Annotated in this window: 49 protein-coding genes (2 of these 49 cut by a window edge); 24 read left to right on the top strand and 25 right to left on the bottom strand. The window is 63.3% G+C overall.

Annotated elements, in window-relative coordinates:
* The 4 genes from GKC30_RS10245 to GKC30_RS10230 all read right to left on the bottom strand — a co-directional run.
* Positions 1-8, bottom strand: the 5' portion of a protein-coding gene (locus tag GKC30_RS10245) for a tetratricopeptide repeat protein (RefSeq protein ID WP_155934634.1). It extends 613 nt beyond the left edge of the window; only the first 8 of its 621 coding nucleotides appear in the window; its start codon is at positions 6-8; its stop codon lies off the left edge, out of view.
* Positions 9-22: 14 nt separating this feature from the next.
* A complete protein-coding gene (locus GKC30_RS10240; RefSeq protein WP_155934633.1) occupies positions 23-388 on the bottom strand; it encodes a hypothetical protein in 366 nt (121 codons plus the stop codon).
* Positions 385-1,224 carry a YkgJ family cysteine cluster protein gene (locus GKC30_RS10235; protein ID WP_155934632.1) on the bottom strand — a complete coding sequence of 280 codons (840 nt, stop codon included), beginning with the start codon at positions 1,222-1,224 and terminating at the stop codon, positions 385-387. Before GKC30_RS10235 ends, GKC30_RS10240 begins: the two co-directional genes overlap by 4 nt.
* A gap of 240 nt (positions 1,225-1,464) precedes the next feature.
* A complete protein-coding gene (locus tag GKC30_RS10230) occupies positions 1,465-1,653 on the bottom strand; it encodes a ferredoxin (RefSeq protein WP_155934631.1) in 189 nt (62 codons plus the stop codon).
* A gap of 258 nt (positions 1,654-1,911) precedes the next feature.
* On the opposite strand from GKC30_RS10230, the gene GKC30_RS10225 reads away from it, so the two are divergent.
* Genes GKC30_RS10225 through GKC30_RS10215 form a run of 3 tightly spaced genes read left to right on the top strand, consistent with a single transcriptional unit; the run spans position 1,912 to position 5,681 of the window.
* A complete protein-coding gene (locus GKC30_RS10225) occupies positions 1,912-3,111 on the top strand; it encodes an aminopeptidase (protein WP_155934630.1) in 1,200 nt (399 codons plus the stop codon).
* Positions 3,112-3,146: 35 nt separating this feature from the next.
* Positions 3,147-5,102 (top strand): molybdopterin biosynthesis protein, encoded by a 1,956-nt coding sequence (locus GKC30_RS10220; protein ID WP_155934629.1) that lies wholly within the window; start codon positions 3,147-3,149, stop codon positions 5,100-5,102.
* An 18-nt stretch (positions 5,103-5,120) separates the two neighbouring features.
* Entirely contained in the window at positions 5,121-5,681 is a 561-nt protein-coding gene (locus GKC30_RS10215; protein ID WP_155934628.1) for a cysteine hydrolase family protein, read from the top strand.
* On the opposite strand, the gene GKC30_RS10210 is transcribed toward GKC30_RS10215, so the two are convergent.
* The 3 genes from GKC30_RS10210 to GKC30_RS10200 form a co-directional block, all read right to left on the bottom strand.
* Positions 5,658-5,993 (bottom strand): tRNA-binding protein, encoded by a 336-nt coding sequence (locus tag GKC30_RS10210; protein ID WP_155934627.1) that lies wholly within the window; start codon positions 5,991-5,993, stop codon positions 5,658-5,660. The genes GKC30_RS10215 and GKC30_RS10210 overlap by 24 nt on opposite strands.
* A gap of 148 nt (positions 5,994-6,141) precedes the next feature.
* Positions 6,142-6,603, bottom strand: coding sequence for a 4Fe-4S ferredoxin (locus tag GKC30_RS10205; protein ID WP_155934626.1), 462 nt, complete (start codon positions 6,601-6,603; stop codon positions 6,142-6,144).
* Entirely contained in the window at positions 6,593-7,627 is a 1,035-nt protein-coding gene (locus GKC30_RS10200) for a 4Fe-4S dicluster domain-containing protein (protein WP_155934625.1), read from the bottom strand. The genes GKC30_RS10205 and GKC30_RS10200 overlap by 11 nt, the downstream gene beginning before the upstream one ends.
* A 435-nt stretch (positions 7,628-8,062) precedes the next feature.
* Here GKC30_RS10200 and GKC30_RS10195 point away from each other — a divergent pair, with 435 nt between their 5' ends.
* From GKC30_RS10195 to GKC30_RS10175, 5 genes are all read left to right on the top strand, one after another.
* Entirely contained in the window at positions 8,063-9,388 is a 1,326-nt protein-coding gene (locus tag GKC30_RS10195; RefSeq protein ID WP_437179107.1) for a citrate synthase, read from the top strand.
* Positions 9,389-9,510: 122 nt separating this feature from the next.
* Positions 9,511-10,278 carry an NAD kinase gene (locus tag GKC30_RS10190; protein WP_155934623.1) on the top strand — a complete coding sequence of 256 codons (768 nt, stop codon included), beginning with the start codon at positions 9,511-9,513 and terminating at the stop codon, positions 10,276-10,278.
* 140 nt (positions 10,279-10,418) lie between these two features.
* Positions 10,419-12,329 carry a DEAD/DEAH box helicase gene (locus GKC30_RS10185; RefSeq protein WP_155934622.1) on the top strand — a complete coding sequence of 637 codons (1,911 nt, stop codon included), beginning with the start codon at positions 10,419-10,421 and terminating at the stop codon, positions 12,327-12,329.
* 34 nt (positions 12,330-12,363) lie between these two features.
* Complete coding sequence (locus GKC30_RS10180; RefSeq protein ID WP_155934621.1) at positions 12,364-14,163, top strand: YgiQ family radical SAM protein; 1,800 nt, start codon at positions 12,364-12,366, stop codon at positions 14,161-14,163.
* Between the two features lie 148 nt (positions 14,164-14,311).
* Positions 14,312-16,720, top strand: a complete 2,409-nt coding sequence (locus GKC30_RS10175) for a methyl-accepting chemotaxis protein (protein WP_155934620.1) — start codon at positions 14,312-14,314, stop codon at positions 16,718-16,720.
* 87 nt (positions 16,721-16,807) lie between these two features.
* Here the strand turns inward: GKC30_RS10175 and pstA are convergent, their stop codons facing one another.
* The 3 genes from pstA to GKC30_RS10160 all read right to left on the bottom strand — a co-directional run bounded on the left by pstA (position 16,808) and on the right by GKC30_RS10160 (position 20,378).
* Entirely contained in the window at positions 16,808-17,968 is a 1,161-nt protein-coding gene (gene pstA / locus GKC30_RS10170) for a phosphate ABC transporter permease PstA (RefSeq protein ID WP_155934619.1), read from the bottom strand.
* A 9-nt stretch (positions 17,969-17,977) separates the two neighbouring features.
* Complete coding sequence (pstC, locus tag GKC30_RS10165) at positions 17,978-19,204, bottom strand: phosphate ABC transporter permease subunit PstC (RefSeq protein ID WP_367614082.1); 1,227 nt, start codon at positions 19,202-19,204, stop codon at positions 17,978-17,980.
* A 133-nt stretch (positions 19,205-19,337) separates the two neighbouring features.
* Entirely contained in the window at positions 19,338-20,378 is a 1,041-nt protein-coding gene (locus tag GKC30_RS10160) for a PstS family phosphate ABC transporter substrate-binding protein (protein WP_155934618.1), read from the bottom strand.
* A 334-nt stretch (positions 20,379-20,712) separates the two neighbouring features.
* Between GKC30_RS10160 and nifA the strand changes: the two genes are divergently transcribed.
* Positions 20,713-22,284, top strand: a complete 1,572-nt coding sequence (gene nifA, locus GKC30_RS10155) for a nif-specific transcriptional activator NifA (RefSeq protein ID WP_155934729.1) — start codon at positions 20,713-20,715, stop codon at positions 22,282-22,284.
* A gap of 158 nt (positions 22,285-22,442) precedes the next feature.
* Here the strand turns inward: nifA and GKC30_RS10150 are convergent, their stop codons facing one another.
* The 10 genes from GKC30_RS10150 to nifH form a co-directional block, all read right to left on the bottom strand.
* Complete coding sequence (locus GKC30_RS10150) at positions 22,443-23,714, bottom strand: radical SAM protein (RefSeq protein ID WP_155934617.1); 1,272 nt, start codon at positions 23,712-23,714, stop codon at positions 22,443-22,445.
* Between the two features lie 53 nt (positions 23,715-23,767).
* A complete protein-coding gene (locus tag GKC30_RS10145; RefSeq protein ID WP_155934616.1) occupies positions 23,768-25,156 on the bottom strand; it encodes a nitrogenase component 1 in 1,389 nt (462 codons plus the stop codon).
* On the bottom strand, positions 25,149-26,534 hold the full coding sequence (nifE, locus tag GKC30_RS10140) for a nitrogenase iron-molybdenum cofactor biosynthesis protein NifE (protein ID WP_155934615.1): 1,386 nt from the start codon (positions 26,532-26,534) through the stop codon (positions 25,149-25,151). Before nifE ends, GKC30_RS10145 begins: the two co-directional genes overlap by 8 nt.
* A gap of 224 nt (positions 26,535-26,758) precedes the next feature.
* Positions 26,759-27,058 carry a (2Fe-2S) ferredoxin domain-containing protein gene (locus GKC30_RS10135; RefSeq protein WP_155934614.1) on the bottom strand — a complete coding sequence of 100 codons (300 nt, stop codon included), beginning with the start codon at positions 27,056-27,058 and terminating at the stop codon, positions 26,759-26,761.
* Positions 27,059-27,063: 5 nt separating this feature from the next.
* Positions 27,064-28,263 (bottom strand): NifB/NifX family molybdenum-iron cluster-binding protein, encoded by a 1,200-nt coding sequence (locus GKC30_RS10130; RefSeq protein ID WP_155934613.1) that lies wholly within the window; start codon positions 28,261-28,263, stop codon positions 27,064-27,066.
* A 72-nt stretch (positions 28,264-28,335) separates the two neighbouring features.
* A complete protein-coding gene (gene nifK / locus GKC30_RS10125; RefSeq protein ID WP_155934612.1) occupies positions 28,336-29,709 on the bottom strand; it encodes a nitrogenase molybdenum-iron protein subunit beta in 1,374 nt (457 codons plus the stop codon).
* An 18-nt stretch (positions 29,710-29,727) separates the two neighbouring features.
* Positions 29,728-31,365, bottom strand: coding sequence for a nitrogenase molybdenum-iron protein alpha chain (gene nifD, locus GKC30_RS10120; protein ID WP_155934611.1), 1,638 nt, complete (start codon positions 31,363-31,365; stop codon positions 29,728-29,730).
* Between the two features lie 21 nt (positions 31,366-31,386).
* The gene (locus tag GKC30_RS10115; protein WP_155934610.1) at positions 31,387-31,761 is read right to left on the bottom strand and encodes a P-II family nitrogen regulator; all 375 of its coding nucleotides are present in this window, start codon (positions 31,759-31,761) and stop codon (positions 31,387-31,389) included.
* A gap of 1 nt (position 31,762) precedes the next feature.
* Positions 31,763-32,110: a P-II family nitrogen regulator gene (locus GKC30_RS10110; protein WP_155934609.1), complete on the bottom strand. Its 348-nt coding sequence runs from the start codon at positions 32,108-32,110 to the stop codon at positions 31,763-31,765.
* 44 nt (positions 32,111-32,154) lie between these two features.
* On the bottom strand, positions 32,155-32,982 hold the full coding sequence (gene nifH / locus GKC30_RS10105) for a nitrogenase iron protein (protein ID WP_155934608.1): 828 nt from the start codon (positions 32,980-32,982) through the stop codon (positions 32,155-32,157).
* Positions 32,983-33,303: 321 nt separating this feature from the next.
* Between nifH and GKC30_RS10100 the strand changes: the two genes are divergently transcribed.
* The 5 genes from GKC30_RS10100 to GKC30_RS10085 all read left to right on the top strand — a co-directional run bounded on the left by GKC30_RS10100 (position 33,304) and on the right by GKC30_RS10085 (position 37,392).
* Positions 33,304-34,413, top strand: a complete 1,110-nt coding sequence (locus GKC30_RS10100; RefSeq protein ID WP_155934607.1) for a LeuA family protein — start codon at positions 33,304-33,306, stop codon at positions 34,411-34,413.
* A gap of 38 nt (positions 34,414-34,451) precedes the next feature.
* Complete coding sequence (locus tag GKC30_RS10095; protein WP_155934606.1) at positions 34,452-35,405, top strand: hypothetical protein; 954 nt, start codon at positions 34,452-34,454, stop codon at positions 35,403-35,405.
* A 31-nt stretch (positions 35,406-35,436) separates the two neighbouring features.
* Entirely contained in the window at positions 35,437-35,565 is a 129-nt protein-coding gene (locus GKC30_RS15150) for a hypothetical protein (protein WP_269203832.1), read from the top strand.
* Between the two features lie 346 nt (positions 35,566-35,911).
* A complete protein-coding gene (locus GKC30_RS10090) occupies positions 35,912-36,856 on the top strand; it encodes a metal ABC transporter solute-binding protein, Zn/Mn family (protein ID WP_155934605.1) in 945 nt (314 codons plus the stop codon).
* A 59-nt stretch (positions 36,857-36,915) separates the two neighbouring features.
* Entirely contained in the window at positions 36,916-37,392 is a 477-nt protein-coding gene (locus GKC30_RS10085; protein ID WP_155934604.1) for a Fur family transcriptional regulator, read from the top strand.
* Here GKC30_RS10085 and GKC30_RS10080 read toward each other — a convergent pair.
* The 4 genes from GKC30_RS10080 to GKC30_RS15025 all read right to left on the bottom strand — a co-directional run bounded on the left by GKC30_RS10080 (position 37,386) and on the right by GKC30_RS15025 (position 42,383).
* The gene (locus GKC30_RS10080) at positions 37,386-38,240 is read right to left on the bottom strand and encodes a TIGR03943 family putative permease subunit (RefSeq protein ID WP_155934603.1); all 855 of its coding nucleotides are present in this window, start codon (positions 38,238-38,240) and stop codon (positions 37,386-37,388) included. The two genes, GKC30_RS10085 and GKC30_RS10080, sit on opposite strands and share 7 nt — an antisense overlap.
* Positions 38,241-38,242: 2 nt before the next feature.
* Entirely contained in the window at positions 38,243-39,193 is a 951-nt protein-coding gene (locus GKC30_RS10075) for a permease (RefSeq protein WP_367614081.1), read from the bottom strand.
* Positions 39,194-39,281: 88 nt separating this feature from the next.
* Positions 39,282-41,900, bottom strand: a complete 2,619-nt coding sequence (locus tag GKC30_RS10070) for a PEP/pyruvate-binding domain-containing protein (RefSeq protein WP_155934602.1) — start codon at positions 41,898-41,900, stop codon at positions 39,282-39,284.
* 63 nt (positions 41,901-41,963) lie between these two features.
* Positions 41,964-42,383: a response regulator gene (locus tag GKC30_RS15025; protein ID WP_367614080.1), complete on the bottom strand. Its 420-nt coding sequence runs from the start codon at positions 42,381-42,383 to the stop codon at positions 41,964-41,966.
* 570 nt (positions 42,384-42,953) lie between these two features.
* Between GKC30_RS15025 and GKC30_RS10060 the strand changes: the two genes are divergently transcribed.
* The 8 genes from GKC30_RS10060 (at position 42,954) to GKC30_RS10025 (ending at position 50,863) form a co-directional block, all read left to right on the top strand.
* The gene (locus tag GKC30_RS10060; protein WP_155934600.1) at positions 42,954-44,645 is read left to right on the top strand and encodes a sensor histidine kinase; all 1,692 of its coding nucleotides are present in this window, start codon (positions 42,954-42,956) and stop codon (positions 44,643-44,645) included.
* A complete protein-coding gene (locus GKC30_RS10055; protein WP_155934599.1) occupies positions 44,642-45,058 on the top strand; it encodes a response regulator in 417 nt (138 codons plus the stop codon). Before GKC30_RS10060 ends, GKC30_RS10055 begins: the two co-directional genes overlap by 4 nt.
* A gap of 12 nt (positions 45,059-45,070) precedes the next feature.
* On the top strand, positions 45,071-45,463 hold the full coding sequence (locus tag GKC30_RS10050) for a response regulator (RefSeq protein ID WP_155934598.1): 393 nt from the start codon (positions 45,071-45,073) through the stop codon (positions 45,461-45,463).
* Positions 45,460-45,873, top strand: a complete 414-nt coding sequence (locus GKC30_RS10045; RefSeq protein ID WP_155934597.1) for a response regulator — start codon at positions 45,460-45,462, stop codon at positions 45,871-45,873. Before GKC30_RS10050 ends, GKC30_RS10045 begins: the two co-directional genes overlap by 4 nt.
* Before the next feature lie 37 nt (positions 45,874-45,910).
* The gene (locus tag GKC30_RS10040) at positions 45,911-47,194 is read left to right on the top strand and encodes a sulfite exporter TauE/SafE family protein (protein WP_155934596.1); all 1,284 of its coding nucleotides are present in this window, start codon (positions 45,911-45,913) and stop codon (positions 47,192-47,194) included.
* 1 nt (position 47,195) lies between these two features.
* Positions 47,196-47,885, top strand: coding sequence for a hypothetical protein (locus tag GKC30_RS10035; protein WP_155934595.1), 690 nt, complete (start codon positions 47,196-47,198; stop codon positions 47,883-47,885).
* A gap of 116 nt (positions 47,886-48,001) precedes the next feature.
* Positions 48,002-49,528 carry a PAS domain-containing sensor histidine kinase gene (locus GKC30_RS10030; protein ID WP_231117127.1) on the top strand — a complete coding sequence of 509 codons (1,527 nt, stop codon included), beginning with the start codon at positions 48,002-48,004 and terminating at the stop codon, positions 49,526-49,528.
* A 3-nt stretch (positions 49,529-49,531) separates the two neighbouring features.
* Positions 49,532-50,863: a sigma-54-dependent transcriptional regulator gene (locus GKC30_RS10025; protein ID WP_155934594.1), complete on the top strand. Its 1,332-nt coding sequence runs from the start codon at positions 49,532-49,534 to the stop codon at positions 50,861-50,863.
* Here the strand turns inward: GKC30_RS10025 and GKC30_RS10020 are convergent.
* Positions 50,841-52,370: a two-component system sensor histidine kinase NtrB gene (locus tag GKC30_RS10020; protein ID WP_155934593.1), complete on the bottom strand. Its 1,530-nt coding sequence runs from the start codon at positions 52,368-52,370 to the stop codon at positions 50,841-50,843. The genes GKC30_RS10025 and GKC30_RS10020 overlap by 23 nt on opposite strands.
* Before the next feature lie 194 nt (positions 52,371-52,564).
* Between GKC30_RS10020 and GKC30_RS10015 the strand changes: the two genes are divergently transcribed.
* Both GKC30_RS10015 and GKC30_RS10010 read left to right on the top strand, forming a co-directional pair.
* Positions 52,565-54,922, top strand: a complete 2,358-nt coding sequence (locus tag GKC30_RS10015; RefSeq protein WP_155934592.1) for an ATP-binding protein — start codon at positions 52,565-52,567, stop codon at positions 54,920-54,922.
* Positions 54,923-55,008: 86 nt separating this feature from the next.
* Positions 55,009-57,671: the 5' portion of a PAS domain S-box protein gene (locus GKC30_RS10010; protein WP_155934591.1), read on the top strand. It continues 619 nt past the right edge of the window; only the first 2,663 of its 3,282 coding nucleotides appear in the window; it begins with the start codon at positions 55,009-55,011; the stop codon falls past the right edge of the window.

The following is a 57,671-nucleotide window of genomic DNA, read 5'->3' as shown; positions in this document are numbered from 1 at the left end:
TTTTCCATGGCCTATCCTTTCATTACGGTTTGACGCCGTGTTTTTTCAGATGTTCCGCATACCAGAGGCAATACTCGAAGACAGGTCTGACCTTCTCGAAATTCATCACCAGCATGACATTGAACTCGTTGACCGCGTCCACATACTCCTGGTTGCCGCGCTTGCCGCAGTGGCGCATGAAGAGCTGGGTCAGATGGTCGGAGGTGAAGCCGGTCCGATCGCGACGAATGTCGATGGGCTCGAAGGGGGCCGCGAAGGGGTCCCAGTTTTCAAAGCCCACGCGGTCCACGAACCTGCGCCGCCGTGGCGACATCTTGTCGTACATCCACTGCTTGCGTTCGGCCATCTGCTCGGGCGTGAACTCCTCATAGATGTTGGATTCGCTCATGCCTGCCCCTCGCCCCCGCCGAGAACAATGGTGTTGCTGGTGCAGGATTCGCAGGCGGATTTGCTTTCAGTGCATGACGAGCAGGCGTCCCCCGCTCCGCCCGGTGCCTTGATCGTGATCGGCCGGGGTGCCGGGGCCTTGGTCGCAGACGCGGCCGTCTGCCTGTCGCTGCCCACGACCTTGTCCGGGACATTCACGCCGAGGTATTCCTCGTCGTAATCCGTGACCAGAGCCATGGACAGGGGGACGAGCATGTCGCCCAGCTCCTTGTACCGGCTGCCGATGCCCTTTTGCAGGTCGCGGCCAATGCCGATGAGCCGGTCAAGAATGATATCCATGTTGACCGTGGGATATTTTTCGCCGCCCTTGAAGCCCGAGAGTTTGCAGGTATGGGCTTCGCCCGCGATGGAGGTGGGCACACCGTAAAGACGGCAGGTGATGGGACGGTGCTCATACATAACGCAGAGGTTGTCGTCAGAGAGCATGGGGCAGCGCACCCGGGCCCGCGAGACTTCCAGGAGGATTTCCGAGGCCGGGCGGCCTTCCTGGCTCGCCTTGAAAACCTTGCGCTTGAGCTTGTGTATCTGGCGGTCGGCCGTGTCGGCGCGATTGAGAACATTGCTGCGCTCAAGCCCCGAGAAAAGTTCGTTGAACTTGTGGTTGATGTAGATGGCCTCAGCCAGAGTGATGTCGAAAAGGGCATGGCAGCAGTCGCTGCATCCCTTGCCACACTTTACCAGATCGCCCATCTCGGTCTCGAATTTGTCAAAGACCGTCTCAACCTCGGCGACGATGGCCTCATACCTCTTGAAATATTCGGAAAAATCCAGCGCCATACATGCTCCTCGTCTGGCCGACAGGTCTGGCCCCAGTCGCAATGCGACATCGTGCCCGTAAGGATAAGTCGTGAATCGGGATCGTCAACCGTGCAGACGGGTCAAACGGTCCCGGCTGACGAACCTTGGCGCCGGTTTTGGGCGCCTGGCGAGAAGATACCCCGTTCCCGGCCATGGCGAAAAAGGAAACGGGAGCAACGGTGACCCGCCGCTCCCGGAGCCGTGGCAAAACCTTTGGGACTAGTTCTCTTCAATGGTGATGGCGTCGGCCTCGCAGACCTCAACGCAGGACTCGCAACCGAGGCACTCTTCCTCGTTCACGGCAACGGCCTTGCCGTCCTGAAGCTCGTAGACCTCGACGGGACAGACATCAACGCACTCGCCGTCGCCGGTACATTTGTCATGATCAACAGTGATAGTGTAGCCCATTGTTCCCTCCAGAATAATTTGGGATGCCCGCGTCTCACGGGACTGGTTTGTTGCGCCTTGGCGCAACGGATGATTGCACGCTACCGACCCGAAAGGCCGGGCACGAGTTGCAGATATATTCAAGCCAGCCCTGTGTCAAGACATGAAAACCCATTTCACTCCCCAGTCGTCCCCGACGCACTTTCGGGTGTTGTGACTGACGGCCTAGTCGTTTATCCTGCCCTCGGACCTCAACCCTCAACACCGACAAGGATACCCATGTTCAACCGAAACGAATTGGAAAGATACGCCCGTACCCTGTGGTGGGGGCTGACCACCGCCCGCACCAATCCCTATGCCCCCGGCGACACCATCCTGCTCCGCTTCGACGCCCCGGCCCTGCCCCTGGCCGAGGCCGTCTTCGACATGCTCATGGAAAAAGGACTCAACCCTGTGGCCCGTCAAAACATGACCCCGGCCATGGACCTTTCCTTCTACGGCAGGGGAACCGATGCCCAACTCACGGCTGTTCCGGCCGGAGACCGGGAACTGGTCGAGAGCGCAAACGGACTCATCTCCCTCATCGCCCCCGCCTCCCTGACCCACCTCAAGGACGTGGACCCCAAGCGGATAGGTCAGGCCGCCGTGGCCCGCAAGTTCATGCGCGACATCATGGAGCAGCGCGAGCAATCCGGCGACTTCGGCTGGACCCTGTGCCTGTATCCCACCGAGGCAATGGCCGAGGCGGCCGGGCTGACCATGGCCGAATTCAAGGCCCAGGTGGTGGACGCCTGCTTCCTGGACCACGACGATCCCTCGGCCAAGTGGGCAGAGATCTTCACCGAGGCCGAAAAGGTCAAGGCCTGGCTCAACGGTTTGCTCATCGAACGGCTGCGCATCACCTCCGAAAACACCGATCTGACCGTGACTCCGGGGCAGGACCGTCGCTGGCTCGGCGTCTCGGGCCACAACATACCGAGCTTCGAGATATTCCTCTCGCCCGACTGGCGCGGCACCGAGGGAGTCTACTACGCGGACCAGCCCTCCTACCGTTCCGGCAACTACGTGGAGGGAGTGCGTCTGACCTTTGAGAAGGGCGTGGCAGTCAAGACCGAGGCCAAGGTGGGCGGCGAGTTCGTGGCCAAGCAGTTGACCCTGGACGAAGGAGCCAACCGGCTGGGCGAGTTCTCCCTGACCGACCGCCGTTTCTCCCGGATCACCGCCTTCATGGCCAACACCCTGTTCGACGAAAACTTCGGCGGCGACCAGGGTAACTGCCATGTGGCCGTTGGCGCCTCTTACGCCGACACCTATGCGGGCGACCAGTCCACCCTGGACAAGGACAGAAAGAACCACCTGGGCTTCAACGACTCGGCCCTGCACTGGGATCTGGTCAGCACCGAACGCAAGACCGTCACCGCCACCCTGGCCGACGGCAGCGAACTGATCATCTACAAGGACGGAGAATTCCAGTATTGAGGAACCGCACGGGCGGCGACAGCAAGGAGAAAGCCATGGCAAAACGCAACATCTATCTCGATACCATCCCCGTGGAAGAGGCCGTGGCGCGCGCCAAGGCCGTCCTCGACCGCAAGGCCCTGATCGCTTCCGAGACCGTGCCCACCCACGAGGCGGCCGGACGGGTCACGGCCGGGCCGATCTTCGCCCGCTGCTCGTCGCCCACCTTTCACTCCGCGGCCATGGACGGCATTGCGGTCCGCGCCGACACCACCTTTGCCGCCCGCGAGGATCGGCCGGTCTCTCTGGCCCACGGAACGCAATTCGTCTTCGTCAACACCGGCAATCCCCTGCCCGAGGGGATGAATGCCGTAATCATGATCGAGAACGTGGTCCAGAAGGATGAAGCCACGGCCCTCATCGACGCACCGGCCTTTCCCTGGCAGCATGTCCGCCGCATCGGCGAGGACATCGTGGCCACCGAACTGCTCATCCCTCAATTCCGCCAGCTCGCCCCCTGCGACATCGGCGCCCTGCTCTCGGCAGGCATCTACGAGGTCCAGGTACGCGAACAGGTCCGGGCCGTGTTCGTGCCCACGGGGGACGAGGTGCTCGACTTCCACGACAGGCCCGAGCCACGCGCCGGCCAGGTCATCGAGTCCAACTCCCAGGTATTCATGGCCTATGCGGCCTCCTGGGGGGTCAGGGCGAGCTTCACCCCGCCCGTGCCTGACGACGAGGAGACCCTGCACCGGGCCGTGCTCGACGGGCTGGCCTCGGGCAACCATGCGGTCATCGTGGGCGCTGGCTCCAGCGCTGGCAGCAAGGACTACACCCGCCGCGTCTTCGAGTCCGTGGGGCGGGTGTTGGTCCACGGCATCTCGGTCATGCCCGGCAAGCCCACCCTGGTGGCCGTCACCGACGAACGTAGCGGCCACCCCGGTCGCCTGCTGGTGGGTGCGCCCGGCTACCCGGTCAGCGCCGTGGTCTGCCTTGAGAAGGTGCTGGCCCCGATCCTGGCCTGGCTCACGGGCGCGGCCGAGCCGGAGCGGGCCACCGCCCAGGTGACGCTGGCCCGCAAGACCCCCTCGAAACCCGGTATGCGCGAGGCCCTGCGCCTTGCGGCCGGACGCATCGGAGGCCGCATCGTGGCAGCCCCCCTGGCCCGGGGCGCGGGCATGATCACCACCCTGACCCGGGCCCAGGCCGTGGCCTACATTCCCGAGGCGTCCGAGGGCATTGACGAGGGCGAAACCGTGACCGCCGAACTGCTGGTGCCCAAAACCGAACTCGACCGGGTCCTGGTCCACGTGGGCAGCCACGACAACACGCTGGACATGCTGGCCAACGAGCTGATGGGGCTGACCCAGCCGCTGCGGCTGGTCTCGAGCCACGCCGGGAGCATGGGCGGCCTGACCGCTCTCAAGGCCGGCTCCGCCCTGTTCGCCGGAGCGCATCTCTTCGACCCCGAAACGGACGACTTCAACTTCCCCTTCATTGCCCGCTATCTCAAGGAACTGGATGTCACCGTGGTCAACCTCGCCATCCGCCATCAGGGACTCATAGTGCCCAAAGGCAACCCCCTGTCCATCCAGGGCGTCGAGGACCTGACCCGCGAGGACGTGCGCCTCATCAACCGCCAGCGCGGGGCAGGCACCCGCATCCTCCTCGACCATCACCTGAAGACAGCGGGCATCGCCCCGGCCGATGTCCGCGGCTACGACAACGAGGAGTTCACGCACATGGCCGTGGCCGTGAACGTGCTCACGGGCGCGGCCTCCTGCGGCCTGGGCATCTTCGCTGCGGCCAAGGCCCTTGGTCTCGACTTCGTGCCCCTGGCCCGCGAGCGCTACGACCTGGTCATCCCCACCGCCCACATGAACGACCCGCGCATCACCGCCCTGCTCGCCACCATCGGCCAGAACGCCATCAAGGCGGCCATCAACGGCCTGGGCGGCTACGAAACCTCCCTGACCGGACAGGTCATGCGTCCCGGCATGGGGCTGGGCTGAGAGAAAGGGGAAAACACCATGCCAAAGAAGACGGCACTCGTGGTCGTTGATGTGCAGAACATCCTGTTCGAAACACCGGGGTACGAACTGTACAGGGCGAAAGAGGTCCTCGGCGTAATCAGCAGACTGATCGGATCGGCCCGCGAAGTCGGCGTGCCGGTGGTCTTCATTCAGCACACCACCCGCGGCGCTGGCAGCGAGTTCGAGAAGGGCTCGCACAACTGGCGCATCCATCCGGCCATCGCCCCCCAACCCGGCGACAGCGTGTGCCTGAAATACTCCTACGACGCCTTTTACGACACGGACCTCCACGCGACCCTCAAGGAACTCGGCGCTACCCGGCTCGTCTTCTGCGGTCTCCAGACAGAGGTTTGCATGGACACCACGGTGCGCAGCGCCCTGGCCCACGGCTATGCAGGCGTCCTGGCGGCCGACGGCCACTCCACCTACGACAAGCCCTGCGCCACGGCCCAAACCATCATCGACCTGCACAATGACGTACTCCATCGACGATTCTGCACGGTCATGCCGTCAGACGGGATCAAATTCTCAGGACTACCCCAGCTTCAGGCCGTTTGACACGGGCTTGTCCGGCACGGCCAGGACCACGCCGTCGTCGCGGTAAAAGCCGGTGATCAGGCATTCCGAGCGCATGGGGCCAATCTGCTTGGGCGCAAAGTTGACCACGGCCACTATCTGGCGTCCCACCAGATCTTCCGGCGCATAGAGTTCGGTTATCCGGGCGCTCGACTTGCGCTCGCCGATCTCCGGGCCGAAATCCACCCACACCTTGTAGGCAGGATTACGCGCCTCGGGAAAGGGTTCAACCCTGGTCACGGTCCCCACCCGCAACTCCACCTGCTCGAACTCGGCCCAACATATGGTCTTCATGACAAACTCCTGGCTATCCGCCCTTTGTCGCGTTTTCCGGGACGCTGCTTCCGGCAGCGCCAAGCCCCCCCATACCATCCGGTACGCCCAACGGAAAGGGGAGCCCCGAAGGGCTCCCCGCGTACAGAGGAAGGGGTGTGACGGAAAATCAGCGCCATCGGACATAGGCCGAGCCGCCGCGCAGCGCGGCAGCCAGGACGGCCACACCCAACGCCCCGGCCAGCCCCAGATGGACCCACTCGATGAGCACCACCAGGACCGGATCAAGGGTCACAGAAGGCAGGTTGCGGTACATGCGCAGACCGCCGCTGACCATGAGTCCGCCGAGGATGGCGACCCGCACCGCGCCGAGGCGGGTGAGCGCGAGTCTGTCCTTCCATCCGAGCAGCCAGTTGATGGAGGACAGCCCGGCCGTGAAAAGCAGCAGGGCCGCGAACAGGTAATGCAGTCGGTGAACAAGGTAGAAATCCCCGGTCCAGCCCAGACCCGGCACCTCGGTCAGGGCGTAGCGTTCGGCCAGAGGCATGTGGAGCAGCCCGGTCACGGCAAGCCCTGTAACCGAGACGAGATAGAGACGGACGATCCAGGGGGTATACGGTCTAGCTCGCATCGCCGTCCTCCCTGGATGAGATTGTGCCGTCGTTCTCGCCCGGCCCCAGGAGCTTGGCCCCCACCCCCAGAAAACCCGCGGCAACGCCCGCCAACGGGGCGACCAGAGCAGCCGTGGCCATGGCGGTCTCATCGGCCATGACATCGGCCACGGGCTTCAGGTGCGGACGGCCTGCGCCCTGGTCCAGGGCGGCATCCAGGAGCTCAAAGGGCACGGGGGATACATATATGGTATTGGTTCCGCCGTTCTCATCAAGGCCGTAAAGAAAACCGTTCATCGAGTCGGCCAGCCTGCGCGCCAGGGCGACCATCTCCCGGCGCGGACCGATGGTCTGCACCTCCTCGGGACACTGCTCTATACAGGCGGGCATCTCCCCCCGGTCGAGACGTTGATGGCAGCGGTCACACTTGTACATGACCCCGTTGCCTGCAAAACGCGGCATAAGGTGGAGGTAAAGCCCCACCCCGGACTGACGCTGCGGGATATGCCAGGGACAGACGGTACGGCATTTGGCCCCGCCCAGGCACAACGAGTCGCTGATGCGGGTCAGGCCGTTGGTCTGCTTGTTGGCCGCGCCAAAGGGACAGAGGTTGGCACAGGGCGGATTGACGCAGTGCATGCAGCGGCGCGGTATGTGGAGGGTATGCTCCCGCCCCCCGTGGCGCACCCGGACGCTCTGGATGAAAAGCCAGTTGTAGGGGGTGAGCCTGTCGTCAACGTCTCTTCTGTCGGACCAGTCCTCGGGCCTGGCCCGCCGGGCGGGCGACATGACAGGAAAGGGCTTGACCGGCTCAGGAAACTTTTCCTCGTTGGCCTCGCGGCACGCCTCCACACAGGCTCCGCAGCCAATACAGCGCGACAGGTCAAGCACCGTGACCAGTTCCTCGTCTGCCGATGCCGCCGGAACTCCCCCAGATTCGGCCTTGGCCAAGGACGGAACAGCCATCCCGACCCCGCCAACGGCCAGGGCCTTGAGAAATCCCCGTCTGCTCAGACCGGATGAGGTTACCTCGGGTTCCTTCATGATCTCGGCACTCCTTTCTGTGAATTGCGCATGCCGCCTGCTTCCCTTTCCAAATACCCTATAGGGGTATCTTGCCAAATGTCAACCCCGAATCCTGGGGATTGTGTACCGCCAGGGTTCGGCGTAGTGTGAAACCACGCTTGCCAGGAGGGATGCACTCCCGCATCGCTCCCCGCAAGTTGACTTTTTTGTGCAATCTTCGCTCATCGGAGTTTGACATGAAGGAATCTCTCGACTATACACAGCGATACCACGACACCGAGTCCCCGGCGCCCGAATCGACTACACCGAGTATCCGGGCGCAGCCTTTGGCGGACTCCCCCCTTGGCGCACCCCCGGAACCATCCGGGGGCGGACGACGAAGAAACCCTTCGAAACAAGGTCCGAACAGCCGAACTTTCTTTTGCACCCGACGCCTGGAGGGGGGCTACACTCATGACTTTCAGAGGTAAGCATATGTTGAAAGAGACCAAGGACACCAGGGGCAAGACCGCGTATCTGATCCTCGACGGAACCACCTATGAGCTGCCCGTCATCGTGGGCAGCGAAAACGAGCACGCCATCGACATCCGCTCCCTGAGAAAGGAGACCGGCCACATAACCTACGACCCGGGCTACGGCAACACCGGAGCCTGCTCCAGCGCCATCACCTTTGTGGACGGCGAGCGCGGCATCCTTCGCTATCGGGGGTATCCCATCGAGGAGCTGGCCGCCAACAGCACCTTCATCGAAACCGCCTACATGCTCATTTTCGACGCCCTGCCCACCCGCGAGCAGCGCCAGCAGTTCCGCGACCTGCTCAGTGACCAGGAACTGCTGCACGAGGGACTGCGCCATCATTTCGACGGCTTTCCTTCGGCCGGACATCCCATGGCCATCCTCTCGGCGGTGATCAACGCCATGGGCTGCTACCACCCCGACCTGCTGGAAATCGAGACCGAGGAAGAATTCCTTCGGGCTGCTGCCAAGATCATCTCCAAGGTCCGCACCATCGCGGCCTGGTCCTTCCGCAAGGGCCAGGGGTTGCCCTTCATGTACCCGGACCCCAAGCTATCGTATTGCCGCAACTTCCTGCACATGATGCACTCCATCCCCTACAAGCAGTTCGATCCCACGGACGAGCAGGTCCGCGCCCTCTCCCTCTTCTTCCTCCTCCACGCCGACCACGAGCAGAACTGCTCCTGCTCCACGGTACGCATGGTCCAGTCCACCGAGGCCAACCTCTTCGCCTCGGTCTCGGCGGGCATCTGCGCCTTGTGGGGCAGGCTCCACGGCGGCGCCAACGCGGGCGTGGTCCACATGCTCGAACAGATCCGTGACGGCGAGGCATCCATCCCCGAGTACCTTGACCGGGTGAAGAAAAAGGAATGCAAGCTGATGGGCTTTGGCCACCGCATCTACAAGAGCTTCGACCCACGGGCGAAGATACTGCGCGAGGCAGCCCACGACATGCTTCAGTCCACCGGCTACGAGGACCCGCTCCTCGACATAGCCCTCGAACTGGCCGAAGCGGCCATGCACGACGACTACTTCATCGAGCGCAAGCTCTACCCCAACGTGGACTTTTACTCGGGCATCATCCTGCGCGGCCTGGGCATTCCGGTGAACATGTTCCCGGTCATGTTCGCCATCGGCCGCATGCCCGGCTGGATAGCCCATTGGCACGAAGCCCACAGCGACGGCACCACCCGCATTCACCGGCCCCGCCAGATATATGCCGGGCCGAATCCCCGCCCCTATGTGCCCATCGATCAGCGCTAGGGCGCGGCTTTGCCAGATGACACCCCGGCCCTGGCCGGGGTTTTTCTTGCCCGGCCAGGAAACGCGGTATAATATTCCCGAAAAACCGGACGGATATCCCCGGTTGAGGAGAGCGGCAATCCATGAGCTTTGAGAGGATCGCCTGCGTTTCGTCCGAATCGCCCAAGGCCCGCGAGGGGATGCGCCGACTGGCCGCGGCCCTGCCCCTGGTGCCTGTGGCCGAAGCGGATGTGATCATTGCCCTGGGCGGAGATGGCTTCCTGCTGCGAACCATGCACGAATACCTGCACACAGGCCTGCCCATCTACGGCATGAACCGCGGTTCCGTCGGCTTTCTGCTCAATGAGTTCACCTGCGACAATCTGCGCGAAAGGCTTCACAGCGCCCAACTGCATTTCCTCCACCCATTGCGAATGACCGCCACCTCCATTGACGGCGAGCGCCACGAGGCCCTGGCCTTCAACGAGGTGGCCCTGCTCCGCAGCTCCCAGCAGTCAGCCCATGTGCGGGTGCAGGTCAACGGCCGCCAGCGCCTGGCAAACCTCGTGTGCGACGGGGTCATGGTGGCCACCCCGGCAGGCAGCACAGCCTACAATCTCTCGGCCCACGGGCCCATCATTCCGCTGGGGTCCAACGTCCTGGCCCTCACTCCGGTCAGCCCCTTCCGCCCCCGCCGCTGGAACGGCGCGCTCCTGCCCCATACGGCCGAAGTGGAGTTCGAAATTCTCAGCCCTGCGCGGAGACCCGTGGATGCCTCGGCCGACTCCACCCAGGTCAGGATGGTGACGCATGTGACCGTACGCGAGGACCCGTCACTGCCCGCCCGCATCCTCTTCGACCCTGACCGCTCGCTGGAAGAGCGCATCTTCAACGAGCAGTTCCTCCACTGAGGTCCGTCCGGGCAGCCTTGAGGGCGGGTATTGTACAAACGGTGCAAAAAGTTGTATAGTCGTTGCGCCCAAGAGCCATTCACGCCCCGGTCCGCACCAGGCGCCCATGCCGAGGCACACACCATACACTTCAGGACACCATGGAAAACCACAGCACCAGAGACACCAGCGACCAAACATCAGGAACCGGCGCGGAGCCGCAAACCATCACCTTCGACGCCCTGCCCGGCATCCTGCGGCAGGCCTGCGACCGCGCCGGATGGACCAAGCTCATGCCGGTGCAGGAAAAGGCGATTCCCCTCCTGCTCGACGACCGCGATGTCATGGTCCAGGCCAGAACAGGCTCGGGCAAGACCGGCGCCTTTGTCCTGCCGCTCCTCGACAAACTCGACCCCGATCTGGCCCAGTGTCAGGCCCTTGTCATGGTCCCCACCCGCGAGCTGGCCCGGCAGGTGGCCGACGAGGCCCGGATGCTCTCCGGCGAAAGGGGCATCGGCGTGGTCGCCGTCTATGGCGGCGTGGGCTACAAGGAACAGCTCGACGCCTTTCGCGAAGGCGCTCACCTCGTGGTGGGCACGCCCGGCCGCATCCTCGACCACCTCGTGCGCCGCAACCTGACGCTGGACCACCTCAAGGCCCTTATCTTCGACGAGGCGGACCGCATGCTCTCCGTGGGCTTCTACCCGGACATGGTCGAGGTCAAGCGGTATCTGCCGCGCTCCCTGCGCGGGGCGTTCATGTTCTCGGCCACCTTCCCGCAGAGCGTCCTGCGTCTCGCCGAAGAATTCATGCACAAGCCGGAGTTCCTCAGCCTCTCCAGCGAAGAGACCAACATCTCGGCCATCGCCCACCAGTTCGTGGAGGTTCCGGCCATGGGCAAGGAGCGCAAGCTCATCAAGCTCATCGAACTTGAGAACCCCACCTCGGCCATCATCTTCTCCAACACCAAACGCAACGTGGAATTCACCGCCGCCCTGCTCGCCCAGTTCGGCTTCGACGCCGAAGGGCTGACCTCGGACCTGACCCAAGCCAAGCGCGAATCGCTCATGGCCCGGATCAAGGCGGGCAAGTTGCGCTTTCTGGTGGCCACGGACGTGGCCGCACGCGGCATCGACATCCCGGAACTGTCCCATGTCTTCATGCTGGAACCGCCCGAAGATCCCGAGTCCTACGTCCATCGGGCGGGCCGCACCGGACGTGCCGGGGCCACAGGCACGGCCATCACCCTGGTGGATGTCATCCAGCGCATGGAGCTTGAGCGCATCGCCGCCCGCTTCTCCATCCACTTCGAAGAGATCAAGGACCCCACCGATGAGGATGTGGCCAAGATCATAGAGGAGCGGCTCACGGCCCTGCTCGAAAAGAAATTCCGCAAGCTGACCAACCTGGAACGCGAACGCGCCGCCCGCTTCCTCTCCCTGGCCTGCAAGTACGCGGACAACGAGGAGTCCCTCGGGCTGCTGGCCATGCTCCTGGACGAGCTCTACCAAAACGCCCTGCACGGCAAGCGGGCGGCAGAGCCCGCAGGGGGCACACAACCCGCCCCGGCCCGGGAGAGCCGGACGGAGCGTGGCGACAACGAATCCTCCCGCGAAGGCAGACGCCGTGGACGCGGCAAAAAAAACGGATCTCCCGAGGGCGAACGCCCCCTCAAGACGGAACAGGACCGCGAAAAAGGACAAGGGCAGGACATGGCCCGCTCCACACCTCGCGTGGCCGACGCCGACAGGAACCAAGACGCGCCCGACCGCGGTCAGACCAGGGAGCGCAAGCCGGTTTCCCGGACCGAAGGACACAACGACCCCGACAACAACGACAAGCCGCACAAGTCCCGCCGATCCAGACGCGGCAAGCGCAAGGCGGACACGCCGGGGGATGAGCCGAAGGCAATGGTCGGACAGACCGACAAAACCTCCCGGCAGGAAGAACGCGAGTGGAATGGGGCGGAAGACATCGAGAGCAGCCAGCCCGCTGCCCAGGAGGACACGAAACCCGTATCCCGCCCCAGGCCCAGACGGCGCAGACGCAAGAAGCCCTCGTCCGGGGCCTAGCCGGCACGGCCCTTCTGCCGCCCACCCGTTTGCCATGAGGCCCGCCGCTCCGCTTCGTCGCCAGCCCCTGGCCCAGCCCCCGGCGCTGCCCATGAGCCGCCGGGAAATGGACCGCCTGGGCTGGGACCAGCTGGACATCCTGTTGGTCACGGGCGACGCCTATGTGGACCATCCTTCCTTCGGTGCCCCCCTGCTGGGACGCTGGCTGGTGCATCACGGATTCCGGGTGGGCATTGCGGCCCAGCCCCGGTGGGACACGCCCGACGACGTGGTCCGCATGGGCAGGCCCCGCCTCTTCGCCGGGGTCACGGCCGGTTCCCTCGACTCCATGCTCGCCCACTACACGGCCTTTCGCAAGAAACGAAGCGACGACGCTTACACCCCGGGCGGCAAGGCCGGCAGCCGCCCCAACCGGGCCTGCATCGCCTACGCCAACGTGGTGCAACGGGCCTTTCGCGGCCTGCCCGTAATCCTTGGAGGCATCGAGGCATCCCTGCGCCGCGTCGCCCACTACGATTTCTGGGCGGACGCAGTACGCCGCTCCATCCTCCTCGACAGCAAGGCCACGGCCATAGCCTACGGCATGGCCGAAAACACCATCGTGTCCATTGCCGAGGCCATAGACAGCATCGGCGACACGGACCCGTCCGCCCTGCGCGGTCTGCTGGCCGCCATTCCCGGCGTGGCAACGGCCGGAAACCGGGACATGATCCCGGACTTCGCCCCGGTCGTGGAACTGCCCTCCATTGAGGAGATCCAGATCGATCCCCAGGCCCTGATCCGGGCCACCGTCATGCTGGAACGCCAAGTCCACCAGAACCGCGAAATAGCGGTACAACCCCACGGCGACAGGCTGGTCATCGTCACCCCGCCCGGCCCGCCCCTGGACACACGCGGCCTCGACGAGCTGGCCGGTCTGCCCTTCACCCGGCTGCCCCATCCCGCCTATACCGAACGCATCCCGGCCGCGGAAATGATCATGACCTCCATCACCACCCACCGCGGGTGCGCGGGCGGCTGTTCGTTTTGCACCCTGGCCCTGCACCAGGGGCGGCAGATCCGCTCGCGCAGCCGGGCATCCATCCTGCGCGAGGCCGAGGCCGTGACTCGAGTGCCCGGCTTCAGCGGCAGCATCAGCGATGTGGGAGGCCCAAGCGCCAACATGTGGGGAGGACGTTGCGCCGCGGACCAATCCGCCTGCGTCCGCTCCAGTTGCCTGACTCCCAAGCCGTGCCGACACTTCATCGTCAGCCAGTCCGCCTTCCTCGATCTGCTCGACGGAGTGGCGGAGCTGCCCAAGGTCAAACACGTTCGCGTTGCCAGCGGCTGGCGCATGGACCTGGCCCTGACCGACATGCAGCCCCTGGCTCGCCTCATCCGCACCTATGTGGGCGGACAGGCCAAGGTCGCCCCCGAAAACATGGCGGAGCACGTCCTCAGGCTCATGCGCAAACCCTCCTTCGCCACCTTCGAGCGATTCCTCGAAGTCTTTGGCCGGGAATCGGCCAAGGCGGGCAAACGCCAATTCGTGATCCCCTATCTCATGAGCGCCTTCCCCGGCTGCACGGACAACGACATGCTCGCCCTGGGCCGCTGGCTTCGCGATCGCGGGTGGAAACCCGAGCAGGTGCAGTGCTTCATCCCCCTTCCCGGCACGGCCGCAGCGGCCATGTTCCACGCCGGGACCGACCTCGCGGGCAAGCCCGTTCCGGTGGCGCGAACCGATGCCCAGCGTCTGCGCCAGCACGGCCTGCTCCTGCCCGCCGCCAAATCTCCAAGCATCACTCCCGCGCACAAGCAACAGCACAGAAAGCATCGGCCAAAAAAGAAATAATAACTACTGCTTCCATAGAGTTCTACCAACCTCTTTTCACCTGATCGTAACATTTCTCCGCAACAACGGTCACACTTCCAGGCTTATGAGCCTCAGGGCGACAATCAGCTCCGCGCCCTTTAACCTCATAATGATTCAGGGAAGTTCCATGACGCGCCTCGGTTTTCGCAGCAAACTTTTCGCTGCCTCCATTTGTATCGTGATCATCACCATCGTCTGCCTGTCGGTGGTCAACTTCGTGCAGTCCAGACGCGCCTATCTCGAGAACGGCCTCTCGACCCTCGCGAGCGTCTCGGACACCCTGCGCGAGACAGTGCTGCTCCAGGACGACCTGTCCAGGAAAAAGATCGACTCGGATCTGAACATCCTGCGATCCATGATGGGCGTCAGCGGTCTGCCCATGTTCGAAATCCTCTATGACGTGGAGATGCCCGTGCGCGACCAACGCACCGGCCACAGGCGCGACGCGGTCCTTCCGGCCTTCAAGCTCGGATCGCACTATCTGCACGAATCAACGCGCCTCGTGGACTCCATGGCCGAAACCGTCGGTGTGATTTCGTCCGTTCTCCAACTCCACCAAGGGGAGCTGGTGCGCGTCAGCACGACCCTCATCGGGGCCGACGGACGCCCCGCCAGGGGACTGACCATACCCGCGGATGACGCGGCCACACGGGCCGTGATGGCTGGCGGTCGATACACCGGCATCAGCACCATCGACCATGTGGCCTACGTCACGGCCTATGAACCCATTCGCGACTTCGACGGCCAGACCATCGGGGCGCTGGAGGTGGCACAGCCCGTCATTCCCGACGAACTGGCCCGCTACATCAGCCAGGTCGGCGTGGGAGGCAAGGGCTTTTCCTACGTCTTTATGCCCGACGGCTCCTTTGCGGTGAAGCCGACGGACCATGCTCTGGCCAGGGCCGTGGTCTCCGCCACCCTGGAAAGAGACGAACGCGACCCGAGCACCGGGCTCGTGGAAACGGGCGATGGCGCTGTCCACTCCCGCGTGGTCCGCATCGAACCGTGGGATGCCTACCTCGTCACCAGCATAACCACCGCCGAGATACTCGAGGGAGTGAACCAGCGCATCATCCGGGGCGCCTTGGCCAGCGGCGCGGTCCCCCTGCTGCTTGCGGTGGGCATCGTATGGTTCACCAGCCGCCAGCTCATGCTTCCCATGACCCGGCTCGCGGCCGTGGCCGACGCGGTCCGCCAGGGCGACTTCAACTGCGATTTCGACTACCGCGCCAGCGACGCCATCGGCCGCACTGTGACCGCGTTCCGGCACATGGTCCAGGAAATGAAAAACAAGCTCGGCTTCAGCCGGGGCGTGCTCGCGGGCGTGACCATCCCCTGCGCCGTGGTGGACCTCGACAACCGCCTGACTCATTTCAACCAAGCTGCCGTGGTCATCCTGGGCAAGCGCAAGACGCCGGACGCCTACCTGGGCATGTCGCTCAACGAGGTGATCTATCACGACCCGACTCGCAAGACATTGACCCAGGTGGCCATGGAAAAGCGGCATCAGTCGGAATGGGAAATCGACCTGACCCGCGACAACGACGGCACCACCGTTACCCTGCATGTGGTGGCAACCCCCATCTACGACCTTGACGACGAACTCATCGGAGCCATCACCATCTGGGTGGATCTGACCGAGGAGCGCACCCAGAAGAAGGCTGTGGAGGCCAAGAACGCGCTCATCGAACAGGCCGCCCGAGAGGCCGACGACATCGCCCGCAACGTCTCGGCCGCCACGCGCACCCTCTCTGAACGCATTGACGCCGCCAGCAAGGGAGCAGGAATGCAGCGCGACCGCGCGGGCGAAGCCTCGACAGCCATGGATCAGATGAACAAAACCGTCATCGAGGTGGCGGCCAATGCCTCGGCCACCGCCCGCGTGGCCGAGGAGACCCGCGAACTGGCCCGCTCGGGCGAAGAAGTGGTGGGCAGGTCCGTGGCCATGATCCGCGATGTGCACGAGCAGTCTGTCGGGCTGCGCGGTCAGATGGACGAACTTGGCGGACACGCCAGGGGCATCGGGGCCATCATGGGCGTGATCACCGACATCGCCGACCAGACCAACCTGCTGGCGCTCAACGCAGCCATCGAGGCGGCCAGGGCAGGCGAGGCCGGGCGTGGCTTCGCCGTGGTGGCCGACGAAGTGCGCAAACTGGCCGAAAAGACCATGAACGCCACACACGAGGTGGGCCAGTACATCGCCTCCATCCAGGAAAGCGCCGACATCAGCATCAAAAAAACCGACAAGGCCAACCAAGCCCTTGAAGCCTGCCGCGAACTGGTGGAGCGCTCGGGCACCTCGTTGACGGCCATTGTCGAGAAGGTCGAGGAATCCGTGGCCCAAGTGCGCAACATCGCCACAGCCGCCGAGGAGCAGGCCGCCACCAGCGAACAGATCAACCGGGCCACCGAAACCGTCAACGCCATCGCCGGAGAAACCGCCGAGGCCATGCGCGAATCCGCAAAGGCGCTGGATACCCTGAGCGCCCTCTCCGAGGATCTGCGCCGGGCCATCGAGAAAATGCAGAGCTAGAACGACCCACGCCACCAGCAAATCGAGAGGGGCATGCCGAAACGCGGCATGCCCCCCTTTATTGGTGCTGCGGCAGCGGCTTTCAGGCTACCACTTGATCTCGTACTTGTTGCGCAGGTAGATGGCCGCCGCGTTCATGGAGAGCATGACCGCCAGCAGGACGATGATGCCTGCCGAAGTACGCTCGGTGAAGGCCCGCAGGGAGTCGGACGACCAGGTGTATATCTGGGCGGGAAGAACAGTGGTCGCACTGGTGACGTTGTTGGTGGCGTCGGGGATATAGGCCATCATGCCCACGATGAGCAGCGGCGCGGTTTCGCCGATGGCCTGGGCCAGCCCGATGATGGTTCCGGTCAGAATGCCGGGCAGGGCCAGGGGCAAAATGGTGGTCAGCACCACCTGCCAGCGGGTGGCCCCGAGGGCCAGCGCACCTTCGCGGATGGAGCTGGGCACGGCCCGGATGGCCGCCCGGGTCGAAATGATGATCACCGGCAGGGTCATCAGTGAGAGAGTCAGGCCACCCGCCAGGGCCGACGAGCGCGGCACTCCGAAGAAGTTGATGAAGATGGAGAGCCCGAGTAGGCCGAAGAGGATGGACGGGATGGCGGCAAGGTTGTTGATATTGACTTCGATGATCTGCATGATCCGGTTGTTCGGCGCAAATTCCTCAAGATATATCGCGGTCATGACACCTATTGGGAAGCTGAAGACAAAGGTGATGGCCAGCACGTACATGGAGCCCACGGCCGCGGCCCAGATACCCGCCATCTCCGGCAGCTTGGAATCGCCGTTTTTGAAGAAACCGACATTGAAGGCGAGGCGGGCGCGGCCCTCGGCCCGCATGGTGTCCACCAACTTTCGCTCGTCCTTCTTGAGGCGATTGGGCTTGCCCTTGAGGTACTGGTCCACCTCGGCGTCGGCCAGAACCCATTTCTCCTCGACCGTGCCGAGCAGCGAGCGGTCCTCGCGCATCTGGGCCGGGATGAGCCGGGTGAATCCGCGGCTGACCAGATAGCTGAGGTCATCCTCCAGGGCGTAATCGCCCATTTTCCTGGCCTCTTCGCGATAGTTGACCTCCACCAGCAGCTCGCCCTGCTTGAAGGCGCTCAAGGCAGTGGAAACGATGTTGGTAAAGAAGAACACAAGAAACGCGGCGGCCATGAAGATAGCGCCGTAGGCATAGACGCGATAGCGTTTGTCGCGCCCTGCCCGCCGTTTGAGAACCTTCGGATCAATGGAATATTGCATGGTGTCCGCCTATTCGTATTGCTGTCTGAAGCGCCGGATGACCACCAGCGAAATGACGTTGAGAACCAAGGTGACCACCAGGAGCACGAGCCCCAGGCCGTAGGCTGCGAGGGTCTCCGGGCTGTCAAAGGCCTGGTCCCCGGTCAGGGCGTCCACGATGCGCACGGTAACAGTGGTCATGCCCTCAAGGGGATTCCAGGTCAGGTTGGCCCGCAGTCCGGCGGCCATGACCACGATCATGGTTTCGCCCACCGCCCGCGACACGGCCAGCAAAAAGGCGGAGATGATACCCGGCAGCGCAGCAGGCAGGACCACGGTCTTGATGGTCTCGGACTGGTACGCGCCCATGGCCAGCGAGCCCTCGCGCAGGGAGTTGGGCACAGAGGTGATCACATCGTCGGACAGGGACGAGACAAAGGGGATGATCATCACCCCCATGACCAGACCCGGCGCCAGCGCGTTGGTGTAGTCCGCCTGCAGGCCGAAATAATCCGCCGCCTCCACCACCAGGGGGCTGACCGTGATGGCCGCGAAGAAGCCATAGACCACGGTGGGGATGCCTGCCAGAATCTCCAGGGCGGGCTTGGCCACCTTGCGAAAGGCCGGAGAGGCGTACTCGGCCGTGCAAATGGCCGCGAACAGCCCGATGGGAATGGCCACCAGCATGGCGATTCCCGTGATCATGAAGGTACCCGCAAAGAGCGGGATGGAGCCGAACATGCCCTCGACGCCGTGGTCGCCGGCCGAAACGCCGTCCGGGCTCCAGTTGGTGCCGGTGATGAAATCCCACAGGCTGACGATCTGGAAAAAGCGCATGGCCTCGAAAACCACCGAGAGGACAATGCCGATGGTGGTCAGGATGGAGACGAGCGAAGCCGCGAACAGCAGCTTGACCACCACATCTTCCACCTTTGCCCGCGCACGCAGGCTCGGCTTGACGGCCATGAGACCGAGATAGAGCCCGCATGCGGCCAGTATCATCACGGTTGCCACAAGCGCCGTGCCCGGCACCTCGGCCATTCCGGTCAACTGAAGCACGGCGGCCAGCACCGAGGCCAGCAGGGCGGGCGACAGGGTGCATATCACCGCGAACCAGCCGTAACTGCCAGGGGTGGATTGAAATTTCTCCCCCTCGAAACGGGTCGAGAAGGTTTTCTTGGTGGCTAGGAAATAGGCCACCACCGCAAGGGGCAGCAGGCCGCACCCGAGGTAGAGAAAAATGGTACCTGTATCCACTATCGCCTCTGCTTGGACCGTCGGGGCAGAGAGCGCCCCCGTGCGGGCCGGTCTGTTTTGATTGCGATGGACTGATCAACGCTCAAAGAGACCGGCCCGGATGCCGGGCCGGTCTCTTTCAGATACGGTTGCGTTACTTCTTCAGGTCTTCCAGGGTCAGGTTCTTGTAGGACAACACATCCTTCTGGACCTTGGCGCGCAGGTCGTCGGCCAGGGGCACGAGACCGATGCGCTTGAGCAGGCCGTTGGTGCCGATCATCTTCTCGCTCATGAACAGCTCGAGGTATTCCTTCATGCCCGGAACCTTATCGAGGTGAGCCTTCTTGATATAGAAGAACAGGGAGCGGGAGATGGGGTATTCGCCGCTGGCGATGGCCTTGGGAGTGGCCTCCACGCCGTTGATCTTGGCACCCTTGATGCGGTCGGTGTTCTCGCCCAGGAAGGAGTAGCCGAAGATGCCGAAGGCGTCCATGTCCTTGGTCAGCTTCTGGACAATAAGGTTGTCGTTTTCACCGGCAGGCACATACGCGCCGTCCTGGCGCACTGCACTGTAGTTTTCGCCCTTCCCCTTGGGGGAAATGGCATCGTAGAGGGCACCGTTGGCCTTGGCAAAGCGACCGATGACCATCTCGGCAAAGGCGTCGCGGGTGCCGGAAGAGGTCGGCGGGCCGTAGAAGACGATCTTGCGTTTGGGCAGGGCCGGATTGATCTGGTCCCAGGTCTTGTAGGGGTTTGTCACCAGCTTGCCGTCAACAGGCACCATCTCCATTGTGGCCAGGGCCAATTCGGCCAGGGTGATGGAGAAATCGGGGTTCGAGATGTTCTGGGCCACGGCGATACCGTCGTAGCCGATGAGCACCTCGGTGATCTCGGTGATGCCGGCGGCCTGGGCGGCCTCCCACTCGGAGGTCTTCATGCGGCGCGAGGCGTTGGTGATGTCCGGGGTGTCCATTCCAGCGCCCTGGATGAAGAGCTTGAACCCGCCGCCCGAGCCGGTGGACTCGACCACAGGGGACTTGAACTGGGTGGTGGCGCCGAACTCCTCGGCCACATAGCTGGAGAACGGAAAAACGGTGCTGGAGCCGACGATCTTGATCTGATCGCGGGCATGGGCCATGCTGGCACCAAAGGTGAGAATGGCGACAGCGACAAGCAGCTTGACGAATTTACGCATCGAGAGGTCTCCTCAAAAGAATGTTTGTAAAAAAAACAGGAATTCCGTGTTTGGCTTGGGAGACACTAGCCCCGCTCTGTTACAACACCATGGGATGGTTGTTACGCTTTGGTGACATGTTACAGCCGCCGGGAGGGCGTTGCTTGGGCAGGCGAGTGTACATTCGCCCTGCCGGATGCCCCGGTTTCTTCAGCTCAAGTTTGCAGATATGTACACTGATGGTTGAAATATGACATTTTTGTCGCCACGCCCCTTGACCAGGAATGAGTAAGTTTTTGATTTTAAAAGAACTTTTTCTTGATCGATTGTGGCATCGACCTTGCTTGGGGCGGGCATGGCTCCCACTGTCCACGGACTCAAACTCTCAGCCCTGCTGGCCATCTGCCAGGTCATCGACAAGGCGCTTCATCTCGAATCCGCCCTGGACGGTGTGCTTGGCATCCTCTCCGAACAACTCAGCATGCAGCGGGCCACGGTCACTCTCTTTGATCCCGAGACCGGACACCTGTCCATCAACGCCTCCTACGGCCTGACGAGAGAAGAGAAACAGCGCGGGGTCTACCGCCTCGACGAGGGCGTCACCGGACGCATCTTCCAGACCGGCGAGCCCTTCTTCGTGCCCGACATCGACAAGGAGCCCCTGTTTCTCGACAAGACCGGGTCGCGCAAGCTTCGCCGGGGCATGATCTCCTTTATCGGAGTTCCCATCGTCCTGCACGGCGAGCCCATCGGCGTCCTCAACGTGGACCGTCTCTTCGAGGATGAAATCGCCTTTGAGGAGGACGTGGATTTTCTCAAGGTGGTGGCCACCCTCATCGCCCAGTTCATCAGCCTCAACGAAAAGATCATGGAGCGCGAGGCGGTGCTCAAGCGCGAGAACACTTCGCTCAAGTACCAGATATCCAAGAGCACCAAGGGCCCGTATATCGTGGGCCAAAGCACGCCCATGATCGAAGTGCAGCGGCAGATCGAAAAGGTCTCGCCCACCAGGGCCACGGTGCTGCTCCTGGGCGAATCCGGCGTGGGCAAGACGCTCATCGCCCGCATCATCCACGAGCTTTCCGACCGCCAGGGTCATCCCTTCATCAAGGTCAACTGCGCCTCCATACCGGCCAATCTTCTGGAATCAGAGCTTTTCGGCCACGAGAAGGGGGCCTTTACCGGAGCCACCAACACCCGGCCCGGCCGATTCGAGGAGGCGGACAAGGGCACCCTCTTCCTCGACGAGATCGGCGAGCTGCCCATGGCGCTCCAGGCCAAGCTGTTGCGGGTCATCCAGGACAAGGAGCTGGAGCGCCTCGGCTCCAACAGGACACGCCACATCGACGTACGCATCCTGACTGCCACCAACCGCGATCTGGGCGAGCTGGTGGAGCACGGCCATTTCCGGCTCGATCTCTTTTACCGGCTCAACGTGTTTCCCATCCGGGTACCCTCGCTGCGCGAGCGAAAGGACGACATCACCGGCCTGCTCAACCATTTTCTGAGCGAGGTGGCCGAAAACTACGGCCGCCACATCCACTTCACGCCCACGGCCCTGGACGCCCTGATCCGCTATGACTGGCCGGGCAACGTGCGCGAGATGCAAAACCTCATAGAGCGGCTGGTGATCATGTCCGACAGCGAGCGCGTCAGCCTCGAGTTTCTCAAGTCCTACCTCGCTCCGGGCCAGACGGCGGTGATTCAGGAAGCGCTCCACCCCAACGGCGAGCCCGGCCACTGCACCTCCCTCAAGGAGGTGGAGCGCAACGAGGTCATGGCCGCACTGGAGCGCAGCGGATGGGTCCAGTACAAGGCGGCCGACGCCCTGGGCCTCTCTGCCCGTCAGATGGGGTACCGGGTCAAGAAATACGGCCTGGAAAGCATGATCGCCGAGGGCCGCGCCAGACTGCGACGCTTCCGCTGACCCTGCGTCAAGCAGAGCAGCCCCGGAACCGGGAAGGGAACGAATCTCCCCAACACACCTCCCCATCCCAATGAGACCCGCCCCGTCGGCCAATGACCGGCGGGGCGGGTCCGCATGAAAATCCACACCCGGCCTGGGCCGGGTTCCCGGAGAAAGCGTCAGCCGCAGCTCGCTCCGGTGCCGGTGCAGCAGCCGCCCGCGATGCCGCCCCGCCGCCCCTTGAGCACCTTCAGATCGCCGGTCTCATAGATGGCCCGCAGCGCGTCCTCAATGAGCCCGGTGACAACGTGCGGGGACACCCCGTGCTCCTCCAGAAGCATCCTCGGCGTCTCGCCCATGGCCGCGGCAAGCACGGCGCGACAGTCGCCAAGCAACGCGGCCAGATCCGCCCAGCGCTGAGGGCCGCACCCGGCTGGCGGGGCCTGGCGCTCCTCGACCAGACGATAGCCGCCCTCGCCTTGCCCCCATATCTGAAAGGCTCCGGCCTCGCCCAGGTGCTGGTTGACCAACATGCCCTCCCGAGAGGCCACGGCCACATACGGCCGGGCCAGAACCTCCTTGAGCGACTTGAGCTTGGCGCACGCCTGGAGTGTGCCGCACAAAGCCCCGGACTGATCGTCCCCGAGCAGCCCCACGGCATCGGCCCGGCACCGCTTGCAGTGGGTCATCTGATTGATGAACCCGCCCGCGGCCCTGCGAAGGGGCAGGACCACCTCGGGTCCGGGCTCGCCAAGACCGGCAAACGGGGTGTCCTGCGCAGGCTTGAGGGGGATCATGTTCTGGATGTCGGCCCCCAGTCCGGCCACCATTCGGGCCACCTCGGGCAGATGGTCCTCATTGACACCAGGGATAATGATGGAATTGATCTTGACCACGATGCCGCGCTCCTTGAGCCCCCTGATGGCGGCCAGCTGGCGCTCAAGGAGCAGCGCCGCGCCACGCTCCCCCCGGTAGACCACGTTGCCGTCCTTGACCCAGGCATAGATCCTGGCTCCCACGACAGGGTCCACGGCCGAGATGGTAATGGTCACATGGGAAACGCCCAGGGCTGCGATGTCGTCCAGGTAGGGCAGGATGCCCATGCCGTTGGTGGACAGACAGAAAAGCAAATGTGGATGGCGCTCGTTGAGCAGGCGCATGGTCTCCATGACCTCGGCCGGATTGGCAAAGGGATCGCCCGGCCCGGCGATACCCGCCACGGTGATCCGCGGCTCCCTGGCAAGCACCTTGTCCATGTACTCAGCGGCCTGAAACGGTTTGAGAACGCCGCTGGTCACGCCGGGGCGCGACTCGTTGACGCAGTCGTACTTGCGGTTGCAGTAGTTGCACTGGATGTTGCACCTGGGAGCCACGGGCAGGTGGACCCGGCCGCAGCTTCCGGCGGTTTCCTTGTTGAAGCAGGGGTGCCTGGTGATGTCCTTGACTGCCATGATGGTGCTCCCGCGTTGGCGATGTCGTAGTGAAGTCTCGAAAAACCTGACGGCTACATGTAGCCGTATCCAATGTCGCTGTCGGCCTGCTTCTTCTCCAGCACGGTGTTGACGATACGGTCGAAGAGTTCCAGGGCTCCCTTGTAGCCGAGGTGGAGTCGGCGCTGGCCGCCGAACCGATCGTGGATGGGGAAGCCCACCCGCACCAGCGGCACGTTCCAGCCCCGTGCGTAGGTGTAGCCCTTGGAGTGGCCGATAAGCAGGTCGGGCTTGAGGGTTTCCGCCTCTGCGGCCATGTCGTGAAAGTCCACGCCCTGGCGCACCTCCGGGGAAATCCGGGCAACGCCCCCGGTGACTTCGGCCACGGCCCGATCAAGCCCCCTGCCCTGCGAACCTGTCCCGGCCAGGACAACATCCACGCCGATCTCAGCCAGAAAGGCGCACAGGCCCGCCACAAGATCCTCCTCGCCATAGACCACGGCCCGCTTGCCAAACACATACTTGTGACCGTCCACCATGGCGTCCACCAGCCGACCGCGCTCCAGCTCGTAGCGGCGCGGCATGGGCGTGCCGGTTGCCTCTTCAAGGGTCTCAAGGAAGCGGTCGGACTCGCGCAGCCCCATGGGCAGGCCGATGCGGTGGTTTCTGACACCGAAGGCCGCTTCAAGGCTGACCCCGCCTGTCTTGGCGGGCAGGCAGCGGCCCAGCTCAATGCTGGCCCGCGCCCCGGACATTTCCCGGATTTCCGCCAAGGGCGTACCGCCCGAGGGAATCTTGACGTAATCCTCCAGAGCCGGACCATCCAGGGTCTCGGAGATGTCGGGCAGGATGGTGGCGTGGACGCCGAAGTCCCGGCAGATGTCCTTCAGGTGCCGAATGTCCTCACAGGAGACCATGTTGGGCAGGATGTTGACCCGGCCGTTGGGGGCCGCCTTGTCCACGCACAGCTGCTCCACCAGGGAGCGCACCGCGCCGTGCCAGCCGTCGGTGTGGGTGCCGCTGTAACTGGGGGTGGAGACATGGACGATGTCCGGCAGGTCGAGATCGCCGAATTCCTTGCGGAACTCGTGCAGGATCATGGGCACGTCGTCGCCGATGGTCTCGGTGAGGCAGGTGGTGGCCACGCCCACCAGGGTCGGCTCGTACTTCTTCATGACGTTGAGCACGCCTTTCTTGAGATTGGGGCCTCCCCCGTAGATGGCGTTCTTCTCGCCAAGGGCCGAGGAGGCGATGTCCACCGGCTCCCGGAAATGGGAGATGATGTAGCGGCGCATGTAGGTGGCGCATCCCTGGGAGCCGTGCAGGAAAGGAATGGCCCCCTCCACGCCCCGGAAGGCAAGACTCGCCCCCAGAGGCGTGCACAGCTTGCAGGCGTTGGTGGTGGAAACATAGTTGGGTCTGGCTGCGGGCCTGGGCACGGTCTTGCTTGCGGGCTTAGTCATTGACGGCCTCCTCCCCGCTTTCGGCGACGCGGGCCGCTCGGCGCGGGACAAAGTTCCATACAGGGCTCATGGCCGAGGCATGGACCTCGCGGGCAAAGTTGAGCATACCCGCGAAGCCTGCCAGTGCCTCCTTGCGCTCGTGGTTGTGGTCGCAGAAACCGACGCCCAGCTTGTGGGCGATGGGCCGCTCCTTGACCCCGCCCACAAAGAGATCCACATCCTTCTCCTTGATGAAGGCCGAGAGTTCCAGCGGGTTGGCGTCGTCCACGATGATGGTGCCGGGATCGGCGATCTGCTCCAGCTCGGCGTAGTCCTCAGCGGTGCCGGTCTGGGAGCCGGCAACCACCACCTTCATGCCCAGATGGCGAAACGCCTTGATCAGGGAGAAGGCCTTGAAGGAGCCGCCCACATACATGGCCACCCGCTTGCCTGCGAGGTCGAGCCGGTAGCGGGCCAGCTCGGGCATGAGCATGGACAGCTCGTCGCGCACCAGTTCCTGGGTCCGCCCGACGATGCCGGGGTCCTTGTCCCTGAAGAAGTCGGCCACCTGATAGAGGGAGTCGGCCATGTCCTCGATGCCGAGATAGGAGACGCGCACAAACGGAATGCCGTATTGCTCCTCCATCATCCTGGCCAGATCAAGGGTGGCGCCCGAACACTGGACCAGATTCAGGGCCGCGCCGTGACATCGCGCAAGATCGGCCACCCGGCCGTCCCCGGTGATGTTGGCCACCACCTCGACCCCCATGCGCCGGAAATAGTCGCGCACGATCCAGATTTCCCCGGCCAGATTGAAGTCGCCGAGAATGTTGACCGAAACAGGAGAGATGCCCGAGGTGTCGCCCGTGCCCACCAGCCTGGACATGGCCTTGCAGGCGGCCAGATACCCGGCCCGCTTGTTGCCCTTGAATCCCTCGGACTGGACCGGCAGCACCGGGATGCCCTTGCTCTCGCTCACCCGGCGGCACACGGCTTCGATATCGTCGCCGATGATGCCCACGATACAGGTGGAATAGACAAAGGCGGCCTTGGGCGCGTGGCGGTCAATGAGTTCGTCCAGGGCCGCTTCGAGCTTTTTCTCGCCGCCGAAGATGACATCCTTCTCCTGAAGATCAGTGGAGAAGGAAAGGCGGTGCAGCTCGGGGCCGCTGGAAAGTGCGCCCCGGATATCCCAGGTGTAGACCGCGCAGCCGATGGGTCCGTGGACCAGATGCAGGGCGTCGGCGATGGGGTAGAGCACCACCCGCGATCCGCAAAAGACGCAGGCCCGCTGGCTGACGGCGCCGGCCAGGGAGTCGCGATTGCAGGCGATGTCGATGGCCCCTTCGCCGGCCCGGTGGATCTGGTCCTTTCTTTCTTCGAGTATGCCTGTGTTCATGTGTTCCTCCACTGCTCGCCTTGCAAGCAAGGCCAAAAAATCATTTCCTGCCAGGGCCTTGGTCCCGCCGCCGTCAGCGGCGGCGGGACCGCCCCGGCCCGTCGCACCCCGAAGCGGAGGGCTCCCCTGCCACGGCGTTCATGGCGGGCAGAACGCGCCGCCGACCTGGGCGTTGCGTTCCGGGAGTCTGGCGACAGGCGACAGGCATCGGCTCTCTCGATTTTCTACAGGGCGTATTCGGCGCACTGTTCGCCGTCTTCCAGAGCGTCGAGGATGGCGTCGATGGCCTCTTCGCTGGCAACGCCCTTGAACCACCAATTCTCGGGCTGAATGACCATGACCGGCCCGGCCTCGCACTGTTTGAGGCAGGTGGATGCCACCACCAGGGCGTCGATGCCCCGGTCGATGAGTTCCTCCTCGATATATTGCAGGAACCCGTCGGTCTGCTTGTGACAGATGCCCTTGGGGTCGCCCTGAGCCCGGAAGCTCTGACAACAGATGATCATTCTCGCGGGGGTAGCCATGTGTCTCATTCTCCTTTGTGTAATGCGCCGCCAGTTGCGGCTTTTGCCGTGTTGCAGCCCTTGCCTTTCCGGCCGCCACCGTAGAGGGCGTCCACGGTTCCCTCGATCCCGTCTTCAGTGATCAGAACAGCCACGCCACGACGGCTAAGAATCTCCCTTGGCCGCTCTCCGGCACTGGCCGCCAGCAGGACGAAACAGTCGGACAGGGTCTCCGCGAGCGCCTCCCACCGGCCGTCTCCGCCGCCCGGTTCGGGCGCGTCGCGGGTTTCGAGCAGGCAGGCCAGGCCATCCTCACGCGGGCCATAGACGAGCAGCCGCGCCGCATGGCCCAGGTGCAGGTCCACGTCCATGCCGCCCGCGCTGGCCACAGCCACATTGGGCCGTCCCGGCGCAGGTCGGGGCAGCGATGCCCGCTGCGGATTCTCCGCTGCCGCCAGCACATCGCCGCACTCGCCCCATGAGGGCGTGAGGACCATGTACCGGGCCGCCTTCTCGCGCACGGCAGCCAGCAGATCCATATCCGGCCGGACAACGCCGCTCTCCCCGTCGGTCCACCGGGGGACCACGGTCATGATGGAGGCACCGAGTCCGGCCATGGTCCGAGAAATGGTCTCGATGTGATCGTCGTTGACCTCGGGATGGACCGTGACGTTAACCTTGACCGTCACTCCGGCCTCGACCAGGGCCTTCACGGCCTTGCGCTGTTCTTCCACCAGCATCTGCGCGGCCAGAGGCAGCGGCACGGTCCGGGTGGAGGGCCGAATCCAGGCATAAACCCCTTCGGCCACCTCGGCGGAGACAGCGTCCACCAGCAGGGTGACGTGGGAGAGGCCGATGGCGGCCAAATCCCCTGCCAGGGGTGCCAGCCCCAGTCCCAGAGTGGTCAGGCACAGGGGCAGATCCGGGTACTTGGCCCGGACCAGCCGCAAGGTTTGCAAGGTCGCCTCGGGCGTGGCCATGGGGTCGCCGGGGCCGGTAATGCCCGCCATGCCCACGGATGCGCCATCGGCCACGGTCAGATCGAGCATGGCCAGGGCCTCTTCCGGGGTCATGACCGGCCCGGACGGCGCCGTAACCGACTCCGGGACAAAACGGGTGCGTGCCACGGCCCGTGGTGCCACCGGCAGATGCACCCGTCCCTGGCTGCGACGCGCCGAAGGGCCGAAACAGGGGTGGCTCGCGCGTGCCTTTGCTGAAATCGCCATGGGTTTCCTTGCCTGTCCTTGAGTTCGGCCCGCGACGGGGGGAGGCGTCCCCGCCGCGGGCGCCCGGTGTGGTTAGAGGACGAGCTCGAAAGTGGTTTCCGGGTCGTCGCGGTCCTTGCGTTCGAGGAAGAGGTCGAGCATTTTTTCAAGCAACCGCAACCCGCCCCTGTAGCCGACCGTGGGGAAGTACTGGTGCCCCTGGCGGTCCAGGATGGGGAAGCCCCAGCGCAGGAGGGGAATATCCTCGTCGCGGGCGATATACTTGCCGTAGGAATTACCGATGAGCAGGTCCACGGGCTCGTTCTTGATCCACTGGTGCATCAGGAACATGTCGGCCTTGGCTCTGACCTTGACCTCAAAGGGTCTGTCCGCACAGATATTCTGAATGCGCTCTTCGAACTTCTTGCCCGGAGTGCCGGTGACGACATACACGGGCTGCATGTCAAGGCTGACCAGGAACTCGCACATGGCGATGAGCTGGTCCGGGTCGCCCCACAGGGCCACGCGCTTGCCGTAAAGGTACTGGTGCATGTCCGAGATGAGGTCCACCAGTTGCCCCCGCTCGACAGCCACGGCCTCGGGCACCGTCACCCCGGCCACGGTGCGCAGCACATCGATGAAGCGATCGGTGGCGGCAAGGCCAAAGGGCATGTCCAGGACAGTACAGGGCACCTTGCATTTGGCGTCGAGCCAGCGGGCGGCATCGGCCGAGCACCATTCGCCAAGGGCCAGGGTGCCGATGGCGTCGCCGCTGGCCTTGAGTTCCATGACGGTCACACCGCCGTCCGGGAACATCTTGTACTCGCCGGTAAGCGGGGTATCGAGCACGCCCGAAGTATCCGGGAACACTGTCACGGGAACGCCCACCAGGGCGGCCAGCCGCTTGATCTCGGCCATGTCCGCGGGCTCGACCCAGCCGGGAATGATGTTGACCTTGCCGTTCTTCTTGCCCGAAGGCTCGGCCAGCTGGGCCATGGCCTTGACCATGTTCGAGAAGCCGGTGACGTGGGAGCCCACGTAGCTCGGGGTGGGAGCGCCCACCAGGGTGCAGCCCTCGGGCACCTTGCCCTCGCGCCGGGCCTTCTCGAATATCTGGTTGAGATCGTCGCCGATGGTTTCGGAGAGGCAGGTGGTGTGTACGGCGATCACTTCCGGCTCGTAGACCGTGAAGATGTTGTTGATGGCCTGAAGCAGATTGGCCTGACCGCCGAACACGGAAGCGCCCTCGGTGAACGAACTGGTGGCGGCCGAGACCGGCTCCTTGTAGTGGCGGGTGAGGGCCGAGCGGTGATAGGCGCAGCAGCCCTGCGAACCGTGGCTGTGCGGCAGGCAGCCGTGTATCCCGAGGGCCGCGTACATGGCGCCGACGGGCTGGCAGGTCTTGGCCGGATTGATGGCCAGGGCCTTGCGATCGGCCACTTCCGCGGGTGTGTGTCTGAGTAGCATATCTTTGATCTCCCTCTCTTATTCCCAAACGAAGGTGGCCGTCAGTTCAGGGTTCTCCTGCCAGGGAGCCTTGAGATAGCTCCAGACCCGGCTGTTCACGAGCCTGTCGATTTCCTTGTAGAAATTGATGGCACCCTTGAACCCCGCATAGGGTCCGCCCGAGTCGTAGCTGTGCAGTTGCTTCATGGGCACGCCCAGCTTCTGGATGGAGAACTTCTCCTTGATACCGGCGCAGAAGATGTCCGGTTTGAGCAGTTCCACCAGCTTTTCGGCCTCGTACTGGTTGAGGTCGTCGATGATGATGGACCCCTTGTCCATGTCCGCGTTCAGACCGTCGTAGTGTTTGAACGTGTACCCGGCGTCCTCCAGGGCCTTGATCTCCTCGGGAGTCTTGCGGGCCCGGAAGAGCTTCTCGTCGGGCTCCACCTCGATCTCCTCGATGTTGCGCGAGTCGGCGTCCACGGTCAGGTGCGGGATGACCTCGCGTCCCTCGTAGTCGTCGCGGTGGCCGAACTCGTATCCCGCGGACAGGGTCTTCATGCCCATTTCCTGGAAGAGCTCGTTGTAGTGGTGAGCGCGGGAGCCGCCCACGAAGAGCATGGCGGTCTTGCCCTGAGTGCGGGTTTTCACGTCTGCGGCCACGGCCAGAACCTCTGGCATCTCTTCGGCGATGACGGCCTCAATGCGGTCCAGGAGCGCCTTGTCGCCGAAATACTGGCCGATCTTGCGCAGGGACTTGGCCGTTGCCTCGGCTCCGATGAAGTTCACCTTGATCCAGGGGATGCCGTACTTGGTCTCCAGCATGTCGGCCACGTAGTTGATGGAGCGGTGGCACATGACCGCGCTCAAGTCCGCGTGCTGGGCCGAGGCGAACTGGGCGTAGGTGGAGTTGCCAGAGAAGGTGGCGATGTTGGTGATGCCGCACTTCCTGAGTACGCGGTCGATCTCGAACCCGTCGCCGCCGATGTTGTATTCGCCGAGCAGGTTGATCTTGTATTCGCCCTCGGGCGGGGTCTGGTTCTCGCCCACCAGATGGGTGAAGACCTGATTGTTGGCGATGTGATGGCCGGCGGACTGGGACACGCCCTTGTACCCTTCGCAGGAAAAGGCGAAGACGTTGCAGTCCCCAAGTTTCTCCTTCATCTTGCGGGCCACGGCGTGGATGTCATCACCGATGAGGCCCACCGGACAGGTGGCGAAGATGCAGATACCCTTGGGGTGGAAGAGGTCGTAGGCTTCCTGAATGGCCGCCGTCAGCTTCTTCTCGCCGCCGAAGATGATGTCCTGATCCTGCATGTCCGTGGAGAAACAGTAGGTCATGTAGTTCTCGCCGGTTTCGCCCGCATCGGTCTGGTTGCGCCGGGTGAGCCAGGAGTAAAAGCCGCAGCCGATGGGGCCGTGGGTGATGTTGAGGATGTCGCGGGTGGGCCCCATGATGACGCCCTTGCAGCCCGCATAGGTGCAGCCGCGCATGGTGATGATGCCGGGGATGGTACGGACGTTGGCCACGATCTCGGGCGGCGTCTCGCTCTCCTGGGCCTCGTTGATCATTATCTGCTTGGCGCGCTTTCTCGCCACCTTGGGAGGATACTTCTTGAGAAGCTCTTCCTTGATGTCCGCGGGGTCGAAGCGCACCGCCTTGCTGGTCTTTGCCATTTCACTCTCTCCTTGCAGAACTTAGGCTATGGACTTGGCGCCCTTCTCGCCGGTACGCACCCGGACCGCGTCATTGATGGGCAGGACGAATATCTTGCCGTCGCCGGGCTTGCCGGAACGGTTGACGGCGGTGATGGCCTCCACCACGTCCGCGACCATGTCATCCCCGACCACCACGGTGACCATGCGCTTGGGGTAGAGCTTGCCCTTCTCGCCCAGAACGGCGGCCGCCTCCTCGTAGCCGCTCTCCGCGCCTTCGAGTACGCTGGAGTTGACGAACCCCTTGCCCCGGCCCTGCGCCTCGTGGGCGAAGAAGGCGTCCACCCCGGCACTGGTCAGGGCGGCCTTGGTGCGGTTCATCATGTCCATACGCACTACTGCGATGACTTCCTTCATGCTATGCCTCCCCGGCCACGGCGGTTTCGTTGACACCCGAGCTGATGGTGTAGACACCCTCCACCTGGGAGACGAAGATCTTGCCGTCTCCGAACGCGCCCTTCACGCCGGAGCGGGCTGCATCCATGATGGTGGAGATGACAAAGTCCTTGTCCGCCTCCTTGACCACGCTCATGAGCATGGTCTTTGGAATTTCGTCGTAGGTGACCTCGCCGATCTTGATGCCGCGCTGTTTGCCTCGTCCGGCCACGGAATATTTGGTCACTGCCGGAAAACCGTTGTCCATCAGGGCCGCAAGCACGTCGTCCGCCTTTTCCGGGCGCACTATCGCCCTCACCATGATCATCATTTCCGCTCCCTCCTATACTGTTGATTTTTAGACAATTTGATTGGCTACGCTTCCATGATTCCATAATCGAGGAGTAGTTGTTCCAGCTCCTCGATCTCCAGGGGGGTGGGAATGACGAACATCTTGTTTTCGTCGATGGCCTTGGCCAGCCCGCGATACTGGTCGGCCTGGGACACTGCGCCGTCCCACTCGATGACGGTCTTGCGATTGATCTCGGCGCGCTGCACGTCGTTGTCACGGGGGACGAAGTAGATCATCTGGGTGCCCAGCTTGCTGGCCAGCTCGGTGATCAGGTCTGCCTCGCGGTCGGTGTTGCGCGAATTGCAGATGAGGCCGCCAAGCCGCACCCCGCCGGACTCGGCGTACTTCATGATGCCCTTGCAGATGTTGTTGGCCGCGTACATGGCCATCATCTCGCCTGAGCAGACGATGTATATCTCCTCGGCCTTGCCGTCGCGGATGGGCATGGCGAACCCGCCGCAGACCACATCGCCGAGCACGTCGTAAAAGGCGTAGTCGAGACCCTCGGACTCCTCATAGGCCCCCAGGGACTCAAGCATGTTGATGGAGGTGATGATGCCGCGGCCCGCACAACCAACGCCCGGCTCGGGACCGCCGGACTCCACACACCATGTTCCGCCGAACCCTGGCTTGCGGATATCGTCGAGTTCCACGTCCTCGCCTTCTTCGCGCAGGGTGTCGAGGACCGACTTCTGCGCAAGGCCCCCAAGCAGCAGACGGGTGGAGTCCGCCTTGGGGTCGCAGCCCACGACCATGACCTTGCGGCCCATCTCGGCCAGACCGGCCACGGTGTTCTGTGTGGTGGTGGACTTGCCGATGCCGCCTTTTCCGTAAATCGCAACTTTTCTCATGTGTTCCTCCCTAAGGGGTTGGTTCGCGTTGATACCCCTCCATGGCAAAGGGTGTGCCACTGTCGATTGCAGCATATAACTTTCTGAAATTAAAGGATATCTTTAAATCAATGCGCTGTGCCGCCAACCTACGAATATGTCGGCGGCGACAGAGTGAACCTACGAAAAGTGTGGCTGCCTACATTCCTGAAGGCACATCTCCCGTTGATCCATGTCCGTGAAAACGTATTGAAATCCATAGTATTGCTCACACCATGCCCATTGGCATCCTTCATGCTCGGGGAGGACGTGAAGACCACACCGTAACCTGGGAGCCGGAACATGCTGATAGACACGACGCTGCGGGAAGGGGCGCAGCTCTTCGGGGCGTATTTCTCCCTTGATACGCGGGAGGCCATCGCCAACGCGCTGATTGATCTCGGAGTCGAGGAGATAGAACTCGGCTGGGTGGGGCAGGAGGACATGGACATCCTGGCCCGGCGGGTCCGCGCCAGGGCCGGGCGGACTCGTCTGAGCGTCTGGTGCCCCTGTCGCGAATCAGACGTGCCAAGAGCGGCGGCCCTGCCCGTGGATGGGATCAACATCGGCGTGCCGGTGTCCGATGCCCATATCCGCAAACGGCTCGGCATCGACCGGCCGGGCGTGCTCCAACGCATCGCACAAACCGTGCTCGCTGCCCGGATGCTCGGCGTGGGCTATGTTTCCGTGGGTCTTGAAGACATCTCACGCGCCGACCTGGAATTCGCCCGGACCGCAGCCCTCACGGCAGCCGGGTCCGGCGCCTCGCGGGTGCGCCTTTCCGACTCCCTGGGCCAGCTCACCCCAAGGCGGACATACGATCTGGTCGCCCGCTTCCGGGCAGCACTCAGCATTGATCTGGCCGTCCACTGCCACGACGACTTCGGGATGGCCACGGCCAATGCGATCACGGCCCTTGAGGCGGGCGCGGATTATGCCGACGCCAGCGTACTCGGCATCGGCGAACGCTCCGGCATCGCGGCAACCGAGGAGCTAGCCGCCCACCTCACCCTCAACACCGGCACCCGCCGCTACCGCCCCGGCGGGCTGCGCGAGCTTTGCCGCTTCGTTTCCAGGGCTGCAGGAGTGCCCATCCCGAGGACCAAGGCCGTTGCCGGAGAAGACATTTTTGCCTGCGAGTCCGGCCTGCACGCCCACGCCCTGAACAAGTCGCCGAACCTCTTTGAACCGTATGACCCGGCGTCCCTCGGCATGGACCGCCGCATCGCCGTGGGCGGCAAAAGCGGACGCAAAGCCGTGACAGACGCCTTGGGCCATCTCGATTTCCACTGCACGGAACAGGCATTGCCCGTTCTGGTCGAGGCTGTGCGAAGCCTGGCCCGGGAGCAGGGCCGCCCCCTGTCCAGCGACGAATTCGCAGGACTGGCCGCCCGCTTCGCGGAATCCGGTTAGCACCACCAACGCCCGACAACCTCAACAAGGAGCGCCCCATGCAGACCATCACCACCCGCCACGGCATGATCCCTGTCGCCCAAGCGCCGGCAACCTATCCCGACGGATCGCTTCGCGCCTGTCTGCCAGCCGGACCGTGCGTCCTCAACACCCCAGTCGGCCAGCTTGTGCCCCAGTTCACCGCCCGGGAACTCCGCAAAAAGGAAGTCCGGCCCATAACATTTCACCCGGACGGGACACTACAGGCACTGCCCCTGGAATCGCAGAGGGTCATCCCTTCTGCTGCGGGCAGCATCCCTGCGGAGTTGCTCACCTTTCATGCAGACGGCTCCCTCAGCCGGGTCTTTCCCCTCAACGGAAGGCTCTCCGGCTACTGGACCCAGGAGGACGAAGCAGAGCTTGCCCGGCCTGTCACCCTGCTCACCCCGGCGGGCATACTCACGACCACTCTCATCGGCGCGGCATTCCACCCCTCGGGCACGATACGCAGTCTTACCTTCTGGCCTGGCCAGACCGTGTCCATCAACACTCCGGCGGGCATGGTGGATACTCGTATTGGCGTGTCCTTCCACCCCGATGGCCAGATTCGCTCCGTTGAACCGGCCCGGCCCGCGGCAGTGGAAACTCCGGCCGGAGAGATTCTGGCGCACGATCCTGATGCCCTGGGCATCAACGGAGACAGCAACTCCCTGGCCTTTCACCCAGATGGCACCGTTTCCCGCGTGATCACCATACGCACGCGACTGACCGCCATCAGCCCTGACGGCCGACTTGCAACCTTTGCCCCCACCCAGCGCGAGAGCCTGTGCGGCGACGGCGAGCGCGAGATGATACCCATGAGCATTCAATTTACCCCGGATGCGGTGATCATCACCCAGGCCGAAAACGCCCCGCCTGTCCATATTCCCCTGGAGGGGCACGTTTTCTTCACAGCCCCATGGCTCTCCGGGCTGGCAGGGGGGCTGCCTGACCTGCGCTGCACCATCTGCTGAAGAACAACCGGGCCATGCGCCCCACAAGGCGATGTGGGAGACCCTGAACCTCGACCTGTCCGCCGAGGCCATCCACATCGGGTCGTGTGCCGGGGCGCTGGGGGCCGCCCTGTCCGGCCTGGACCAGGCCCACACCCGCTTCTCCCTGCCCGGTCAATAACAACTGCGATCTGACGCCCGCCAGGAACCTTGGCGCCAACCACGATCCGATGCCCGGCGGATCGGTCTGCCCGTTTTCCGGCCAAAGGCCAGAGGGGCGAGAAACAAGGGCGGCAAACCATCCGCACACGGCAGACTCAAGCATACCAAGCTTTTACCACGGCCTCTTCCTGTCTCGTCGACCGCCCTGCCTGGAATGAAAACAGGCATGGCCCCGGCTCGTCAGCAGTCGCAATCCAGACGCTGTTGACACCTTTGCAACCGTGTTGCATCATGCAAACTTGTTGCCTCTCCGACTCACACCGTCAACCGCGCCCTGCACGGCGCACATCAGAGGAACCATGCGTATGATGAAAAAACGTATCCTGCTGACCGCTTTTGCCTTTTTCCTGGCCGCCGCCCTGGGTGTCGGCCCGGCCCGCGCCCAGACTCCGGTCTTTGTCAGCATCCTGCCCCAGAAGTATTTTGTCGAACGGATCGCTGGCGATCTGGCCCAGGTCTCCGTGCTGGTCATGCCAGGCGCCAGCCCCCACACCTACGAGCCGACCCCCAGGCAAATGGCCGCCCTGGCCAAGGCCAAGGCGTATTTCTCCATCGGCGTGACCTTTGAGAATATCTGGCTGCCGCGCATCAACAGCGCCAACCCGTCCCTGCGCATCGTGCCCACGGCCCGGGGAATCGAGAAACTCCCCATGGACGCGCATCACCATCACGACGACGAGGGGCATGGCCATGACCACGGCGCAGCGCACCACCATCATGGACATGAGCACGACCATGGGCACGATCACGACCATGGCATTCTCGATCCTCATGTCTGGCTCTCTCCCAACGGCGCCAAGGTGCTGGCCGCGAATACCCGCGACGGCCTGATCAGGATGGACCCGGCCAACGAGGCTGCCTACCGGGCCAATGCAGACGCCCTGCTCCGGGAGATCGACAGCGTGGACGCCGACATCCGCGCCCTGCTCGACGGCCTGCCCGAGAGCAGACGCTCGTTCATGGTCTTCCATCCTTCATGGGGCTATTTCGCCCACCAATATGGGCTGAACCAGATATCCATCGAGGTGGCCGGTCGGGAACCGAGCCCCAAGGGACTGGCCGAAGTCATTGAACAGGGCCGCGCCCTGGGTATCCGGGTGATCTTCGTCCAGCCCCAGTTCTCGGGAAAAAGCGCCGCGGTCATCGCGGCCGAGATCGGCGCACACACTGCCGTGCTCGACCCCCTGGCCGAGGACTGGCCCGCTTCCATGCGCGACACCGCCCGTGCCATCGCCGCAGCGGCCCGCTAAGAAAAAACACCGCCAGCCGCGCCAGGACCAACCCCCCTGGCGCGGCCACGGAGAACCACATGCCCCATGCCGATACCGCGAACGCTGCCCGGATTTTTCTGACCAGGACAGGCATTGAGCCGACCCTCAACCGCATCCTTGTCTACTCGGCCATGGCCGACAGCGACCAGCCACTCACCGCCCGGGAGATTCTCGACAAGGTCCTGGCCGACCACCACATCAACCGGGTCACGGTCTACCGGATTCTGGACCTGCTGGCCGACAGCGGCGCGGTCAACCGCATCGCCTCGGTGGACGGGGCTTCGCGCTTCTGTTCGCGGGGCGGCCGCTGGCCTGCCGGACACAGCCACTTCCACTGTACGCGCTGCGGAGAGGTGCGTTGCGTGGACAACGCCACCCTCCACCTGGACGAAACGGAGCTGGGCAACGCCCTATCCATGCGGGTGGACAACGTGGACCTGCGCCTGGACGGCATCTGCGCCTCGTGCGCCGAGGCGGCCAGGTCGGATCAGGCGGAAAAACAGCCCGGTCAATAGGCGAATGGCGAACGGGAACGGATCTCGAACAAATAAGGAATCCCGGTAAAATCCTGGGTATCGACGCTGTTGGCCAGCAGGGCGAAACGCTCGCTGCGGATGGCAGTGAGTGCGCCGAAGATGGATATGCGCGTATCCTCCACGGCCGGGATAGGCACCACCCGGCCAAGCACCCTGACCCAGGTGCCGGGAGTGAACGACTCCGGGTCGTCCACCCGGACCAGGGCGACCACGCCCGCCGCATCGGCAAAACAGCAGGAGATGAAGAGCCGGGTCACGGCCACCAGTCCGGCCCGGTCCAGCTCAGGGGTTCGGGCCAAGCCGCCCTGCACCGCGAAGAGGTCGCCCTCGCGCACCCAGCCGCCGGACTCGCCCGCGATCAATTCGGCCACGTTGATTCTGACATACTCCTGCCCGGCATACGCCTCCACGGGCTCGGAATCGAAATCATCCTCGTAGCCGCCGCCAAAGCCAGGGCCGTAGCCGCCGCCGAAATCCGCGTCAAACCCGTCCGAATGATCACCGCCGAACCCCCCGGAAAAGGAAAGGCCGCCCCGGCGGGGCATGGTCGGCCCGGAATCAACCAACATTCCGGGAAGCATCTGGCTGGCAACAGCAAGGCCGAGGAAGATCGCCAGCCCGGCCAGCTCGGTTCCCTTGCGCCGTCTGTGTCCATCCAGCAGGGCGGCAAACCCCAGGGCCATCACGCAGCCGCCCGCCACAAGGGTCAGCCAGGAATACTTGGGGTTGAGGTATTGCCAGTACCCGGACGACAGGGACAAAGCGACCATGAACGAGCCCATGGCCGCCAGCAGGCACGCCTCGATGAAGCGGATCATAGCGGCCATGCCTACCATCCTCCCCAGGCGAGCAGGACGCCCATGACAAAGACCGTGACCGTGGGCACCACCATCAAGGCCACGGCCACGCGCCGGGTGAACACGGTCAAAAACAGCGGGATCAGCTTGAGATCGACCATGGGACCGATGGCCATGAACGCCACCTTGGCCGCCATGGGAAACGATGCGAAGGATGCGGCCACAAAGGCGTCGGCCTCGGAGCAGATGGACAGGGCGATGGCCAGCAGCATCAATCCGCCCACGGCCATCATGGGACTGCCAATGAAAAATTCAAGCACTGCGGGCGGTAAAAACGCCTTGAATCCCGCAGCCACCACTGCGCCAAAAACCAGGAACCGGCCCATGGAAACAAACTCGGCCGCGGTATGAAAAAGCACCGCCCTCGTCCGGGCAAAGGGGCCGGAAACAGCATGGCCGCAACCGCAGCCGCAGCCGTGGGCGTGATCGTGTTCCGGGAGGTGGGCGGCCTCGGCCTCGTCGAACCGCTTCAGGTCGATGGGCTGCTGACGCAGAACCGTGCGCGGGCTGGCGTCGCCCAGGGCGAAACCCAGGGCCGCAGCAGGAATGATCACCAGCAAAAGCCGCAGACCGACCACGGACATATCACCCTGAAAGGCGAAGAGCGTGGAGGCGATGACCACCGGATTCACCACCGGAGCGGCCAGCATGTAGGGTATGGCCACCCTGGGAGGCACGTTCTTGAGCAACAGGCGCCGGACAACGGGCACAATGCCGCATTCGCAGGTTGGCAGAAGCATCCCCGCGAACACCCCCACAGCCACCTGCCCGGTTCCGCTTCGCGGAATCAGACGCAGCAGGGTGCGCTCGGGCACCAGCACCTCTATAAGCGCCCCGATGAGAGAACCCAGCAGCAAAAAGGGGGCTGCTTCAAGTACAATGGCCGTTGCGGCCGTGGTCATGACGACAAGGGATTCGGTCACGGATTCTCCAGTGCTGGCCGTCAGGCGTCGCAGCCCGGACATATACAGGAATTACTCTCGAAAATGAAGAGCCATCGTGTGGTCAGGGCTATCCGTCGATGGAATGAGCCCCCAAGCTCGCCGGCTCGCCGAGCAACTCGCCAAGCTGGCTACAGAGCCTGTCCTTGTGGGCCTGGACCTGGGCTGCGTCGCGCATGATCATATCCAACTGGCGGGTGTGCATGATCACATGCCCGAGGACCACAAGCCGGGAAAGCATGTGCTCGGGGCCGCGCCCTTCGACACGGGCAGTCAGACTGTCCTGGCGAACCGAGGTCCGAAAGCCGAATTCCTCCAGCACCTCGGAGATGAGCATCACCCGCAGACGACGCCGCCCCGGATCGGCCGCCCCGCCAAAGAAACGAAAACCCGCATAATTCTCCACCGCGTATTCGCCAACCAGGGCCTCCACGTTGCAGAAGTGAAAGCCGAAACGGGATTGGAGGGAGCAGAATTCCTTGGAAATCATGAAATAATTTTTAAAGGCCAGTGAGCTGCCGCCCGCCACGTTGAGCTTTGGGTTCATGGACGCCTCGAACAGGACCGACAGGAAGCCCCGGCCGTTCACGGCCGGAGGGCCTTCCCAGGGAAAGGCGTTCATGCCGCGCCACAGGGCCAGCATGGGCTGGCAGGCGATCTGTCCAAGCTCCACCCATTTGTCACTGGGCTCGACCATGAAGCCATCCTGCACATTGACCACCCAGAACTGCTTGGGGCTGCCCTCCACATGCAGCTGTTTGGCTTCGTAGCGGCTGACCTTGTGTCCCCGGCCAAAGGAAAACATCTCGGCCACAGCCTTTTCGTGGCAATAGCGGGTGATGTCGTGCAGGGTTGTGCAATTCTCCGGGCGAAAGGTCAGCCCCTCGGGGTCGAGCAGGTGCAGGGGAGTGATGTGTTCGGCCACCGCCGCCAGGGCGGTGTGTACCGGGCTGCCGGCCATGAGGTTGACCCCGGGGGCCTCGGATTCGAGCAGCGACTCGACAACCCCGCGCAAAACGCGCCTGCCGTCGGCATCCACCGTGACCATGGCGGACTCCGGGATCGAATCCAGGGCGTTGCCCATTCCGAACAGGGCCGGAACCCGGAACTCGCGGGCCACAGAGGCCAAATGCCCGGCCACCCCCCCCAGCTCGGTGATCACGGCCGAGGCCACGGGCAGAAGCGGGGCGAGATCCGGGCCGGACTGCCGGGCCACCAGCACACCACCCGGTTCGAAATCCAGGATGTCGGCCGTGGTGCGTACATGGTGGACCAGCCCCGCTCCCACACCGCCACTGACCCGGACCCCGCCGGACATGACGACACGGGTGCCCTCGGGCAGCGGCTGGACCACAGGCTCGGCAGTGAGCATGACGGCACGCGCCTGGAGATAGGCAATCTCCCCGGCCTCGTTCACGGCAAATTCGATGTCCTGGGGATAGCCGAACTGCTCCTCAATGCGAAGGCTGGTACACGTCAGGTCCGTGACCTGTTGATCGGTCAGCGAAGGCTGCGACGCCATGTCTGCCGGAACGCGGTCCATGACCATGCCTCCGGCCCTTCCCCCGTGCATGCGGATGCGCTTGACGGCTATGTCCCGGCTGCGCTGGACCAAAGTCCGACGGTCCACCACAAAGCTGTCGGCCAATACCGAGCCGTCCACCACGGACTTGGGCCGCCCCCAACAGGCGTTAATCAGTACGGCCTCCGCGTTTTCAGAGAGAGGATCACGGGTGTAGACCACACCGCCCGCCCAGGCTTCGACCATCTCCAGAAAGCCGACGCACATGGGGGGCGTATCCAGGCCGCGGTTGCGGCGATAGCCCATGGCCTGCGCACCATACAAGGAAGCCACCACCCGCTTGTAGGCAAACAGCATGTCCTCGGGGTGCACATTGAGCAACGTGAGGTACTGGCCCGCAGAGGAGGAGCCGGCCTCGTCCTCGCCCAGAGCCGAAGAGCGGACCCCCACATTGGGCCGGTATCCGATGCGGGCCGCCAGTCTCTCATATTCGCGTCCGATGGCTACGGCAACCTCGTCGGGAACCTCGGCCGCCAGCACCTCCCGCTCAATGGCCTCGCAAAGGGCCAGCATGGACGAGGGATTGTCCGCCCCGGAAGCCTGGATCAGCCTGTCGATTTCCTCGCGCAAATCGCCTGATTCCATGAACATGCGGCAGGCATCGGCCGTGACCACGAAGCCATCGGGGACGCGCAGCCCCATCCGGTTGCGCAACTCGCCCAGATGAGCCATCTTGGGGCCGCACTCGGCAGAGTCGTTGCGGTCGATCTCGCCCAATGCGACCACGCGCCGACCCTCCACATGCTTCTCAACCCGGGGCAGCGCCTCCTGAATATTGCGCCGGATAGCCTCGAAGCTGTCGTGAAGCCCGGGATACCGCCCAGGGGCAAGGGCCTCCATATACCGGATGATGGAATACACGACGGCCGTGACGCGGGCCGTCCTGGACCGAATAAAGCCAAAACCGAAGGGAATCTCGCCGCGAAGCGCCTCTTCCATCTCGGCCATGACCTCAAGAGCCTGGGTGTTTGCGGAAACCAGAAGCTTGAAGGTGTGATAGCGGGCCTGGAACGATTCGCGCAGCGCCTCCGGGCCCGTCCCCGGGCCGACACCCAGCAATTGCCCCACCCTGCGTGAAATCCGCTTGATTGTTTCCACCGGACCCATGACTTCCTCTTCCGATTCCGATGCCCAGGCCCAGAACGCTGACGCGCACAAGCCCCGCCCTGATTACTCGCCCGGCGCGTCCGCACCGGGCACGGAACACTCCGTGCGCAGGGACTTGCCCCGGGCAGCCGCCATGATCCGGCACCCGAGCAGTTCAAAATCCACCGGCTTGACCAGGAAGTCAAAAGCCCCGGCCGACATGGCCTGCAAGGCACAATCCATATCCGCATACCCGGTGAGCAAAATGACCTCGACCTCGGGATGGCGGGCCTTGACCAGATTGAGAACCTGCATCCCGCTCATTCCGGGCATTTTCACATCAAGCACCATGACATCCACAGGCTCCCGGTCAAGTGCGGCAAGAGCCTCCTCGCCATCAGACACGGCAGTGGCGCTCATGCCCCGCCGCCCAAGGCGCTTGGACAGGGCCGAGATGAACCCGCCCTCGTCGTCCACAAGCAATACCCGTATCGCTTCGCTCACGAAATGCCTCCAGGTTGGACAACACTCTACAGCCACCTTGCCAAAGAGGCCAGCGAAAGAAAACCCCCCTTGCCGACACCGCGCATCCGCCACCACACGCCCAGCCGTCCGCCCCTGACCGCTCACAGGCAAAGCTGCGCACGGACACGACCGCGTCAACGCCCTGCTCGCAAACAGATATTCAGAAAAAAGAGCGACAGAATCGAACGGAGGCACCGCCTTGTGGGTCGAAACGCCCCACTTGTGATTATTTGCACAACGCATGCCCCTGATCACGGGCCTTGCCGCCCCGCATTTCCCTGATGGGGCTTTTCGCCCCAGTGGGGCGTTTTGCACCAGCCAGGCTGCCGCCTCCGGGTCAAACAGGCCGCATCCTGCCCGATGCTGTTCGCAATGGCCCGGCCTCGTCTCTCTCCCCGAGAAATACATGATGCAATTTCAGCAGGTTGAACAACCGCCTGTCAGGACGCCATCAAAGCGTGTTGGCACGACCATTGCTTTGGCCTGGAGGGAATCAGCCGGGCTGCCAGCAGCCCATTGAAATTCATTGAAGAAAGAACAGGACACTGGATGGACGTACAGCCCTATAACAAGCTTTCCCGCAATCTGGCGCTGGGCGTCATCGCGGCTTCACTCATTCCCCTCGTCATGGTGGGGGCTCTCGTCTTCGTCCAGTTCTCCGCCATATATACGGAAAAAGTCTACGCCCACCTCGGCATGGTGGTGGACAAGCACAGGGAGTCCATCGACGCCTTCCTCTCCGGAAAGCAATACGAAGTGCTCTATCTTGATAAGGCGTTCACTTACGAACAATTGACCAACCCCGCCTTTCTGGAGCGGACCCTCAAGGACATCCAGCAACAATACGGCCGCGTCTTCGTGGACCTCGGCGTCATAGACGCATCCGGCCGCCAGATCGCCTATGCCGGCCCCTTTGACCAGTTGGGCGCGGATTATTCCAGCGAGTCGTGGTACGTCAACTCCCGGGACCGCAAGATTGCCATCAGCGACGTATTCCTCGGTCTGCACCGCGCCCCCCATCTCATCGTCACGGTCAACAACGCCGACAACCTGCGCACCTGGACTCTCAAGGCCACCATCGACTTCCTCGCCTTCGGAAACCAGGTGGAAAACCTCCGGGTCGGCGACACGGGTCACGCCTACATCGTCAACGCCAGCGGCCAGCACCAGACCCGCGCCCCCTCTGCGGAGGCCCAGGAACTGACCATGGTTTCGTCCAGGACGGTCCAGCGGCCCCACACCTCTCCCGGCGTACTTATCGAACGCTCCCAGGGTAGCGACGGAGAAGAGTACATCGTGGTTTCCGCTGCCCTGACCGGGGTGGACTGGAGACTTGTCTTCCAGCAGGAGGTCTCGGACGCCCTCTCGGAACTCGTCACTGCCGAACGCATGGCCCTGTTGATCCTGGTGACGGGAGCGCTGGCCATTCTGGGCATGAGCCTTTTCATGTTCCGCAGGCTTGTGACCCGGTTCCGGCTCATCGACCTGCGCACGGAGATGATGAACAGGCAGATGATCGAGGCGGGCAAGCTGGCTTCCATAGGCGAACTGGCCGCAGGAATCGCCCACGAGATCAACAACCCGGTGGCCATCATGATCGAGGAGGCGGGCTGGGTCGGCGATCTGCTTGAGGACGAGGGACGCGAGATGTCCTGCCGGGAGGAAGTGGAGCGCGCCTTAGCCCAAATCAGAACCCAGGGCGTACGCTGCAAGGACATCACCCACAAGCTCTTAAGCTTCGCCCGGCAGACAGACACGCGTGTGACCATGGTGTCGCTCCCGGAGCTGGTGACCGAGGTGGTCAACCTCTCCATGCAGCCCGCCCGATACGCCCGCATCGAATTCTCGCTGAACATAGACCCCCACATGCCTCCCATCATGGCCTCGCCCACCGAACTCCAGCAGGTCTTTCTCAACCTCATCAACAACTCGATCCAGGCCATGGAGCAGGACGGAGGCACCTTGATCATCTCCTGCCACGCATCGGCGGGCGAGGCGTTCATCACCGTGGCCGACACCGGCCCGGGCATTCCCGAAGCCAACCTGAGCAGAATCTTCGATCCCTTCTTCACCACCAAACCCGTGGGCAGAGGCAGCGGCTTGGGTTTGTCCATCTGCTACGGCATCATCCACCAAATGGGTGGGACCATCGAGGCGGAGAGCACCGTGGGCCACGGCACCAGCTTCAACATCCGGCTGCCTTTGCAGCGGCCCGACACCTTCCAGGGAGGAGATTCATGAGCGATGCGTCCCTGCTCATAGTGGACGACGAACCCGGCTTTGTCGAAACCATGCGAAAACGTCTGGCCAAGCGGAACATGACGGCCCACACGGCACAAAGCGGCGACGAGGCCCTGCGACGCCTCAGGGAGTTTCCTGAGATCGAGGTCATCGTGCTGGATGTCAAGATGCCGGGCAAGGACGGGCTGGCCGTACTCCAGGAGATCAAACAGGCGTTTCCCCTGGTGGAGGTAATCATGCTCACCGGCCACGCCACGGTGCCCTCGGCCCTGGAGGGCATCCAGCTTGGCGCATACGACTACCTGATGAAGCCATGCAGTTTCGACGTACTCACCGAGAAGATCAACGAAGCCGCGGCGCTCAAGCGCAGGCGGGAAACAGAGGCCGTCGGCACCGGCGGCGACACGGCGTAGGGGATCAACGGCATGCAGGACGGCTCGACACCCATCAGGCTGCTCATCGTGGACGACGAGCGGGGCTTCACGGAGGTGCTGTCCAAGCGGATGACCAGACGGGGTCTTCGCGTGGACACCGCCGCCAGCGGGGAAGAGGCCGTACGCATGCTGCGGGCACAGGATTATGACGCGATCATCATCGACCTCAAGCTTGAGGGCATGGACGGCGTCGAAATCCTGAAGGTATTCAAACTGCTTGATCCGGGACTGCCCATTCTCATGCTCACCGGCCACGGGAGCGAAACGGCGGTCAAGGCAAGCATGCGCCTCGGGGCGGCGGACTATCTGTCCAAGCCGATGGACTTCGAGGCGCTGGTGGCAAAGGTCTTGAAGATGGCCAGACAGGGAGGCGACAACGCATGACCGCGATCACGGTGCTCATCGTCGATGACGAGGTCGGCTTCGCCTCCGCCCTGGCAAAACGACTCAACAAGCGGGGCATCTACACGCGCCTCGCGGCAAGCGGGCGCGAAGCGCTCTCCGTACTGGCTGAGGAAGAGGTGGATGTCACCCTCCTTGATGTCATGATGCCCGGCATGGACGGCATCAAGACCCTCGGGGAGATCAAACGGCTGCACCCGAACACCCAGGTGCTCATGGTCACGGCTCACTCGAATTCGGACATGGTCATATCCTGCCTCGCCATGGGGGCCTTTGACTACGTCATGAAGCCGGGAAGCTCTGACGAGCTGGTGGGAAAGATCAGGGAAGCGGCCCAACAAAGACAGCGGAATTTGGCGCAGGACAGCGGCCCGGCAGAAAAAACGGGCTGATCTGCTAACCTATCGCAAGTGGAAGTGAGGTCAAACAATGCGATTCTTCAACCAATGGGGCAAATTCATGATGGCGGGAGCAGGCGCTCTCGCCCAGTGGGAAATCGACAACGCCCGACACATCATGGGCAGCAAAAAGCTCAGGATACTCCTCGGGCTCATGCTCATTCCGATCATCATCGGCGGTATCGCCTTTGCCAATGACATCGGCCCGGTCCTGCCGGAGATTCTGGGCGGCAAAAAGGCATACAGCCCGGCCTTCTACAGCCTGACCATCTTCCTGGTCTCCATCGGCATCGGCATGGGCGCCGGGCTCATCACCGGCTGCATCGGCGCGGGCGGCGGCTTCATCATCGCCCCGGCCCTCATGAGCGCGGGCATCAAGGGCATCCTGGCGGTCGGCACCGACCTGTTCCACATCTTCGCCAAGGCGATCATGGGCAGCGTCATCCACCGCAAGCTGGGCAACGTCTCGGTGCCTCTGGCCGTGGTCTTCCTCATCGGCGCCATCCTCGGCGCCTCGGCGGGCGGCCTGATCAACCGCGTGCTTTACGACATCAACCCGATCTTAAGCGACGCCTTCATCACCTCGGTCTACTCCCTGATGCTCGGCTTCCTCGGCTTCTACGCCCTGATCGACTTCCTGCGCAGCCGCAAGGCCGGCGACACAGGCGGCGCCCACGGCGGCAAGAGCGAGGGCGCGGAGCTGGGCGGCATGGCCAAAAGTCTCCAGGCCGTCAAATTCCCCCCCATGGTTTCCTTTGACCAGGATCTGACCCCCGGCGGCAGGTCCATCTCCTGGGTCTTCCTGGTCCTGTCCGGCGCCCTGGTCGGCCTGGCCGCGGGTATCATGGGCGTTGGCGGCGGCTTCCTGACCTTCCCCATCTTCGTCTACGTGCTGGGCGTGTCGTCCATGACCACCGTGGGCACCGACATCTTCCAGATCGTCTTCACCGCCGGTTTCGCGTCCATCAGCCAGTACGCCATCTACGGCTTCATCTTCTACACCCTGGCCATGGGCATGCTGCTCGGCTCGCTGCTGGGCATCCAGATCGGCGCACTGGTGACCAAGGTGGTGCCCGGCATCACCATCCGCGGCTTTTACGCCATGGCGGTGCTCTCCGGCTTCGTCAACCGCATCTTCGCCCTGCCGGGCAAGCTCGGTGAGATGGATATCCTTCCCATATCGCCCGCCCTGGGTTCCGTTCTCAACGACATCGGCATCTGGGCCTTCTTCGTCGTCATCGGCGGCTTCTCGGTCTGGGTCATCGGAACCTTCCTGAAAAACATCCCGAATCTCAAGCGTAAGGAGGCACACTAACATGGTCCATAACAAGAAGGAATTCACCGGAGGCTTGGTCGCCCTGGTCCTGTTCTTCGTGGTCTTGTTCTACATGTTCCAGCCGATGTTCAACGGCCTCAACTCCATGGCGTATCTCGACGCCCTGTACAACTCCATCTCCAAGGGCTCGGTCTACTACATCCCCATGGCCAACGATGAAGCCGAAAAGGTCTCGGGCAAGGATGTCAACCTCGTGCTCCACTACGTGGACGAGAACATCGCCGCCCAGTCGGCCGCCCAGATGGCGGCAGCAGGCGTGGCCGCCGAGGTCAAGGGCACCGATGTCGAGGTCGCCGGATCGCTCAAGGCCATCTTGAGCGCGAGCATCGCGGACGCGGACTACATGTACCACAACGACGGCGACTCGGTGTCCGCCAAGTACGACGGCATCAACCCCCGCCGCGCCTCCTACAACTGGTGGGTGACGCTTGGCCAGATCGACAGGGCCCTCTCCCATCAGGAGGACTTCGCTGCGGCCAAGGTCGTCAACACGGTGCAGACCCGCGCCGTGGAGACCGCCTACAACTACTTCAAGATCGAGCCCATGCACATCTCCGACAAGCTCGGCACGGTCATCTTCTCCCTGGCCTTCTACGTGTTCTACACCCTGTGGTACGGCTACGCCATCCTCTGGGTCTTCGAGGGATGGGGGCTGCGTCTGAGCCACTAGTCCCGAACCATAACGACACCCTTCACGCGGCCCGGGTCATCATGACGCCGGGCCGCGCTCTCTTTGCCGATCGGGTCGCCCCGCCAAAAAGGCAGAAGGTGTTTACTCCGGCGCCGATGCGCAGTATCTCCACAGGAACGGGAAAGACCGCCATGAATCTGCACAACTACTACGACACCGTCATGCAACTCAGCCACGGCATCGTGGTGACCTTTGACCTCGGCGGCCGAATCATCCACGGCAACTCCGAACTGGAGAAGCTGACCGGATATTCCATCAAGGAACTGGCGGGAAAGGACTGGTTCAAGACCTTCATCCCCCAGGATCGGCATGAAAAAGCCGTCCGCACGGTGGCCGACTCGGTACGCAGCCAGACCATTTCCACCACATCGGGCGCCATCAGGACCAGAAACGGCGACACGGTGTACATCGACTGGCACATCAAATCCCTGGTCGATTCGGCCGGAGAGCCCATCAGCGTCCTGTGCGTGGGGCAGGACGTGACCGACCACATGCTCCGCCAGGAGGGACTGCTCTATGAACGATCAACCCTCATGGAGCGCAACAAGGAGTTGAGCTGCCTTTACCACATCAGTCTGCTCATGGTCGAAATGACCGAGGAACTCCCGGTCATCCTGTCCAAAATCGTCAATCTGCTCCCTTCGGGTTTCCAGCGGCCGAGAAAGACGCACATCTCCCTGACCGTGGACGATATCCATCTGCAAAGCCAAGGCTACCGCGATACGGACAACCGCCTGACCGAACCGATCGTGGTCAACAAGGAGCGGCGCGGCATGCTGGTGGTCTCCCTCGAAGGCCACGGCAGACGGGCCAGGAGCGCGGAGTTCATCGAGGATGAAAACGACCTTCTGGCCACTGTGGCGCAGCAGATCGCCCTCATCGTGGCCAAGAAGGAGGAGCGTCGGGCCAGGCAGCAGCTCGAGCAACAGCTCAGACAGGCCGACAGGCTGGCCAAGATCGGCCAGTTTTCCGCCGGACTGGCCCACGAAATCAACGAACCCCTGGCCAACATTCTCGGCTTCGCCCAGCTGGCCCTCCAGACACCGGGGCTGCCCGGACAGGTGGAAACCGACCTGCGCAATATCGTGGACTCGTCACTGCACGCTCGAGAGATCATCCGCAAGGTCATGCTTTTCAGCCGCCAGATGCCGCCCCAGCTGGTGATGACCGACCTCAACGCCACCATCGTCCAGGCCCTGCGCATCACCGAGACCGGAGCCAGGCGCAACAGGGTCGCCGTGGTCTGCGACCTGGACCCGACTCTGCCCCGGATCATGGCCGATCCGCAGCATATCACCCAGGTGGTGGTCAACCTCGCGGCCAACGCCATCCAGGCCATGGACAACGGCGGCACACTCACGGTCAGAACCATCAACCACGGCGGCGACGCCTACATCGTCATTCAGGACACCGGCCCGGGCATTCAACCCGAGGAACTCAAGCAGATATTCACGCCCTTCTACACCACCAAGGACGTGGACAAGGGGACCGGCCTCGGCCTTTCGGTGGTGCATGGCATCGTCAAGGCGCACCGGGGTTTCATCCAAGTGGACAGCACCCCCGGCCAGGGCTCGCGTTTCGAGGTGGCCTTCCCATGCAGTCAAACCAATGGAGCCGAGTAGACCATGAGCCCCCCCATCCGCATCCTGGCCGTTGACGACAGCCCGAGCACGCTGGAGGTGATCAAGCGCAACCTTGAGCCCCACGGCTATGAAGTATTCACCCGTCTGCGCGTGGACGAGGCGGTCGCCCTGCTCGACGAACTGGACATAGACCTGGTCATCACCGACTACCGCATGCCCCAGGCCTCGGGCCTCGACCTCATCCGCCATGTGCGCGACAACCACCCGGAAACCGAGATCATGATGATCACCGGCTACCCGTCCATCTCCGGGGCCGTGGAGGCCATCCGCGACGGCGCGGGCGAATACCTGCCCAAGCCCTTTACCGCCGAGGAGCTGCTGTCTGCCGTGGGTCGCATCGCAGACAAGCTTCAACGGCGCAAGGCCGTGAACGCGTCCCGGCACCAGGGCGGAAATTACGGCATTGTCGGCGATTCGCCCGAGATGGCCTCGGTCTTCCGGCGCATCGGCAAGGCGGCGGCCAGCAACGCCAATGTGCTCATCACCGGAGAATCGGGCACGGGCAAAGAACTGGTGGCCCGGGCCATCCATTACAATAGTGACCGTCGGGCCGCTCCCTTTGTGCCGGTCAATTGCACGGCCATCCCGGACAGCCTGCTCGAAAGCGAGCTGTTCGGCCATGTCAAGGGCGCCTTCACCGGAGCCAAGGAGGGACGCGCAGGCTTCTTCGAGATCGCCAACGGGGGCTCCATCTTTCTTGACGAGATTGGCGACGCCAGCCCCAACATGCAGGCCAAGCTGCTGCGGGTCATCCAGTCCAAGGAATTCTGCAAGGTGGGCTCAAGCCGGGTCAACACCGTGGACACGCGCATTCTCGCCGCCACCCACAAGGACCTCAAGCGGCTGGTTGCCGAAGGCTCGTTCCGCGAAGACCTCTTCTACAGGATCAACGTGGTGGACATCCATGTGCCCACCCTCTCCGAGCGCGGCGACGACATCCTGGTGCTCATCAACACCTTTCTGGCCAAATTCGCGGCTGCCATGCAGCGCCCGGCCCCGTCCATCAGCGATGAAACGGTCCAGGCCCTGCGCCGCCATCCCTGGCCGGGAAACGTGCGCGAGCTGGAGAATCTCATCCAGCGGCTGCTGGTCATCGTGGACCACGACCCCATCGAGGTGACGGATCTGCCGGAGACCATGCGATTTTGCCTCCCCATGACCGGCCGGGTGGACCGGCCCCTGGCCGAGGTGGAGCAGGAGCACATCATGAACGTGCTGACCATGGTGGGCAACAACAAGTCCCACGCCGCCGACATCCTGGGCATCAACCGGAAGACGTTGCGGGAAAAGCTCAAGAAGATGGGGAAGGAGTGACACACCCGGCGCTTTCCTCCCCGGTGGCCGCAGGCAAGAAGAGCGAAACGGTTGTCCCCTGGCCAAGCTTGCTGGCTATCTCCACCCTGCCGCCGAACTCGTCGATCTTCTTTCTGACCATGGCCAGCCCCAGCCCGCTGCTCCCCTGCTTTGTGGAATAAAACGGATTGAAGACCCGCTCCAGGTCCACGGCGTCCATGCCAACCCCCGTGTCCGTAACCCTGACCTCCACGCAGTCGCCGTTAAGCGCCAGCCCCATGGACACGGACCCTCCTCCGGGCATGGCCTCAATGCCGTTCTTGAGAATGTTGACCACGCACTGCTTCAGCGTGTCCTCGTCGCCGAGCACCGGGAGCAACGCCCCGGACGGACGCACCTCGATGGCATAGCCCAGTCCGCCGTATCCGATGGTCATGAGCTCTGCGGCATCGCGGCAGACGGCCTCCATGTCCACCTCGCCGATCCGGGCTTCCGATGCCCTGACGAAATTGAGCATGCTGGTGAGCATGTGCTCAAGCCGTCCGCTTTCCTCCAGCATAATCTCCACCTTGCCCCTGTTCGCCTCGGTCAGGTCCGGCGACTTGAGCAGCGTGTTGGCGAACCCGCCAATGACGAAGAGGGGGTTGCGTATCTCGTGGGCGAGATACGTGGACATCTCGCCCACGATGGCCAGCTTGTCGCGCTGGGTCTGATGCCGCTCCTGCAGGGTGCGCTTGGTGATGTCACGGTGCATGACCATCACATGGCTCATCTCTCCCCGGACGCCGAAAATGGGATAGGCATAGAGCCGATAATATTGAAGCAGGCCGTCGCGACTGACGCGGGTGACGAGCGCCTCCTCGGGCCGTCCCGTCTCCAGGGTCCGGTGATAGGGACAGGTCGGATCCATGAGGCTGCAAAAGGACGAGCCGTCCCGCAGTCTGGCGGCCTCCCAGCAAGGCTTGCCAAGAAGGTCCTTGCGCTGTGCCCCGGCCCGCTCCCAGACGATGCGGTTGAGGTCCACCACGTTTCCTGCGCGGTCAAGGAGCAGGATGTCCTCGCGGATGCCGTCGAGAATGGACTGAAGCAGGCTGCGCTGATGGGCCAGACTGTCCATGCAGTGCTTCTTGACCAGGGTCATGTCGTGCAGACCGCAGAAAAAGGCGACCTCGCGGTGATCCAGAATCGATATGGATTCGCCAACGCGCTGGCGAAGAGTTTCGAGCAGGCCGGGGCTCCCCGTCATCTCCACCACCAGATTGATTTCGGGGTGCCTGTCGAGCATGGCCTCGAAGCGGTCATAGACCGGCACGTTGATCTCGTCGAAAAGAGCCCGATCCGACTCCCGGGCGACATGGCTTGCCGCCGCCAGCAGTATGTCCGGCAGAAATTCCCGGAAATCCTCCACAAAGACGATGTCGAGCAGGGCCTTCACCCCTGGCCCGGAACCGATGATTCCCACCACGAAGGGTTCCATGCTCCCATTCCAGTAGCATATCCCCAGGGAGTCGTAGTCGAACTCGCCCATGCCCGCATCCTCCGTTTGGGTCCGACGATACGGGATGACCTGCCTCCTGACAAGGCGACAACAATATCACCGCCGGGCCTTTGCCCGCGAACATATTATCATTGCAAAAGAATGTCCTCTGCGGATACATGCTGTGATAATCACAGGACTTGCCAATCAGGCGCACCCCCAATCTTCATCCAACAGGGCAGGACATGAGGCACCACGGACGACACACCCCCCGGACAACGCTGGCGTTCCTCGTTTTCCAGACAGCCCTGGCGTTCCTGGCTCTTGGTGCCATCCTGCCCGCCGGAGCTGATTCGGGACCGACCATCGGCCCGGAACTGCGCGACCATCACAACATCGCCCTGCTCATCGACCCTGCCGACGGCTCGATCCTCGACGCCAACGATTCCGCCCTGCATTTTTATGGTTACTCCCTGGCGACACTGCGCTCCATGCGCATCCAGGACATCAACCGGCTCTCGTCCGCCGAAGTGGCCATGGAGTTTCGCCGGGCCAGGGACGAACAGCGCAATTATTTCATTTTCCCCCACCGCCTGGCCGACGGCACCATCCGGTCGGTGGAGGTATACAGCTCCCCCTTTGTCGATGCCACGGGCAGAAGGCTCCTGCTCTCGCTCATCCACGATGCCACGGGCAAACTGCTGATGGACGAAGAATTGCAGCGTTATCAGACGCGCATGGAAGTCCTTGTCGCCGAGAAGAGTGAGGCCCTGGACAGGGAGCGCGGCCTCAGACGGTGGCTCACCGCAGGCGGCTTCGCGATCATGATCGTTTCCGTGGCGCTGGCCGCCATCGCAACCATGCTGCGGCGCACCCGGGACCAACTGCGGCTGGACACCCGGCGTCAGGAGATGCTCCTGCAACTGGACCATATGGCCGACGCCCCGGTGGACGAGGTGATGGCCTTCGCCCTGGAGGCGGCCCTGGTCTCCGCCAGCAGTCGCATCGGCTTCGTGGGCCTGATGACCGAGGACGAATCGGTCATGATCGTCCACGCCTGGTCCAAGGAAGTCCTTGCCCAGTGCAGGACCGAAGACGCCACCCTCCAATTTCAGGTAACCAAGGCAGGGCTGTGGGCCGAGTGCATCCGGCAGCGCCGACCGCTGATAATCAACGAGACACTGAGCGACCACCCGGCCGCCCGCGGCGTTCCCGTCGGGCATGTACCCCTGACCCGGTTACTGACCGTTCCGGTGACGCATCAGGAGCGGATCGTGGCCGTGGTGGCGGTGGCCAACAAAAAGAGCCACTACAACGACTCCGACATCCGCGCCCTGACCGTGCTCCTGCAACGGGTCTGGCTCCGAATGCTCCGCAACCGGGACAAGGCCCGCGTCGAAGCGGCCAACCGGGAGATCAAGCTGTTGCTGGAGTCCATCCCCATCATGCTTGTACGCATAGATCCCGACACCACCGTGGTGCGCTGGAATGAAACCGCCCAGACCCTGTTCGGGCTGGAACCGGAAGAAGTCCTCGGCCGCCCCTTGGTCGAATGCGCCTTGTCGTGGGACTGGCCCGAGGTGGAACGCGCCATGGACCAATGCCGGGACGACCGCGCCTCCCTGGTCCACAACCTGCGTTTCGAGCGCACCGACGGCCACCCCGGCTTGCTGGAGCTGACCGCGAGCGCCATCCTCGACGAATCCGACACCCGGATCGGTCTGCTCATCCAGGGACGCGAGGTGACGCACCTGCGCCAGCTTGAGACCCAGCTGCTCCAGTCCCAGAAACTGGAGGCCATCGGCCAACTGGCGGCGGGCATAGCCCACGAGATCAACACCCCTGCGCAATTCGTGGGCGACAACACCCAGTTCCTGCGCCAGGCCATTGCCGAACTGCTGCCGCTCCTTGAGACCTGCCAGGATCTGGTGCAAGCCTCTCGCGAGGGCAGGCCCACCGCCGAGCTCGTCCAAAAGGCGGTGCAGCTTGCCGGCGATGCGGACCTCGATTTCCTGCGGACGCATCTGCCGCTCTCGGCGGAGCATATCGAGGAGGGTGTTCAGCGCATCGGCAACGTGGTCAGGTCCATGCGGGAATTCGCACACCCCGGCGGCCGCGAAAAGACCCTGACCGACCTGAACCGGGTCATCGAAAACACTATTGTCGTGGCCCGCAACGAATACAAGTTCGTTGCCGACATGGAGACCGACCTGGACCCGGACCTGCCCCAGGTCGTGTGTCTGACCGACGACATCAAGCAGGCCCTGCTTAACGTGGTCATCAACGCCACCCACGCCATCCGCGACGTGGTGGGCGACAACCCCGAAAGACGAGGTACCATCCGCATCGCCACGGCCAGCCGCGACGGAGCGGTCGAAATCCGCGTCAGCGACACGGGCACCGGCATCCCCGAGGCCATCCGCTCCAGGATTTTCGACCCCTTCTTCACCACCAAGCCGGTCGGCGGAGGCACAGGGCAGGGACTGAGCATCGCCTACGCGGCCATCGTCGACAAACACGGCGGCACCATTACCTTCGAAACCGAGCTGGGCCGGGGCACCACCTTCGTGATCCGCCTGCCCACAGGTCACGACGGATTCTGACCCGCCCCGAGGGCGGCATCCGGCACAACCTGAAACCTGTCACATTGTTCTTGGAGACGGAGGGACATTGTGCATATAGTTGAACGATGACGACCAGCACCTTCCTTGCGCTGGCCCAGAACGTGTCTCTGCTGCTGGCCGCAGCCATCCTCTTTGATGTCTCCGCCCTGCGCTGGAGGCTGCGCAGCCACACCCCGGCGCATTTTGCAGTGGGGTTCCTGCTCGGGCTCATCGGCGTGGTCAGCATGGCCACTCCATGGACACTGATGCCCGGCGTGATCTTCGACGCCCGCTCGGTGCTGCTCGGCATCTCCGGCCTGTTTTTCGGCGGTGTGGCCACCGCAGTGGCCATGGTCATGACCGCCGCCTTCCGGCTGCACCTGGGCGGCGCAGGAGCATGGACCGGGGTGGCCGTCATCCTGGCCACTGGCATGGTCGGCATCGTCTGGCGCCATGCCAGGAAAGGATCGCTGGCCTCAATATCCTGGCGCGAGCTGCTTCTCTTCGGCCTGACCATCCATCTGGTAATGCTCGGCCTCATGTTTACCTTGCCAAAGGCCACGGCGCTTGTGGTCTTGTCCAGAATCTCCTTGCCCGTCCTGCTCATCTTTCCGGCCGCCACCTGCCTGATGGGACTCCTCCTGGTCAACAGAATCCGGCGCGGACAGACCCAGGAGGCCCTGGACAGACAACGCGCCGAGCTTATTGAGAGCCAGACGAAACTCAAGCTGACCATGGAGATGGCCGACATAGCTCCATGGGAAATGGACATCGCCAGCGAGACGTTCCTCTTTGACGACCAGTTCTACTCCCTGTATGCCACCACGGCCGAACGCGAAGGCGGTTATCGAATGTCGGTCGCGACCTACCAGCGGGAGTTCGTGCACCCCGTGGACATGGGCATTGTCGACGACGAGGTCAACCGCCTCGCCATCACCGACGCCCCCAACTTCGCAAGACGCATCGAACATCGAATCGTGCGCCGCGACGGCGAGGTGCGCCACATGGTCGTCAACTACCTGCTCCTGCGCGACGCTCTGGGCAGGCCAATCAAGACCATCGGGGCCAATCAGGACGTGACCGAACGCAAACGGTTCGAGCAGGACCTTTTCGAAAGCAGGGAGCGCTACCACACACTGCTCTCGGGCATGCCGGACATTGTCATGCGATTTGACAGGCAGGGACACCATCTCTTCGTTTCGGACAGCGTCAGGGAGTATGTGCATCTCGCACCCGGAGAGTTCCTCGGCAAAACGCACGAGGAGCTGGGCTTTTCCGAGTCCGACAGCCGATTCTGGCGCGAAGCCATCGAAACTGTCTTTCAAAGCCGAGAGCCTACGGAGACGGAATTCACCTTCGAGAGCCGCCGGGGCCCGGTAATCTTCAACTGGCGGATCATCCCGGAATTCGACGCCGGAGGAGAGATTCCCTCCGTGCTCTCCATCAGCCGCGACATCACCGAGCATCGCCGCGTGGAGCAGGACTACGAGAGCCTGTTCATGAAGATGCTCGACGGCTTCGCCGTCCACGAGATCATCTGCGACACCAACGGCGATCCGGTGGACTACCGTTTCCTCGGGGTCAATCCGGCCTTTGAGGCCATGACCGGCATGAAGGCCGAAACCGTTGCAGGCAAAACAGTGCTGGAGATCCTTCCAGGCACCGAGCGGTCCTGGATCGAACGCTACGGCCGCGTGGCTCTCTCTGGCGATCCGGTGAATTTCTCCAGCTACTCCAGCGAGCTGGACAAGCACTTCGAGGTGACAGCCTTTCGACCGGCCCCCAACCGATTCGCCTGCATCTTCGCCGATGTCAGCGAACGCATTCAGGCCCAGGAAGACCTGCGCCGCATCTTTGAACTGTCCAAGGACATGATCAGCATATCCGACATCAAGACATCCCGGTTTCTGCGGGTCAATCCCGCCTTCACCGAAACCCTGGGCTATTCCGCACAGGAGCTGATGGCCCGGCCCTACCTTTCGCTGATCCACCCCGACGATGTGCAGCCCACCATCGACATGGTTGAAAAGAGGCTCAAGCAGGGCCGCGAGGTGATCAACTTCGAAAACCGCTACCGAAAAAAATCCGGCGACTACATCTGGCTCAACTGGGTGGCACACCCACTGCCGGACAAAGGGCTCAACTACGCCATCGCCAGGGATGTCACCGATCGCAAGCAATACGAAGCCGACCTGATCAAGGCCAAGGAGGCCGCCGAGGCAGCCACCCAGGCCAAATCCCAATTTCTGGCCAACATGAGCCATGAGGTGCGTACGCCTCTCAACGGCATCCTCGGCATGCTCCAATTGATGCGGACCACCCACCTCGACGCGGAACAGGACGACTACGTTGACAACGCCATCCAGGCATCGCGGCGGCTGACTCGCCTGCTCTCGGACATTCTCGACATCTCGCGCATCGAGGCGGAAAAGCTGATCATCCTGAACGAACCCTTCGACCTGAGGGAAACCCTGCTCACAGTGCGCGACCTCTTCACGCCCAGTGCCCGCCAGGCGGGCATCGACTTCGGGTTCATGATCTCCCCTGGCATCGACAAGCCGCTCCTTGGCGACTCGGTGCGCGTCCAACAGGTGGTCAGCAACATGGTGGGCAACGCCCTCAAATTCACCCTCTCAGGCTCGGTCACGGTGGAAGCGACCGAGCTGACGCCACTGACTCCGAACAGCTGCCGAGTGCTCTTTTCGGTGGCGGACACCGGCCCGGGCATACCGGACGACCGCCTGGACAG

This window comes from Pseudodesulfovibrio alkaliphilus, from assembly GCF_009729555.1.
Lineage (GTDB): Bacteria > Desulfobacterota > Desulfovibrionia > Desulfovibrionales > Desulfovibrionaceae > Pseudodesulfovibrio > Pseudodesulfovibrio alkaliphilus.
Note: the sequence above shows the minus strand (reverse complement) of the source record. Positions and strands in the feature narration are given on the sequence as shown.

Excerpts from the sequence above, each read along its gene's own strand:
- GKC30_RS10135 (WP_155934614.1), bottom strand. The coding sequence starts at position 27,058 with ATGGCTACCCCCGCGAGAATGATCATCTGTTGTCAGAGCTTCCGGGCT.
- GKC30_RS10045 (WP_155934597.1), top strand. The coding sequence starts at position 45,460 with ATGACCGCGATCACGGTGCTCATCGTCGATGACGAGGTCGGCTTCGCC.
- GKC30_RS10240 (WP_155934633.1), bottom strand. The coding sequence starts at position 388 with ATGAGCGAATCCAACATCTATGAGGAGTTCACGCCCGAGCAGATGGCC.
- GKC30_RS10030 (WP_231117127.1), top strand. The coding sequence starts at position 48,002 with ATGCGCAGTATCTCCACAGGAACGGGAAAGACCGCCATGAATCTGCAC.
- GKC30_RS10180 (WP_155934621.1), top strand. The coding sequence starts at position 12,364 with ATGAGGCCCGCCGCTCCGCTTCGTCGCCAGCCCCTGGCCCAGCCCCCG.
- GKC30_RS10210 (WP_155934627.1), bottom strand. The coding sequence starts at position 5,993 with ATGAAGACCATATGTTGGGCCGAGTTCGAGCAGGTGGAGTTGCGGGTG.
- GKC30_RS10100 (WP_155934607.1), top strand. The coding sequence starts at position 33,304 with ATGCTGATAGACACGACGCTGCGGGAAGGGGCGCAGCTCTTCGGGGCG.
- GKC30_RS10115 (WP_155934610.1), bottom strand. The coding sequence starts at position 31,761 with ATGAAGGAAGTCATCGCAGTAGTGCGTATGGACATGATGAACCGCACC.
- GKC30_RS10025 (WP_155934594.1), top strand. The coding sequence starts at position 49,532 with ATGAGCCCCCCCATCCGCATCCTGGCCGTTGACGACAGCCCGAGCACG.
- nifE (WP_155934615.1), bottom strand. The coding sequence starts at position 26,534 with ATGAACACAGGCATACTCGAAGAAAGAAAGGACCAGATCCACCGGGCC.
- GKC30_RS10190 (WP_155934623.1), top strand. The coding sequence starts at position 9,511 with ATGAGCTTTGAGAGGATCGCCTGCGTTTCGTCCGAATCGCCCAAGGCC.
- GKC30_RS10185 (WP_155934622.1), top strand. The coding sequence starts at position 10,419 with ATGGAAAACCACAGCACCAGAGACACCAGCGACCAAACATCAGGAACC.
- GKC30_RS10095 (WP_155934606.1), top strand. The coding sequence starts at position 34,452 with ATGCAGACCATCACCACCCGCCACGGCATGATCCCTGTCGCCCAAGCG.
- GKC30_RS10035 (WP_155934595.1), top strand. The coding sequence starts at position 47,196 with ATGGTCCATAACAAGAAGGAATTCACCGGAGGCTTGGTCGCCCTGGTC.
- GKC30_RS10205 (WP_155934626.1), bottom strand. The coding sequence starts at position 6,603 with ATGCGAGCTAGACCGTATACCCCCTGGATCGTCCGTCTCTATCTCGTC.
- GKC30_RS10145 (WP_155934616.1), bottom strand. The coding sequence starts at position 25,156 with ATGACTAAGCCCGCAAGCAAGACCGTGCCCAGGCCCGCAGCCAGACCC.
- nifA (WP_155934729.1), top strand. The coding sequence starts at position 20,713 with ATGGCTCCCACTGTCCACGGACTCAAACTCTCAGCCCTGCTGGCCATC.
- pstA (WP_155934619.1), bottom strand. The coding sequence starts at position 17,968 with ATGCAATATTCCATTGATCCGAAGGTTCTCAAACGGCGGGCAGGGCGC.
- GKC30_RS10040 (WP_155934596.1), top strand. The coding sequence starts at position 45,911 with ATGCGATTCTTCAACCAATGGGGCAAATTCATGATGGCGGGAGCAGGC.
- GKC30_RS10230 (WP_155934631.1), bottom strand. The coding sequence starts at position 1,653 with ATGGGCTACACTATCACTGTTGATCATGACAAATGTACCGGCGACGGC.
- GKC30_RS10055 (WP_155934599.1), top strand. The coding sequence starts at position 44,642 with ATGAGCGATGCGTCCCTGCTCATAGTGGACGACGAACCCGGCTTTGTC.
- GKC30_RS10200 (WP_155934625.1), bottom strand. The coding sequence starts at position 7,627 with ATGAAGGAACCCGAGGTAACCTCATCCGGTCTGAGCAGACGGGGATTT.
- GKC30_RS10175 (WP_155934620.1), top strand. The coding sequence starts at position 14,312 with ATGACGCGCCTCGGTTTTCGCAGCAAACTTTTCGCTGCCTCCATTTGT.
- GKC30_RS10015 (WP_155934592.1), top strand. The coding sequence starts at position 52,565 with ATGAGGCACCACGGACGACACACCCCCCGGACAACGCTGGCGTTCCTC.
- GKC30_RS10080 (WP_155934603.1), bottom strand. The coding sequence starts at position 38,240 with ATGGCCGCTATGATCCGCTTCATCGAGGCGTGCCTGCTGGCGGCCATG.
- GKC30_RS10085 (WP_155934604.1), top strand. The coding sequence starts at position 36,916 with ATGCCCCATGCCGATACCGCGAACGCTGCCCGGATTTTTCTGACCAGG.
- GKC30_RS10235 (WP_155934632.1), bottom strand. The coding sequence starts at position 1,224 with ATGGCGCTGGATTTTTCCGAATATTTCAAGAGGTATGAGGCCATCGTC.
- nifH (WP_155934608.1), bottom strand. The coding sequence starts at position 32,982 with ATGAGAAAAGTTGCGATTTACGGAAAAGGCGGCATCGGCAAGTCCACC.
- GKC30_RS10225 (WP_155934630.1), top strand. The coding sequence starts at position 1,912 with ATGTTCAACCGAAACGAATTGGAAAGATACGCCCGTACCCTGTGGTGG.
- GKC30_RS10090 (WP_155934605.1), top strand. The coding sequence starts at position 35,912 with ATGATGAAAAAACGTATCCTGCTGACCGCTTTTGCCTTTTTCCTGGCC.
- GKC30_RS10020 (WP_155934593.1), bottom strand. The coding sequence starts at position 52,370 with ATGGGCGAGTTCGACTACGACTCCCTGGGGATATGCTACTGGAATGGG.
- GKC30_RS10195 (WP_437179107.1), top strand. The coding sequence starts at position 8,063 with ATGACTTTCAGAGGTAAGCATATGTTGAAAGAGACCAAGGACACCAGG.
- GKC30_RS10110 (WP_155934609.1), bottom strand. The coding sequence starts at position 32,110 with ATGATGATCATGGTGAGGGCGATAGTGCGCCCGGAAAAGGCGGACGAC.
- GKC30_RS10050 (WP_155934598.1), top strand. The coding sequence starts at position 45,071 with ATGCAGGACGGCTCGACACCCATCAGGCTGCTCATCGTGGACGACGAG.
- GKC30_RS10160 (WP_155934618.1), bottom strand. The coding sequence starts at position 20,378 with ATGCGTAAATTCGTCAAGCTGCTTGTCGCTGTCGCCATTCTCACCTTT.
- GKC30_RS10060 (WP_155934600.1), top strand. The coding sequence starts at position 42,954 with ATGGACGTACAGCCCTATAACAAGCTTTCCCGCAATCTGGCGCTGGGC.
- nifK (WP_155934612.1), bottom strand. The coding sequence starts at position 29,709 with ATGCTACTCAGACACACACCCGCGGAAGTGGCCGATCGCAAGGCCCTG.
- GKC30_RS10150 (WP_155934617.1), bottom strand. The coding sequence starts at position 23,714 with ATGGCAGTCAAGGACATCACCAGGCACCCCTGCTTCAACAAGGAAACC.
- GKC30_RS10130 (WP_155934613.1), bottom strand. The coding sequence starts at position 28,263 with ATGGCGATTTCAGCAAAGGCACGCGCGAGCCACCCCTGTTTCGGCCCT.
- nifD (WP_155934611.1), bottom strand. The coding sequence starts at position 31,365 with ATGGCAAAGACCAGCAAGGCGGTGCGCTTCGACCCCGCGGACATCAAG.
- GKC30_RS10070 (WP_155934602.1), bottom strand. The coding sequence starts at position 41,900 with ATGGGTCCGGTGGAAACAATCAAGCGGATTTCACGCAGGGTGGGGCAA.
- GKC30_RS10215 (WP_155934628.1), top strand. The coding sequence starts at position 5,121 with ATGCCAAAGAAGACGGCACTCGTGGTCGTTGATGTGCAGAACATCCTG.
- GKC30_RS10220 (WP_155934629.1), top strand. The coding sequence starts at position 3,147 with ATGGCAAAACGCAACATCTATCTCGATACCATCCCCGTGGAAGAGGCC.
- GKC30_RS15150 (WP_269203832.1), top strand. The coding sequence starts at position 35,437 with ATGTGGGAGACCCTGAACCTCGACCTGTCCGCCGAGGCCATCCACATC.